The following is a 54,603-nucleotide window of genomic DNA, read 5'->3' as shown; positions in this document are numbered from 1 at the left end:
CGGTCTGGTCATGGGTGACGTAGATCACGGTGAAGCCGAGCTGCTCGTGCAGGCGCTTGATCTCGAACTGCATCTGCTCGCGCAGTTTCTTGTCCAGCGCGCCGAGTGGCTCGTCCATCAGTACGATGTCCGGGGCGAAGATCAGCGCGCGGGCCAGGGCCACGCGCTGGCGCTGGCCGCCGGAGAGCTGGCCGGGATAGCGCCCGCCGAAGGCCTGCAGTTCGACCAGGGCGAGGTACTGCTCGACCTTGGCGCGAATCTCGTCCTTGGGCAGCTTGCGGATCTTCAACGGGTAGGCAAGGTTCTCGCGGATGGTCATGTGCGGGAATAGCGCGTACTGCTGGAAGACCATGCCGATGTTGCGGTCGTACGGCGCGATGCTGGTGACGTTGCGGCCGTTGATCAGAATCTCGCCGCTGGTCACGTCCTCGAAGCCAGCGAGCATCATCAGGCAGGTGGTCTTGCCGGAACCGGAGGGGCCGAGCAGGGTGATGAACTCGCCCTTGGCCACGTTGAGGTTGAAGTCCTTGACCACCAGGGTCTTGTGATCGTAGGTCTTCTTGACGTTGGTGAATCGCAGGAACGCGTCGTTCCCAGCCTGCGCAGTCATATTCCTCCCCGCTGTCCGCAATGTGGAGTCAGCTCGTGGCCAAGGCTCCAACTTCTGAGTCGATTCGCCTCCTTCGTGGGCGGCGATCGTTATGGCGATAGGCAAAAGCAATAAGCAAGCCAGATTACGGCTGACAGCTTAATAGCGCTCTGCTATGCAGGCTCAAGCCTAGTCCATGCTGGGCGAGATGCGAGGCGGGGTGTGGGAGGAGGTAACAGCGGAAGGGGGAAGAGGCACCTGCCGACACGCACTCGGCAGGTGCAGCTTGCTCAGCTGTTGGGCAGCAGGCGTACGGTCAGGCTCTTGATGTAGCGGGTCTCATTGATGGCCGGGTGTACCGGGTGATCCGGGCCTTGGGCTCCGCGCTCGAGCAACTGGATGTTGCGGTCCAGATGGCGGGCGCTGGTCAGCAGAATGTTCTGCAGGTTGTCTTCCTCCAGATGCATGGAGCAACTGGCGCTGACCAGGATGCCGTCCTTGTTCAGCAGGCGCATCGCGGTTTCGTTGAGACGGCGATAGGCAGCTTCGCCGTTCTTGATGTCCTTCTTGCGCTTGATGAAGGCGGGCGGGTCGGCGATCACCACGTCGAAGCGCTCTTCCGCGGATTTCAGTTCGCGCAGCGCGGCGAACACGTCGCCTTCGACACAGGTGACCTTCTCGGCGAAGCCGTTGAGCGTGGCGTTGCGCTCGACACCATCGAGGGCGAAGCCGGAGGCGTCCACGCAGAACACTTCGCTGGCGCCGAACGCCGCCGCCTGTACGCCCCAGCCGCCGATGTAGCTGAACAGGTCGAGCACGCGCTTGCCTTTCACGTAGGGCGCCAGGCGCGCGCGGTTCATGCGGTGGTCATAGAACCAGCCGGTTTTCTGCCCTTCGATCACCGGTGCTTCGAATTTCACGCCGTTCTCTTCCAGCGCGACCCATTCCGGTACTTCCCCATAGGCAGTCGCCACATAGCGCTCCAGGCCCTCGGCATCGCGGGCGCTGGAGTCGTTCTTGAACAGGATGCCGCTGGGCTTGAGCACCTGGATAAGCGCGGCGAGCACGTCGTCCTTGTGCGCTTCCATGGTGGCCGAGGCCAGCTGTACCACGAGGATGTCGAAGAATCGGTCGATCACCAGACCCGGCAGCAGGTCCGAGTCGCCGTAGACCAGGCGGTAGCAGGGCTTGTCGAACAGACGCTCACGCAGGCTCAGGGCCACGTTGAGGCGGTGCACCAGCAGGGATTTGTCCAGCACGTGCTTGACGTCGCGCGACAGCAGGCGGGCGCAGATCAGGTTGTTCGGACTCATGGCGACGATGCCCAGCGGCTTGCCGCCGGCCGCTTCCAGGACGGCCTGGTCGCCGGCAGCGAAACCATTCAGCGGGGTGGCAGCGACATCGATCTCGTTGCTGTATACCCACAGGTGGCCGGCGCGCAGGCGTCGGTCGGCGTTGGCTTTCAGGCGCAGACTGGGCAGGGAAGACATGAGTTCGGGCTCCGCGGGGAAAAGAGCGGGATTATAGCGGTTTGCGCGCCGGGCCGGCGTTTACAAAAGTCGGCTGCGAGCAGGTCGGTGCTTTGGCTAGACTGTGCCCTACTTCTCATCCTGCACGATTCCCTTTCCATGACCTACGAACTCACCGCCGAACAGATCCAGCAAGTCCTGCAGGGGATCAGCGTACCGCCACAACCGCAGATCATGGTCGACCTGCAGATGGAGCAGATCATGCCTAATCCCGATCTGCGCAGCATCGCCAAGCTGATCAGCCAGGACCCGGGGTTGTCCGGCGCGTTGCTGAAGATCGTCAACTCGCCGCACTTCGGCCTGGCCAATCGCATCGCCTCGATCCAGCAGGCAGTCAATCTGCTGGGCTGCAATACGGTGATCAACCTGATCAATGCGCAGTCGATCAAGGGCGAGCTGACCGACGAAGCGATCCTGGTGCTCAACCGCTTCTGGGACAGCGCCCAGGACGTGGCGATGACCTGCCTGACCCTGGCCAAGCGTCTCGGTTATCACTCGCCGGACGAAGCCTACAGCCTGGGGTTGTTCCACGACTGCGGCATTCCACTGATGCTCAAGCGCTTCCCCAACTACATGCAGGTCCTCGAGGAGGCCTATGCCAGCGCCAGCGACGAGTGCCGTGTGGTCGATACCGAGAACCGTCTGCTGACCACCAACCACGCGGTAGTGGGTTACTTCACCGCGCGTTCCTGGCGGTTGCCGGGGCACCTGTGCGAGGTCATCGCCAACCACCACAACGCTCTGTCGATCTTCAGCGATGACTCCGGACGCGAAGCGCAGCTCAAGACGCTGCTGGGCATCCTGAAGATGGCCGAGCATATCTGCGAAAGCCATCGTGTGCTGGGGGGGCAGGCCGTCGACATGGAGTGGCATTACATCGCTCAGCCGATTCTCGAATACGTCGGGCTGTCGGAGTATGACTTCGAGAACCTGCGTGAAAGCATTCGCGACCTGACCGTCCTTTGACCCTGGCAGGGCGTTTCCAGCGCGCGGGATTCGGTGCGTGCTACCGCTTTGCGCACCGCTCCTGCTAAGGTGGCGCACCGCCGTTTTCCTGCCGTATTGCCATGCCCGAATTGCCTGAAGTCGAAACTACCCGCCGAGGTATCGCCCCCTATCTTGAAGGTCAGCGCGTCAGCCGCGTGATCGTGCGCGAACGCCGCCTGCGCTGGCCGATCCCCGAGGACCTCGACATTCGCCTGTCCGGCCAGCGTATCGAGTGCGTCGAACGGCGCGCCAAGTACCTGCTGATCAAGGCCGAAGTCGGCAGTCTGATCGGCCATCTGGGGATGTCCGGCAGCCTGCGTCTGGTGGAGTGCGGACTGGCCGCAGCCAAGCATGAGCATGTGGATATCGAACTGGAGTCCGGTCTGGCGTTGCGATATACCGATCCGCGTCGCTTCGGTGCACTGCTCTGGAGCGAAGATCCGCTGCGCCACGAACTGCTCAGCAAGCTCGGTCCGGAGCCGCTGGGCGGGCTTTTCGATGGCGAGCGGCTGTTCCAGATGTCGCGTGGGCGCAGCATGGCGGTCAAGCCGTTCATCATGGACAACGCCGTGGTGGTGGGCGTGGGTAACATTTACGCCACCGAAGCGCTATTCGCTGCCGGTATCGACCCGCGCCGCGAAGCCGGTTCGATCTCGCGGGCACGCTATCTGCGCCTGGCCGAGGAGATCAAACGCATCCTCACCCATGCCATCGAGCGTGGCGGCACCACGCTGCGCGACTTCGTCGGCGGTGATGGTCAGCCCGGCTACTTCCAGCAGGAGCTGTTCGCCTATGGGCGTGGCGGTGAGTTCTGCAAGGTCTGTGGCAGCACGCTGCGTGAAGTCAAACTGGGGCAGCGGGCGAGTGTTTACTGTCCCAAGTGCCAACGCTGAGAACCTGTTTACGATCTGCTGCGCGTCGGCCCTACTGCGTTAAAAACACGTTCTGGTAAGAAAACAACAAGAAATACCGAGGTTGATCGATGTCCGGTAACTACCTGCCGCGCAATCCAGCTGCCGAATGGCTGGGGCACAGCGTGCTGAAATTGATGGGCTGGCGTATCGAGGGGCAGTTGCCGAAGCTCGACAAGTTTGTCGCTATTGGTGCCCACCACACTTCCAACTGGGACTTCGTGATTTTCATCGCGCTGAAATTCGTGCTGCGCCTGAATGCTCGCTGGTTCGGCAAGCACAGCATCTTCCGCTGGCCCTTCGGTGGCTTGATGCGCAGTTGGGGCGGCATTGCGATTCGCCGGGAGCGCACGTTGAACACCGTCGAACAGGCCATTCAGGCCTTCCGCGAGCACGACCAATTCATCCTGGTGCTATCGCCCGAGGGCACACGCAAGAAGGTCGAGCGCTGGAAGATGGGCTTCTACCATATCGCTATGGGCGCGGGTGTACCCATCGTGTTGGGCGCGCTGGATTACCATAACCGCCGGGTGGTGATTGGCCCGACCTTCCAGCCTACGGGCAATGAAAAAGCCGATCTGGCTAACATTCTTGCGTTCTTTCGCCCTTATGTACCGAAAAAGCCGGAATACGCCTTTCATGGCGATTGACCTCCGTCACGCTGACAATTACCAATGCGCTGTTATAGTTACTGGCACTTTCCCGAATAACCTGAAGGATCGATCCATGAAAGCGTTCCGCACTTCCGCTGCTGTCCTGGCGCTGACCTCTGGCCTGCTGGCGCTATCGGCGCAGGCGGAAGTGGTTCAGCAGAACGCCAGTGGCGACCCGTTATACACCGTTGAGGCTCCTAAGGCTTTTTCCATGATCGGTGACTTGGTCATTGCTCGTCCGCTCTTGATCGGGGCTACCGCGATTGGTACTGCTGCCTTCATTGTCAGCCTGCCGTTCACTGCACTGGGTGGTAATGTTGGTGAAGCCGCTCAGGCCCTGATTGCTGAGCCTGGCAAAGAAGCCTTCGTGCGCTGCCTCGGCTGCACCAGCAGCGGCTACAAGCAAGACTGATTCGCTGCAACCCGCTGTCGCGGCCTCTCGCCTCCTTATCGGGGCGAGGGGCCGTTTACGTTTGAACGCCGAGAAAAGGAAGAAGCGGTGGTAATGAAGTCCCTGCGCTGGGTGATGCTGTTGCTGGTGGTAGCGGGGTTGATTGCCTCGTTCTGGTTCAGCCAGGGCTGGCTGCAGCTCTGCGCTGGCCTGGCGATCTTCCTGTTCGGTATGCAGTGCCTGGAAGAGGGTTTGCGCCAGTTGGCGGGCAGCAAGCTGGAACAGGTACTCGGGCGCAGCACCTCGACGCCGTTCAAGAGCCTGCTATTCGGCGTCGGTGGGACCTTGTTGCTGCAGTCGAGCACGCTGGTGTCCCTGCTGACTATCGCCTTCATCAGCACCGGGCTGATCCAGTTGGCCGGCGGTATCGCCATCCTGTTCGGTGCCAATCTCGGTGCCACCAGCGGTATCTGGCTGCTGGCACTCGCCGGGCAGAATCTCAGCCTGAGCCCGCTGGCCTTGCCACTGCTGGTGTTCGGTGTACTTGCCGGCTTCTTCGGGGCCAAGAGCAAGGCGGCCGGGCGCATCGTGCTGGGCATCGCCTTCATCTTTCTCGGCATCGACCAGATCAAGGAAGGCTTCGCCAGTTTCGGTGATGGCCTGGACATGACCGGTCTGCAAGAGGGTGGTCTGCGCGGGGCGTTGCTGTTCACCGCCATCGGCATGGCTATCACCGTGGTGCTGCAGTCCAGCCACGCCACGTTGATGCTGACTCTTGCCGCGCTGGCCAGCGGCCAACTGGAGCTGGGGCAGAGCCTGGCCATCGCCATTGGTTCCAACGTCGGCAGCAGCGTGACCACCGCCTTCGTCGGCTCACTGGGTGGCAATCGCAGTGGTCAGCGCCTGGCGCTGGCCCATGTGTTGTTCAACATCACCACCGGCATACTCGCTTTCTGCCTGCTCGGTCCGTTGACCTGGCTGGTACATGCGCTGGCCGAGCCCTTGGGGCTGGGTGACAACAGCCTGATCCAACTGGCGATGTTCCATACCTTGTTCAACGCCATGGGCGTGGCGCTGTTCTGGCCGCTGCAGGGGCGCCTGGCGCAGTATCTGATTCGCTGGCTGCCGGAGCGTGTCGAGCCGCCAGTGCTGATCGCCGAACTGGCGCCTGAGCAGATCGCCGAGCCGGAACGCACCCGCGCTCGCTACCTCAACGAACGCGCGCTGGACTCGGTTGATGCTGCATCCGGTGCGGTGGTGCAGGAACTTGGGCACCTTGGGCGCCTGAGTCTGGAGGTGATTTGTCATGCGCTCTATCTGCCGGTGGATCAGTTGGCGCGTGCTCGTGCGGACGAGCAATTGTTGCAAGCCAAGCCCGCCCAAGGCGGCTTCGATGCCGAGCACCTGTATCAGTTTCACATCAAGGGCGTGTATGGCGATCTGCTGAGTTTCATGGGCCGCATGGAGCTGCCCATGGATGAAGCGCACCAGCAGTTCTGGGTCAGCTGCCAGCTGGCAGCGCTGCAACTGGTGGACGCGGTCAAGGATGCCAAGCACTTGCAGAAGAACCTCGGCCATTATCTCGACGCGCCGCCCTCGGCCGTACGTGACGCCTATGTGGAGCTGCGTCGCCACCTGCTCGCCACGCTGCATGAAGTGCGTGAGCTGGCGCGTTCCGACATGCCTGAGGAAATGTGGCAATCGCGCTTGCGCTGGCTCGATGAGCAGGCCGCGAGTTTCGACGGGCAGTTCCGCCAGCGACTGTTTGCCGATGTGCGCAGCGGGCGACTGGATGGTCTGCAGACCAGCTCGCTGATGAATGATCTGGGCTATGTCAGCCGCATCTTCCAGAGCCTGCGCAACGTCCTCATGTTGGGCAGTGAGCAGGCGCTGTTCCGTGAGTTGCGCAAGTTGGGCGAGGAGCAGGAGAGCCTGATCAGGCTCTCCTGACACACATTCGGTCGATGCACCTCAAGGCATCGCCGAGCCTATCCCGCGCGGGTCGCTGGCGGCTTGTACTTCCCCGCTGACCTTGTCCCAGAACAACACCTGCTGATTACCGTACTGCCGGTCCAGGCGCTTGAGTTCATAGCCGCGCCGCTGCAGTTCGGCGACTTGCTCGTCGCTGAAGGTATCCGGCTCATGCTCGATCACATCCGGCATGAACTGGTGGTGATAGCGCGCCACGGCCGGCCAGTGCTCGATGGGCTGGTCGTCCAGATACTCGAGCATCGACAGCAGCACCATGCTCGGAATACGGCTGCCGCCTGGCGTACCGAAAGCGGCGAATTCGTCGCTGCTCTCGATGAAACTCGGGCTCATCGAGGACAGCGGGCGCTTGCCTCCGGCGATGGCATTGGCCTCGCTGCCGGCCAGCCCATAAGCATTGGCGCCCTGTACGTCGGCAGCGAAGTCGTCCATCTCGTCGTTGAGCAGCACGCCGGTACCGGGCACGGTGAAGGCGGCGCCGAACGGCAGGTTGATCGACAGCGTGGCTGCGACCGCGTTGCCCTCGGAATCGAGTACGGCGAAGTGCGTGGTGTGGTCGCCTTCATGCCAGGTACCGGCAGGCGGCAGGCTGGCGCTGGGCGTGGCGCGCTCGGGCTCGATGCTGCCGGCCAGTACCGCCAGATGCCCGGGCGAGAGCAGTTGCTCCACGGGATTCTTGACGAAGTCAGGGTCGCCCAATAAACCGCGGTCCCGGTAGGCGCGGCGCAGCGCCTCGACCACGTAGTGCACGCGCTGCACCGGTTCGGCATCGCGCCAGGGCAATTGCTCGAGCATCGCCAGGCTTTGCGCCAATGCTATGCCGCCGGCCGAGGGTGGTGGCGCGCTGACCAGTTCGCGGCCATCTTCGAGGCGAAAACGCAGTGGTTCGCGGCGCGCGATGCGGTACTCACGCAGGTCATCCAGGGTCCAGATGCCGCCAGCGTGGCGTACGCCTGCGACCAGGCGTTCTGCCGTTGGCCCTGCATAGAAACCTTCACGGCCGTGCTCGGCCAGTGACTGCAGGGTGAGGGCGAGGTCGGGCTGGCGCAGCAAATGGCCTTCATCGGGGATTTCGCCCTGGTCAAGGAACAGCCTGGCGCTCTCGGCATCGTCACGCAGTGCCGCCAGGCGCCAGGTCGCGCGCTCACGGTAGACGCGGTCTACTGCAAAGCCCTCGTTGGCGAGGCGAATCGCTGGGGCCAGGCTGGCTCTCAGAGGGAGGCGCCCGTGGTGCTCGGCCAGTTCGACCAGCGCCGCCGGCAGCCCTGGAATGGCAGCGGCCAGTGCGCCATTGAGCGACAGTTCGCGTTGCACCTTGCCGTCGCGCACATAGAGGTTCGGCTTGGCCTCCAGCGGGGCGCGCTCACGGGCATCGAGGAAGTCATAGCCAGGCGTGTCGCCCGCGCTGCGCAACAGGAAGAAACCGCCACCCCCCAGACCCGAGCCGTAGGGCTCGACCACGGCCAAGGCTGCGCTGGCGGCAATGGCAGCATCGAAGGCATTACCGCCCGCGTCGAGCATCTGCTGGGCGGCGGCAGTGGCGGCAGGGTGGGCAGTGGCAATGGCGGGTTGCTGCGGGGCGGCCTGAGCCAGCAGGCTGGCGCCGAGCAGCAGGGTCGATAGCAGGAGTTTGCGCAACATGCGATCTACCGGAGGCGGCTGAAGGAAGCTTGAAGCTTAACAGCCTCGCTCGGGCGAGGGGGCACAATGGGCGCGGAGAAAGCGGGAAGCCGCTGGCCTCCTCGAGAATTTCAGGCCTTGCCGGTGATGATACGGTACTTCTGCATCAGTTCATCCTTGCTCTCGACGTTGTTCTCGTCGAGCGGAATGCAGTCGACAGGGCAGACCTGCTGGCATTGCGGCTCATCGTAGTGGCCGACGCATTCGGTGCACAGGTTGGGGTCGATCACGTAGATCTCCTCACCTTGGGAAATGGCGCCGTTGGGGCACTCGGGTTCGCAGACGTCGCAGTTGATGCAATCGTCGGTGATGATCAGGGACATGAAAAACAACTCCCGTCGAGGCAGGGCCACGACATTGGCAGGCGACAGTGGGGCAATTGTGCCGGATTGGCGCGCCATGTGCCATGCGGCCCTTCTGCACAGGTTTCTGCTGGAAGGGCCTTCGGCTCGGACATCCTGCTTCGCTTTACTCCTGCATCCATGCAGTCGCAACGGCCCAGGCCGCTAACGCGTCTCTCACGAGACCTGATTAGCTTTTGTGAAAGCGCGCGTTGAGAGCGTCGGCCACAGCCGGATGCACGAACTTGGAAATGTCGCCACCCAGGGCAGCGATCTCGCGCACCAGGGTCGAGGAAATGAAGGAATACTTCTCCGACGGGGTGAGGAACAGGCTCTCGACGTCCGGCGCCAGTTGGCGGTTCATATTGGCCAGCTGAAACTCGTACTCGAAGTCCGAGACCGCGCGCAGGCCGCGTAGGAAGACGTTGGCGTTCTGTTCCTTGACGAAATGCGCCAGCAGCGAGGAGAAACCCACCACTTCGACGTTGGGCAGGTGCTTGGTCACCTCACGGGCCAGCTCGACGCGTTGTTCCAGGGGGAACAGCGGGTTCTTCTTGGGGCTGGCGGCAACGGCGATGATGACGTGATCGAAAAGCCGCGCGGCGCGTTCGACCAGGTCGCCATGGCCTTTGGTGATGGGGTCGAAGGTACCCGGGTACAACACTCGATTCATCGCTTCGTCCTGTTCGAGGCGGCAAGAGTCGCGGATGGTAGCGCAGCGTTTCCCTTGCGGCCAAGCGTGACGAAAACTCAGTGGCTGCGCAGGTGCAGCAGCAGTGCGAGCAGCAGGCAGGCGAGGGCGATCCAGTCAGCGATCACCACACGGCGCAGAGCCTCGTTGTAGACGGGCGCGCTCCATGCCAGCAGAAGAAAGGCGAGCACGCTGATCAGGCCGCCTATCAGGGCTGCGCTGCGTAGCGCCGGAACGAACGCCGCAGCCACCAGCAGGGCGCCAAGCAGGCCGAACAGTACGGCGCGATGGCGCATGAGGATTTGCAGGTTGGGTTCGTCCAGAACAATGCCGTACAGCGCATTGAGGCGTTCGCCACCGAGCACGCCGACCGCTGGCAGCAGATGGATGATGCCTGCGACCAGTAGCAGAAAGGCGATCAGCTTGCTCATCTCAGGCCTTCAATCGTTCGGCCAGCAGGGTCGCCAGCTTCGAGGTCAGCCCGTAGATCGACAACTGCGGGTTGGCACCGATGCTTGTGGGGAACAGCGAGCCATCGTGGATCGACAGATTGGCCAATTGATGATGGCGGCCGAGGCTGTCGACCACCGCCTGCTGCGGGTCTTCGCCCATCGCGCAACCACCCATCACATGGGCGCTGCCCAGGCGGGTGCGGTACAGCGCGAGGTCGAGGTTCTCGATCATCTCCTTGGCCTCGCCCCAGGTTTTGACGAAGCGTGCGTCGGCGTGGGTCGGCATCACCGCCTTGGCTCCGGCAGCGAACTGGACTTCAGCCATGGTCAGGAAGGCACGGCGCACGCCATCCCAGGTGTAGTCAGTCATCTGATAGTCGAGCACCGGGCTGCCGTCGCCGCGTAGCTCCACACGGCCCTCTGCGCTTTCCGGGTGGAAGCCGTCACGTAGCAGGGCGAGCATCACGTTGGTGTGCGGCAGTTGCTCCATGCGCAGGGCATTCTCGCGGCCGAAATCACCGAGCAGGGTGGCGGTCAGCGCCGGCTGTAGTGGCGGCACTTCCAGCTTGAAGGACAGCCGCCCAGTGGTGCCGTCATCCCATTGGAAGTGATCGGAGTAGAGCGATTGCGGCGCGCCGTAGAAGGGGTTGATGACCTGTTCGAACTGCGCTGCGGAGAAGTTCACCAGGTGCAGGTAGGTGCGCCGGCCGACGCGTTTGTGTGGATCAGGCACCTCGGAGCGCAGCAGCAGGCCGGGGGTGTTGATGCCGCCGCCGGCCAGCACGTAATGCCGCGCCTTGACGCGGATGCGTTTGCCGGTGGGCGCCACGCAGCGTTCATCCATGCCCAGGCAGTCGATGCCGACCACCTTGTCGCCTTCGATCAGCAGCTTGTCGGCGCGGGTCAGATAGAGCAGCTCGCCGTCCGCGTCGAGGGTGGCGGGGATGGTGGTGACCAGCATCGACTGCTTGGCGTTGGTCGGGCAGCCCATGCCGCAGTAGCCGAGGTTCCAGCATCCACGTACGTTGCGCGGAATCACCGCCCAGTGATAGCCGAGCTTGTCGCAACCGGTGCGCAGCACCTCGTTGTTGGCATTCGGTGGTACCGCCCAGGGGGCGACACCCAGGCGTTGCTCCATCTTCTCGAACCAGGGTGCCATGGACTCGACGTCATGGCCCTTCACCGTATGGGCCTCGGCCCACTGCGCCAGGGTCTGCGGTGGGGTACGGAAGCTGCTGGTCCAGTTGACCAGCGTGGTGCCGCCCACGGCACGGCCTTGCAGGATGGTGATGGCGCCATCCTTGCTCATGCGGCCGATGCCTTCCTGATAAAGGTTCGGGTAGGCCTCCGCCTCCTGCATCTTGAAGTCGTCGCTGGTCTTCAGCGGGCCTTCCTCGATCAGCAGCACCTTGTAGCCGGCGGCGCTGAGGATTTCTGCCGTGGTGCCGCCGCCGGCGCCGCTGCCGACGATGGCAACGTCGGCCTCCAGCGTCAGATCGTTTTCCAGGCGCGAACCGTCATGGGTTTTCCAACCTCTGGCCAGGCCTTGTTTGAACAAATCAGGTACGGGCATTTGACTTTCTCTTCTTGTAACAGGGCCGTCTGCAGTCACGAGTTTGGTGCTCGCCTGGATCGCGGATAAATCCGCTCCTACACAAGCGGCTCACATCCTGTGGGAGCAGCTGTAGGGTGGGCTTCAGCCCACCAAGGCCAGCCGCTGTTGGTGGGCTGAAGCTAGCCGCTATACGGTAGGTGGGCCGGGATAACCGCAGTGTGCCCAGGCTTCCTGGCGGCTGTACCAGGCCATCATCACCAGCTGCAGCAGCGAGGCGTGGCCCATGCGCAGCAAGCTCAGGCTGCTGTTCTGCCAGCGCGTGAGGAAGTTGCGCACGTCATCGGCGCTGGCGTTGTCCCAACTGCCCCAGACCCCGGTCAGCGGGCCGCGGGTGACGGGCAGGGCGAGCACGTCGAACAGCTGTACGGTGAGTTTCAGCATCTCCGGCGACAGGTGCGCCAGGCTGTTGTCGAGGCTCTTCAGCGTGCCGTCGATGGCCTGTGGCATCTGCTCAGCGCTGACTGCGCCATCGAGCATCACTGGGATCAGCGCGCGCAGAAACGGCAGGTCGCTGCTACGCAGGATCAGGTAGCCGCTGGCCGGCGTGCTGGCCGAGCAGCCGCTGAGCGTTGCGGTCAGCCCGGCAGTGCCGAGCAGCGCCGTGCCCAGCAGGCCGACCTTGAGCAGATTGCGCCGCGACAGCTGCGGCGCGCTGAGGGTGGTGTCGTTCATTGTTGTTATCACCAGGCGTAGACGGGCGCTGCCCGCGTTGATCAGCGTACGAACAATTTGTAGACCAGCTTCTGAATCGACTTGCCGTAAGGCGGGTAGATCATCCGCGCGGCGTTGAAGCGCTGCTTGATGAACACGCCCTTGGCCTTGCTGAAGGTCAGGAAGCCTTCGTGGCCGTGGTAGTGGCCCATGCCCGACGGGCCGACGCCGCCGAACGGCATGTCGTCCTGGGCCACGTGCAGCAGGGTGTCGTTCAGGCACACACCGCCGGAGTGGGTTTCGTGCAGCACGCGCTGCTGCTCGCGCTTGTCATAGCCGAAGTAATACAGCGCCAGTGGGCGAGGGCGCGCATTGACGTAGGCGAAGGCGTCTTCGATCCGGTCGTAGGGCACCACCGGCAGCAACGGGCCGAAGATCTCGTCCTGCATCAGCTTCATATCGTCGGTGACGTCCAGCACCAGGCTCTGCGGCAGGCGCCGGCCCTGGGCTTCGGGGTAGATCGGGACGATGCGCGCGCCCTTGGCCTGGGCGTCCTGCAGGTAACCGTTGAGGCGGGCCAGCTGGCGCTCGTTGATGATCGCGGTGTAATCCGGGTTGTCCTTGAGCTGCGGGTAGAAGCGCTGCACCACCTCACGGTAGGCGCTGACGAAGCCGTCAACGCGATCATGCGGCACCAGCACGTAGTCTGGCGCCACGCAGGTCTGCCCGGCGTTGAGGGTCTTGCCGAAGGCGATACGCTCGGCGGCGTCCGCCAGCGGTACGTCGGCGGAGACGATGGCCGGCGACTTGCCGCCCAGCTCCAGGGTCACCGGAGTGAGATTCTCGGCGGCGGCGCGCATCACGTGTTTGCCGATGCTGGTTGCGCCAGTGAACAGCAGGTGGTCGAAGGGCAGCTTGGAGAAGGCCATGCCGACTTCCGCCTCGCCCAGGGCGACGCTGACCAGATCCTCGGGGAAGATGCGCGCCAGCAGATCCTTGACCAGTTGCGAGGTGACCGGCGTGGACTCGCTCATCTTGATCATCACCCGGTTGCCGGCAGCCAGGGCACCGGTCAGCGGGCCGATGGCGAGAAACAGCGGGTAGTTCCACGGCACGATGATGCCCACCACGCCCAGCGGCTGGTAGACGACCTTGGCCGAGGCGGGCATGAACTGCAGGCCGACGCTGCGCCGCGAGGGTTTCATCCACTTCTTGATGCGTTTGCTCGCGTAATGGATGCCATGCAGGCTGGGCATCAGCTCGGCGAGCAGGGTTTCGTCGGCCGAGCGATTGCTGAAGTCTGTCGAGATTGCCGCCACCAGCGCGTCCTGTTGCTGGGTCAGCAGCTCGCTCAGGGATTTCAGCCACTGGATGCGTTGCTCGGCCGATGGCATCGGGTTGGCGGCGAAGGCAGAGCGCTGCAGGGCGAAGGTGCTATCCAGCTGGTTGATCTGCTGTTGGCTGTGCTGCAGGTAGGCGATGTCGGCGACCATGGTTTTCCTCGACGCTCCAGCGAGCTGCATGAGAATGACTGTGCTGGATTTCTAGAGCAATTGCTCTAATGTGTCAAATAGGATGCCGCGTCACTGCCAGGCTCGCACCCTAACCAAAGGCCAGCAGTTGCCTTTTGGCGTGAGTCTGGGGGTAACACTGCGGCTGTTTCGCCTGTACCTTTGTCACTTTTGAAGCCGAGATCGAGCTGCGTCATGGCGCCACCCAAGACCCGCGACCGCATCGTTGCCGAGAGCCTGGCCCTGTTCAACAGCCAGGGCGAGCGCAACGTCACCACCAATCACATTGCCGCGCATTTGGGCATGTCGCCAGGCAACCTGTACTACCACTTCCGTAACAAGCAGATGATCATCGCCGAGCTGTTCGCCCAATACGAAAGCCAGGTCGACAGCTTTCTGCGCCCGCCCGAAGGCCGTGCGCTGACGGTGGAAGACAAGACCTTCTATCTGGAAGCACTGCTGGCAGCGATGTGGCACTACCGTTTCCTGCATCGCGACCTGGAGCACTTGCTGGATTCCGACGCCGAGCTGGCCGAGCGCTACCGGGCCTTTGCCGGGCGTTGCCTGGTGGGCGCGCAGTCGGTTTATCAGGGCTTCGTCGAGGCCGGCATCCTGCTGATGACCCCGGCGCAGATCGAGGCGTTGACGCTCAACGCCTGGATCATCATGACCTCCTGGGTGCGCTTTCTCTGCACCGCCGGCGCCAGCCCGGACAACCTCAGCCAGGACATGCTGCGCCGTGGCATCTACCAGGTGCTGGCGTTGGAAGGCGGTTATGTTGCGCCGTCAGCTCGCGATGCGGTCGAGGCGCTGTATGACCGCCTGCACGTGCCACTGGAGCAGGTGCTCGGGTGATTGACCTGCAATCGCTCTTTCCTTCCTGCGTAGCACCGCTTCTGTGGGAGGGGCTTTAGCCGCGAGCCTTTTGCCGCTGAAGCCCCGCTGCTTGCCCAGGCATGCGTAGGAGCGGCTTCAGCCGCGATTACCCGAGGCTCGCCAACCACTGCGGAATGCGCCGCTCCAGGTAATACCCCGGCCGGCGCGGGCTGCCCTCGACGAAACCGACATGCCCGCCCTTGGCGTGCAGCTCGAACTCGGTGCCGGGGGCCAGTTCGCTGGCCTCGGGCAGGCTATGGCGGAAGATAAAGGGATCGTCCTCGGCCTGGATGATCAGCGTGCGCGTGCGAATGTCGCCCAAGTAGAAACGGCTGGAGGCACGCCGGTAATAGTCGTGGGCATCGGCGAAACCATGCAGCGGCGCGGTGATGCGCCCGTCGAAGTCCCAGAAGGTGCGCATGCCATCCAGCGGCCCCAAGCGTTCCAGCACCGACAGGCGCTCGCCCTGGCCGCTCTCGGCGAACAGGCGTTGTTTGTTGTTCACATAAGCGACCATCTCGCGCATGAAGTGCGCCTGGTACACCCGCGAGAAGCCCAGGCCGATGCGGTCGGCGCACTGATCCAGGCGAAACGGCACCGACACTGCCGCAGCGCCTTGCAGCTGGCTCTGCTCGCCGCTTTCGCCCAGGTACTTGAGCAGCACGTTGCCGCCCAGCGAATAGCCGACGGCGTACAGCGGCGCCATCGGCCGTTGCGCGCGCAGATGCGCGACCGCCGACGCCAGATCCTCGCTGGCGCCGGAGTGGTAGCCGCGCGGCAGCAGATTGGGCTCGCCGGAGCAGCCACGCCAGTTCAGCGCCACGCTGGCCCAGCCGCGCGCAGCCAGGGCCTGTTGCAGGCCGAGCACATAGAGCGAGCTGGAACTGCCGGTCAGGCCATGCAGTACCAGCACCAGCGGTGCCTGGGCATCGTGTGGGCCGTGCCAGTCGAGATCGAGAAAGTCGCCATCGTCCAGCCACAGCCGTTCGCGCTGCCGCTCCAGTTGCGGCGGTTTGCGGCAGAAGGGGTTCCACAGCGTCTGCAGATGCGGGCCGGGGAGCCACCAGGCGGGGCGAAAGTCAGTGTTCATGGTGCGGTCGATCGTCGGCAGTGGGCGTAGCCCGGATGCAATCCGGGAGTGGTGGCCCTGGATTTCATCCAGGCTACGGAGCTATTCAGCGTCGACGCTTGCGCAGTATGCGCCAAGCACACCAGACCAATACCAGCAGGGCGACGATACGCTGATTGGTAAGTCCGATGACGATACCTGCATTGGGATTGTGCGGTATCGCGCGCTGCAGGTTGAGCGGAATTTCCTGCTGGCTGAACAGTACTGGTAGCGCCAGTACGATCAGCAGCAGGTAGGGCAGGTGGGCGTGGATGAAGTCCTTCATCCACGCTGCCACAGCGCGTAATGCACCTGGCCGGTGTGCTTCTCGCGGTGCAGACGCCAGTTGCCCGGCAGGCCCAAGGTCGAGGGCGCTGTTTCGCTTTCGGTATAGATCCAGGCGTCGTCGGCCAGCCAGCCTTGTGCCTCCAGCAGCGTGCAGGCGCCTTGCAGCAGATCCTTGTGAAACGGCGGGTCGAGCAGAACGATATCGAAGCGCCGTGGCGCCGGGCGCGCCAGCAGTTGCAGAGCGTCGCCCAGTTGGATTTCGCCGTTGCTGCATTGCAGCGTCGCCAGATGCCCGCGCAGCGAGGCCACCGACGCCGGGCTGAGGTCGCAGGCCAGGCCGCTGGCGGCGCCGCGCGACAGTGCTTCGAGCAGCAATGCCCCGCTGCCGGCGAAAGGGTCGAGCACGTGGGCGCCTTCGACATAGGGCGCCAGCCAGTTGAATAGCGTCTCGCGCACCCGATCCGGGGTCGGGCGCAGGCCCGGCCCATCAGGAAAGGCGAAGCGCCGCGAACGCCACTGCCCGCCAATGATGCGCAATTGGCCCTGACCACCGTGGGTCTTGCCCGCGGCGGGTTTCTGAGGGGAGCGACCGCGCATCAGTGCGGCACCGTGCTGGGCAGCGCGACCGGGCGGTCGGTGGGCGGCGGTAGCTCCTTCTGTGCGACTGTCGGACCTGCGGTAACCACCACCAGCGCCTCGGGATCGAGGTGCTTGGCCATCGCCGCTTTCACTTGATCGGTGCTCAGGTTCTGCACGTCACGCATGAAATCGTCCAGGTAGCTCAGCGGCAGGTCGTAGAAACCCATCGATGCCAGCTGGCCGACGATATCGGCATTGCTCGCGGTGGACAGCGGGAAGCTGCCGGCCAGCTCGCGCTTGGCATTATCCAGCTCCTGCTGGGTCGGGCCATCGCGCAGGTAGTCGGCCAGCAGTTGCTTGACCAGCGCCAGGGTGCCTTCGCTGAGTTCGGCGCGGGTTTGCAGGTTGATCATGAACGGGCCGCGTGCCTGCATGGCGCTGAAGCCGGAGTAGACGCCGTAGGTCAGGCCGCGTTTCTCGCGCACTTCGCTCATCAACCGCGTGCCAAAACCGCCGCCGCCAAAGATCTGGTTGCCCAGGTACAGCGCGGCATAGTCCGGGTCGCGGCGGTCGATGCCGAGCTGGGCGAGCATCAGGTGGGTCTGGTTGGACGGGTATTCGATATGACTGGTGCCGGGCTTGGGCGTCTGCGGCTGGGCGATCTTCGCCAGTGCCGGGCCTTGCGGCAGGGCGGCCGACACACGGTTGGCGATGGCCTCGGCTTCGCTTCGCGAGAGGTCGCCGACCAGCGCGATCACCACATTGCCGGCCGCATAGGCGCGGGCATGGAAGGCCTGCAGCTGTTGGCGGGTGATGGCCGGAATCGATTGCGCCGTGCCGTCGCTCGGATGGGCGTAGGGGTGCTTGCCGTAGAGACGCTCGAACAGCTCCAGGCTGGCCAGCTTGCCCGGGTTCTGCTTCTGGAACTCGAAGCCGGCGAGCAACTGATTCTTGATCCGCGCCAGCGAGTCGGCCGGGAAGGTGGGCTTGCCCAGTACATCGGCGAACAGCGCCAGTGCCGGCTCACGTTGCTCCTGCGCGCTGAGACTGCGCAGGCTGGCCACGGCCATGTCGCGATAGGCGCCGTTGCCGAACTCGGCGCCGAGGCCTTCGAAGCCGGCAGCGATGGCTCCGACATCCTTGCCCGGTACGCCTTCGTTGAGCATGGCATTGGTCAGGGCGGCCAGGCCGGGTACGCCGCCGTCCTGGCTGCTGCCGGCGGCGAAGGTCAGGCGCAGGTCGAACATCGGCAGCTCGTGGGCTTCGACGAACAGCACCTTGGCGCCTTGCGCGGTCTGCCAGGTCTGGATATCCAGCGTGCGGCGGGTCGGTGCCTTGTCGTCCAGCGCAGCCAGCGACTGCAGCTTGGCGGCATCGCCAGTCACGGCGCTATCGGACAGGTTGGCGCAGGCGCCCAGCGCCAGAGCAGTGGACAAAACCAGGCCGAGCAGGCCCAGGCGGCGTTGCTCAGTCTTCATGGCGGGACTCCTCATTGCGTGACTCTTCAGGCATAACGTGGGCGACACTCAAACGGTCGCGAACGAAGAAGGTACGGGCGGCCTGCTGGATGTCGGCCGGGGTGACGGCTTCCAGCTCGGCCAGTTCCTGGTCGATCAGTTGCCAGGACAGGCCGACGGTTTCAAGTTGGCCGATGCTGGTGGCCTGGCTGGTGATCGAGTCGCGCTCGAACACCAGGCCGGCGATCACCTGGGCGCGTACGCGCGCCAGCTCGGCGGCTGATGGCGGGGCTTTCTTCAAGTCTTCCAACTCACGCCACAGCCCGGCTTCGACCTGCTCCAGGTTTTTGCCCTTCTGCACGTTGGGCGTGGCCGATAGGACGAACAGGCTGTCGCCACGGGTGAAGGCGTTGTACCAGGCGCTGGCGCCGGAAACGAGTTCCTCGCCGCGCTCCAGGCGTGTGGACAGGCGTGCGCTGTAGCCGCCGTCGAGCAGGGCGGCGGCCAGGCGCAGGGCATAGACCTGGCGCGGTGTTGCGGCGGTGGCCAGGCCGGGCACGTTGAAGCCCATGATCAGATTGGGCAGTTGGGTCTTCAGGTACAGGGTGGTGCGTCGTTCGCCCGCTGCAGCCAGCTCCAGCGGCAGCTTGGCAGTCGGCACCTCGCGGCGTGGGATATCGCCGAAGTAACGCTGCACCAGGGTCTTGACCTCATCCACGTTCACGTCACCGACCACCACCAGGGTGGCGTTGTTCGGCGCGTACCACTTCTGGTACCAGGCGCGCAGCTCGTCGATGTGCATACGGTCAAGGTCGGCCATCCAACCGATGGTGGGGATGCTATAGCCGCTGGCCGGGTAGGCCATGGCCTTGAAGCGCTCGAAGGCCAGGGATGAGGGGCGGTCGTCAGTGCGCAGGCGACGCTCCTCCTTGATCACTTCGATTTCCTTGGCAAACTCGTCTGCCGGCAGTTTCAGGCTGGACAGGCGATCGGCTTCCAGCTCCAGCGCCACGCTCAGGCGGTCGCTGGCCAGCACCTGGTAGTAGGCGGTGTAGTCGTCGCTGGTGAAGGCGTTCTCTTCTGCGCCCAGTTGACGCAGCACTTCCGAGGCTTCGCCTGGGCCGAGCTTGGCGCTGCCCTTGAACATCATGTGTTCCAGTGCGTGGGACAGGCCGGTGGAACCGGGTGTCTCGTAGCTGGAGCCGACCTTGTACCAGAGCTGGGAAACCACCACTGGTGCACGATGATCCTCGCGGACGATGACCTTGAGGCCGTTGTCCAGTTCGAATTCGTGGGTGGGTTGAGCGGGAGAGGCGAAGGCTGCGAGTGGCACGCAAAGGGCGCCGAACAGCAGGCCGAGGGAACGGCGGGCAATGGCATTCATTGAAAGTCAGACCTGTCGGATAGCCTGGGCGGTCGTACCGCCGGCGGGCGAAGAGGTGCTAGGATACCCCATCCTTTTCCGGGGCGGCGCGGCAAGGCTTTGCAGCCTGTTGGCGTCCGCTCCCCTGAGATGCAAGCGACCCATGTTTGGTTCCAATGACGACAAGAAGTCGCCGGCCGAGGCTGGCGCGCAGACCCCGCCTGTGACCGAAGAAAAGAAATCCCTGTTCAGCTGGTGGCGCAAGAAGCCGGCAGAGAGCACCTCGGAGCCGGCTAAGCCTGCGCCCGCCGAGCAGCCTGCTGCCCAGGCGCCTGCCGAGCCGGCAACGCCTGAGCCCCTGTCCGAAGCCTTGCCGGTAGTCGAGCCGCAAGTGGTTGAAGTCACGCCTGCACCGGCGCCGCAACCTGAATCGCCAGTTGCCGAAACCCCGGTTGTCGCACCTGTGGTTGCCGAGCTACCGCCAGTCGTAGCCGAACCCATCGTCGAGGCCGCTCCGGTGACTGCTGCGCCAGCGCCTGTCGCTGCGCCCGCCACGCAGGACAAACCGGGTTTCTTCGCCCGCCTCAAGCAGGGGCTGTCCAAGACCAGCGCCAGTCTCGGCGAAGGCATGGCCAGCCTGTTCCTCGGCAAGAAGGCCATCGACGACGATCTGCTCGATGATCTGGAAACCCGTCTGCTCACGGCAGATGTCGGTGTCGAGGCGACCACCACCATCATCGGCAACCTGACCAAGCGCGTAGCACGCAAGGAACTGGCCGACAGTGGCGCACTGTACAAGGCGCTGCAGGAGGAGCTGGTCACCCTGCTCAAGCCGGTCGAACAGCCGCTGCTGATCGACAGCGCCAAGCAGCCCTACGTGATCCTCGTCGTCGGTGTTAACGGCGTGGGCAAGACCACCACCATCGGCAAGCTGGCCAAGAAGCTGCAACTCGACGGCAAGAAGGTCATGCTCGCCGCTGGCGACACCTTCCGCGCCGCTGCCGTGGAGCAGCTGCAGGTCTGGGGCGAGCGCAACAACATCGCGGTCATCGCCCAGCACACCGGCGCCGACTCGGCATCGGTGATCTTCGATGCCGTGCAGGCCGCCAAGTCGCGCGGCGTCGATGTGCTGATCGCCGATACCGCCGGTCGCCTGCACACCAAAGACAACCTGATGGAAGAGCTGAAGAAGGTCCGTCGGGTGATTGGCAAGCTGGACGAGACGGCGCCGCACGAAGTGCTGCTGGTGCTCGACGCCGGCACCGGGCAGAACGCCATCAGCCAGGCCAAGCAGTTCAACCAGACGGTGAACCTCACCGGCCTGGCGCTGACCAAACTCGACGGCACCGCCAAGGGCGGTGTCATCTTCGCCCTCGCCAAGCAGTTCGGCCTGCCGATTCGCTACATCGGCGTGGGAGAAGGCATCGATGATCTGCGCCCGTTCGAGGCGCAGGCTTTCGTCCAGGCACTCTTCGAGGAGCGTGAGCGCGGATGATCCGATTCGAGCAGGTCGCCAAGCGTTACCCCAATGGCCATGTCGGGCTGCACGAGCTGACTTTCCGCGTTCGCCCCGGCGAATTTCTCTTCGTCACCGGCCACTCCGGTGCCGGCAAGAGCACGCTGCTGCGCCTGTTGCTGGCGATGGAACGCCCCACCAGTGGCAAGTTGCTGCTGGCCGGGCAGGATCTTTCCACCATCACCAACGCGCAGATTCCCTTCCTGCGTCGGCAGATCGGCGTGGTGTTCCAGAATCACCAACTGCTGTTCGATCGCACGGTCTACGACAACGTCGCCCTGCCGCTGCAGATTCTCGGTCTGTCCAAGCCGGAAATCGCCAAGCGCGTCGGCGCTGCGCTGGAGCGCGTCAGCCTCAGCGACAAGGCCGCGCAAGCGCCGGGGGACCTGTCCACCGGTCAGCAGCAGCGCGTCGGCATCGCCCGTGCCATCGTCCACCGCCCGGCCCTGCTGCTGGCGGACGAGCCCACCGGAAACCTCGACCCGCGCCTGGCGGCCGAGATCATGGGTGTGTTCGAAGACATCAACCAGCTCGGCACCACGGTGCTGATCGCCAGCCACGACCTGGCGCTGATCGCGCGCATGCGCCAGCGCATGCTCACCCTGCAACGCGGTCGCCTGATCGGTGACGGGGAGGCTGCCTGATGAGCGCATCTAAGATGCCCACACCGCAACCGGCCGAGCGTGTTGGCGCGGCGCCGCGCAACAAGGTGGTGGACGGCCCGGCCGACGAGCCGGATTTCCGCACGCTGTTCCATGCCTGGCTGGAAAGTCACCGCGCCAGCCTGGTGGACAGCCTGCGCCGCCTGGCGCGCCAGCCGATTGGCAGCTTCTTCACCTGCTGGGTGATGGCGGTGGCGCTGAGCCTGCCCATGGGCCTGTCGCTGCTGCTGGACAACGTCGAGAAGCTCGGCGGCTCCTGGCAGCGCGCTGCGCAGATTTCCCTGTTCCTCGACATGTCAGCCGGCGAGCGTGACGGCCAGGCGCTGCGCGAGCAGATCGCGGCGATGGATGATGTTTCCGACGCCGAGTGGATCAGCCGCGAGCAGGCGCTGGAGGAGTTCCAGCAGCTATCCGGCCTGGGCCAGGCGCTCAAGGAGCTGCCGGAGAACCCGCTGCCTGGCGTGGTCCTGGTCACGCCGAAGGAGGTCGACAAGGCCAAGCTGGAGGCCTTGCGCCAGCGCCTGGCGGAGTTACCCAAGGTGGAGCAGGCGCAGCTCGATCTGGTCTGGGTCGAGCGCCTGACCGCCATCCTCAAATTGGGCGACCGCTTCGTCTTCGGCCTCAGCCTGCTGCTGATCCTGGCGCTGCTGCTGGTGATCGGCAACACCATCCGCCTGCACATCGAGAATCGCCGCGCCGAGATCGAGGTGATCAAGCTGGTAGGTGGAACCGATGGCTACGTACGACGTCCCTTCCTTTATATGGGCGCGTTGTACGGTTTCGGCGCAGGCGTCTTCGCCTGGTTGCTGCTGGCCTTTGGGCTGGATTGGCTGAACGATGCTGTAGTACGTTTGGCCGGACTTTACGGTAGCGATTTCGCGTTGGGTGGCGTACCTTCGTCCGACGGTTTTTCGCTGCTGCTCGGCGCCGTGCTGTTGGGCTATATTGGCGCCTGGCTGGCAGTGGCGCGTCATCTGAACGAATTGGCGCCCCGTTGAGGCGCCTTTCGGCAAGGCTGAACGCCAGCTGACACGTTATTGTTTTGGTTGATATTGACTATCTGGGCAGGAACTTATCCACAGGCTCTGCATCAGATGGGGCAGTGCTAAACTGCACGAGTTTCGTGAATCGGAGGATTCAAATGTCCACTTCCTTGCAACCTGTTCATGCCCTTGTTCCAGGCGCCAACCTGGAAGCTTACGTGCATGCGGTCAACAGCATCCCGCTGCTGACGCCCGAGCAGGAGCGTGAACTGGCCGAAAATCTCTTTTACCAGCAGGATCTCGAGGCCGCCCGCCAAATGGTGTTGGCCCACCTGCGTTTCGTTGTGCACATTGCGCGCAGCTACTCCGGCTACGGTCTGGCCCAGGCCGACCTGATCCAGGAAGGCAACGTCGGCCTGATGAAGGCGGTCAAACGCTTCAACCCGGAAATGGGCGTGCGCCTGGTGTCCTTCGCCGTGCACTGGATTCGTGCGGAAATCCACGAGTTCATCCTGAAGAACTGGCGCATCGTCAAGGTGGCCACCACCAAGGCGCAGCGCAAACTGTTCTTCAACCTGCGCAGCCAGAAGAAGCGTTTGGCCTGGCTGAACAACGATGAAGTGACTGCCGTAGCGGAAAGCCTGGGCGTCGAACCGCACGAAGTGCGCGAGATGGAAAGTCGCCTGACCGGCCAGGACATGGCCTTCGACCCGGCAGCCGATGCCGACGACGACAGCGCCTTCCAGTCGCCTGCGCATTACCTGGAAGACCACCGCTACGACCCGGCTCGCCAGCTCGAGGATGCCGACTGGAGCGACAGCTCCAGCAGCAACCTGCACGAAGCGCTGGAAAGCCTCGACGAGCGCAGTCGCGACATTCTCTACCAGCGCTGGCTGGCCGAAGAGAAGGCGACGCTGCATGACCTGGCTGCCAAGTACAATGTGTCGGCCGAGCGTATTCGCCAGCTTGAAAAGAACGCGATGAACAAGCTCAAGGGCTGCATCGCCGCCTGAGTCTGTCGTTACCCCGAAAAGCCGCACCCTGGTGCGGCTTTTTTCTGCCTGGAGCAATTTCCTTGAACAAAGCCCCGCTGAAAGCGCAGCACTGGCTGATATTCGCACTCGTCGCCGCGCTGTTCTTCGCCTGGGGCGCCTGGTTGATGCGCAGCAGCGAGGTTCAGCCGGTGGCCAACCTGCAGCAGTGGCGCGATCCACTGTTGCAGCCGCTGGCCGAAGATGGGCTGACGCTGCGTGATGTGCAGCAGCTTGCCCCGGGCAAGCTGTGGCTGGAGCCGCGTCTCGACGGCGCACGGCTGTCCTATCGAGCGACGCTCGAAGGCGAAGAGGGCGAGTGGTCGCTCCAGGCTGAACTGGCCTTGAGCAAGAATCAGCGCGACAGTCTGCTGGCTGCGCAAGGCCTAAAAGCAGGCGATGCCGAATTGGCGCTGGATCAGTCGCTGGCCGAGCAGATGGCGGGTTTTGCTATCGCCAATCTCAGCCTGCAAGCACCTGATGCTCTGGCCAGTGAGCGCTTGGCCGCCAGCCTCGGGCAGCCTCGCCTGACCCTGGAGCTGGCCGATGGTCAAGCCTGGGTGTATCCGCAGTGGGGGTTGACCGTGCATCTGCATGGCGATGACGTCGCGCTGTTGCATGCAGTGCCGCGCAAGGCGTTTCGCGCTGCTCGCTAGCTACAGCCAGCGTGGCCACCAATCGGGGCGTTGCGGCTTGAGCTGGTTGAGGTAGTGGCTGCCGCCGAGCTGGTTCATCTGCTGGCGAATCCAGGCCGCGCGGCGGATCACGTAGCCATTTGGCCGGCCTGCGCTCCAGCGCAGCGGGTTGGGGAGCACGGCAGCCAGTTGGCTGGCCTGCTGGCGATTGAGGTACGGCGCGCCGACACCGAAATGATGCTGTGCGGCGGCTTCGGCACCGAAAATGCCATCGCCCCATTCGACGCTGTTGAGATAGACCTCGAGAATGCGCTCCTTCGACCAGAGCAGCTCGATCAGCGCGGTGAACCAGGCTTCCAATCCCTTGCGCAGCCAGCTGCGCCCGGACCAGAGGAACAGGTTCTTGGCCACCTGCTGGCTGAGGGTGCTGGCACCACGCAGTGAGCCGCCGCTCTGGTTGTGCGCCAGTGCCGCCTGGATGGCATTCATGTCGAAGCCCCAGTGCTCGGCGAACTTCTGGTCTTCGGCGGCTATCACCGCCATCTTCAGATGATCCGGCAGCTCGTTCCACGGGCGCCATTGACGCTTGAGTTCCAGCGACTGCCCGCTACCCCAGGATTCGATCTTGCGTTCGATCATCAGCGCCGTGCCGGGCGGTGGCACCCAACGCAGCACGAGCACCAGCAGGGCGCTGGCCAACATCAGCCAGAGCAGCAGTTTCAGCAGGCGGCGGGTCAGGGCTCGAAGCATGGGGTCTCGCAGTGATTGGGCGTGGCGCTATTAAAACAAAAAATCGCCGGGAGCGATTTTTGACGTCGGCTCTGCCGACGGCCCGAAGGGTTGCCGCCAGGGATGGCAGGCAGCAAAAAATCGCCGGGAGCAATTTTTGACGTCGGCTCTGCCGACGGCCCGCGGGGTTACTGCCAGGATCGAAAGACAAAAAATGCCCAAGAGATTCCTGCCAATACCTCAGGATGAGGGCTGGGTGTGACAATAGCGCCACTCTCGCCTGAGCTCTCGGTGGTTAAACTGGGCCAGGTCGATCCTTTCCGGAGGTTTCATGGCTCGTTTCTGGTTGCTGTTATCCGCTTTTGCCGGCTTTACCGGCGTCGCTCTGGGCGCCTTTGCCGCTCACGGCCTGAAGAACCGTCTGACGCCCGAGTATCTGGCGGTGTTCCAGACCGGTACGCACTATCAGCTGGTCCACGCGCTGGCTCTGTTCGGCGTCGGCCTGCTGGCGCTGCATATGCCCGGACGGTTGGTAAACCTGGCTGGCGGCGCCTTCGCCGTAGGTATCCTGCTGTTCTCCGGCAGCCTCTATCTGCTTACGCTCAGTGGCATCGGCAAGCTCGGCATGATCACGCCGTTCGGTGGTGTCGCCTTCCTGATCGGGTGGTTGTGCCTGGGGCTGGCGGCATGGAAGCTGACCTGACCCTGGCGTCAGAAATGAGGACGAATGGCGCCTTTTAACCTTGGTCGCAACAGCCTATCGGGCTAGAATGCCGGCCCTCTTCCTAGTTGTGACCGAGTCGTCATGCGTATCCAGTTGAATGGTGAACCCTTCGAACTGCCGGATAACCAGAGCGTCGCCGACCTGTTGGTTCGCCTCGACCTGACCGGGCGCCGTGTGGCGGTCGAGCTCAATCTGGACATCGTTCCACGCAGCCAGCACGACAGCACCCCGCTCGCCGAGGGCGATCAGGTGGAAGTGGTGCACGCCATCGGCGGCGGTTGACTTCACGAGGAGTATTCCATGAGCCAAGTTCGCAGCGACAAGCCCTTCACCCTGGCCGGTCGTACGTTCCAGTCGCGCCTGCTGGTCGGTACCGGCAAGTACAAGGATATGGACGAGACCCGTGATGCCATCGCGGCTTCCGGTGCCGAGATCGTTACCGTGGCCGTGCGCCGCACCAACATCGGCCAGAACCCCGGCGAGCCGAACCTGCTCGATGTGATCAGCCCGGACAAGTACACCATCCTGCCTAATACCGCCGGCTGCTACGACGCTGCCGAGGCCGTGCGTACCTGTCGCCTGGCCCGTGAGCTGCTCGACGGCCACAACCTGGTCAAGCTGGAAGTGCTGGCCGACCAGAAGACCCTGTTCCCCAACGTCATCGAGACCATCAAGGCCGCCGAAGTGCTGGTCAAGGACGGTTTCGACGTCATGGTGTACACCAGCGACGATCCGATCATCGCCCGCCAGCTGGCCGAAATCGGCTGCATCGCGGTGATGCCGCTGGCCGGTCTGATCGGCTCGGGTCTGGGCATCTGCAATCCGTACAACCTGCGCATCATCCTCGAGGAATCGAAGGTGCCGGTGCTGGTCGATGCCGGCGTAGGCACGGCCTCCGACGCCACCATCGCCATGGAGCTGGGTTGCGAGGCGGTGTTGATGAACAGCGCCATCGCCGAAGCGCAGAACCCGGTGCTGATGGCGCGCGCCATGCAGCATGCCGTCGAGGCCGGGCGCCTGGCCTACCTGGCCGGCCGCATGCCGAAGAAACTCTATGCCAGTGCGTCGTCGCCGCTGACTGGCCTGATCAATTAAGGATGACGATTGGCTGCGTGCCGGTTCGCCGGCGCGCCAAGTCGTAACGCAATCTACAAGAGCTCAGCATGACCGATACCCAACAGCCCGAACTGACCGAAGATGGTCGCCAGCGCCGTACCATCAAGAGCTTCGTGATGCGCGCCGGGCGCATGACCGAAGGTCAGCAGCGTGGCATCGACAAGGGCTGGCCACTGTTTGGCCTTGAACTCGAAGACGGTCTGCGCGATTTCGATCAGGTCTTCGGGCGTAGCGCGCCGCGTACCTTCGAGATCGGTTTCGGCATGGGCCATTCCACCCTGGAGATGGCCGCCGCCGCGCCCGAGCAGGATTTCATCGGCGTCGAGGTGCACAAGCCGGGCGTGGGCGCCCTGCTCAATGGTGCGATGACGCAGAACCTCAGCAACATCCGCGTTTACAGCTGCGATGCACTGGAAGTGCTGCGCGATTGCGTCGCCGATGACAGCCTCGATCGCGTGCTGCTGTTCTTCCCCGACCCTTGGCACAAGTCGCGTCATCACAAGCGCCGCATCGTCCAGCCGGCTTTCGCCGAGCTGGTGCGCAGCAAGCTGAAAATCGGCGGTGTGCTGCACATGGCCACCGACTGGGAAAACTACGCCGAACACATGCTCGAGGTGATGAACGCGGCGCCGGGCTACCGCAACCTGGCCGCCGATGGCACCTATGTGCCGCGCCCCGAGGAGCGCCCGGTGACCAAGTTCGAGCGCCGTGGCGAGCGCCTTGGCCATGGTGTGTGGGACCTCAAATTCCAGCGCCAGGAGTGATGTCCGAGCGATCCCTGCTGGCAGGGATTGTCCAGGCTTAGAACCGGCAGGATGCATGATTAGATCGGGATGACCCGACGGCCAGGACGGCGCCTCACCGCAAGACACAACAACGATAAGCATGCCTGCAAGGCCTGTAGATATTGGCGACGCCGCTGTCACGGCGCCGCGAGGAGAGCATTGTGTTGAGATCGGTTTCCATTCTTCTGCTGACTGCCCTGGCCTTCCAGGCTCAGGCCAAGGTCGATGCCAGCCAGGCCGCGCGCCTGGAACAGGACCTGACCCCGCTGGGCGGTGAGCGTGCGGGCAATGCTGCCGGCACCATTCCGGCCTGGACGGGTGGTCTGGCGACGCCGCCAGCCGGTTACCAGCCCGGCATGCACCACCCCGACCCTTATGCCGACGACAAACTGCTGTATCGCGTCGACAGCCAGAACCTGGCGCAGTACGAGCAGCAGTTGCCGGTCGGCCTCAAGGCCCTGCTGCAGCAAAACCCCAGCTTCTACCTGCGGGTACTGCCGACTCGCCGCAGTGCGGCCGCTCCGCAGCGCATCTACGACGCCACTCGTTTCAACGCGCTCAACGCCGAACTGATCTCCGGCGGCAATGGTGTGCAGGGTGCTGCGGCCGGCGTGCCGTTCCCCATACCGCAGAACGGCCAGGAGGCCATCTGGAACCACATCATGCGTTACCGTGGCGACCAGATCAGCATGGCCACCAACCAGGCCGCTGTGCTCGCCAATGGCAGCTACAACCTGCTCAAGCTCGAGCGCGACATCTATTTCCTCTACGGCCGTGAAGGCGTTACCCCGCAGGATCTGGACAACACCCTGTTCTTCTACAAGTACAAGGTCGTGGCGCCGGCCAAGCTGGCGGGCTCGGCGCTTGTCGTGCAGGAGACGCTCGATCAGGTGCTGGCCATCCGCAAGGCCTGGCGCTTCAACCGCGGCGAACGGCGTGTGCGTCGCCTGCCGATGCTCGCCTATGACACCCTGCAGCCCGATACCAACGGCATGGCCACTGCCGACCAGGTGGACGCCTACAATGGCGCACCGGATCGCTACGAATGGCAGCTGTTGGGCAAGCGCGAGATGCTGGTGCCCTATAACAGCTACGCGGTTCACCAGCAGGGCATTCCCTACGCCGATATCCTCCAGGCCAAGCACATCAACCCCGAACTGCTGCGCTACGAGCTGCATCGCGTCTGGGTGGTCGAGGCGGACCTGCGCACCGGCTTCAGCCACCCGTACGGCAAACGCCGCTTTTATCTGGACGAGGACAGCTGGCAGATCCTCGCCGTCGATCTCTATGACCGCAGCGGCAACCTGATCGGCCTGCAGGAAGCGCACCCGATCAGCTACTACGATGCGCCGATGTTCGGCTCGACCCTGGAGACCATCTACGACCTCAAGGGTGGCCGCTACTTTGCCGACGGTCTGGACAACAACGAGAAGATGTACGACTTCAACGCCCGATTGAGCCCGCGCGACTTTACCCCGCAGGCGCTGCGCCGAGAAGGCAACTGAGCCGGCATCATCCGCGCGACCAGCGCATCGTCAGCTCCGGCTGGCCGGTGTGCGGGTCGCGCGTCTCGTTCAGCGTGACGAAACCGCCTGCGCGGTAGAAGGCCACCGCCCGGGTGTTGGCACGGTAGACACCAAGCTCTAGGCTGTCACGCCTGCGCTTGGCTTCGTCCAGTAGCCGACGACCCAGGCCGCGACCCTGAGCATCCGGGCTGACGAACAATGCGGCCAGGCGTTGTTCGTGCAGCGATGCGAAGCCCAGTACGTGCCCCTTTTCCTCCAGTACCAGGGTTTCGGCCTGCGGCAGATAGAGATCGCGCATGGCAGGCAGTTGCTCGCGCCAGAAGGTCTCCGGCACGAAGTCGTGTGCCTGGATGGAGGCCTTCAGCCAGAGGTCGAGTACGGCGTCGCTGTCTGTGGGATGGTAGGGGCGAATCATGATGAAGTCCTGTTCGAGGAGAAGTGAATCCATGGAGGTTCGGTTACATATATTCGGTGCATCCGGCTCGGGTACCACTACCCTGGCCCGCACGCTGGCCGAGCGCAATGGCTGGCTGCATCTGGATACCGACGATTTCTACTGGCTGCCCAGCGAGCCGCCCTATGTGCACAAGCGGCCGCCCGAGGAGCGCGTCAGGCTGATCTGCGAGCGTACCGCACAGGCGCCTAGCTGGGTGCTTAGCGGTTCGCTATGCAGTTGGGGCGAGGCGTTGATCCCGTCGTTCAGTCATGCCCTGTTCCTGCGTCTGGACGATCAGGAACGCATGCGCAGGCTGCGTCAGCGTGAAGCGCAACGTTATGGTGTGCGCATCCAGCCGGGAGGTGACATGCATGGTCAAAGTCAGGCCTTCCTGGAGTGGGCTGCCGGCTACGAAGAGGGTGATCTCAGTACCCGTAGCCTGGCGATGCACGAAGCCTGGATGGCCCGCCAACTGGGCTGCCCGCTGCTGCGCCTGGACTCGACCCGGCATACGCCCGAGCAATTGGCCGAGCAGGTGATGATCTGGTTGGTGCGCTGAGGGAAAGCGCCAAGTATAGTCCCGGCCGGAGTTGAGAAACCGCTCTAAATCAATGCTTTTGGCGCTTTTGCGCTTCTCTGGTTTCACTTTCTCCGGCGCGCGGTCGCTTATTAGCCGTGTATGCCCGCCTGGCCTGCTCGGGGTCACGGGCACCCTCAAACTGCTTCCAGATCCCGGTGATAACGCTCTGCGCTGAAAAGCCCGCCCAGAGGCTTCTGCTCCCACATCTCCGCGCTCGCTCAAGGATCTGGCTTTCAAAGGCTGCTGGCCGGCCCAGCCAGCCATCGATGGAGTCCGTCGCATGAACATCAAGGATTTGCCGCTGCGCCTGAAGATCACCCTGACAGCGGCGGTGCTGTTATCGCTGGTCAGTATCACGCTGATCTGGCAGAGCGTTTCTTCCCTGGACAGGACAGTCAACGACACCCTGCAGCGGGACATCGACGGTTTCGCCCAGTCGATTTCGGTCAACCTCGGCAACTGGATGCACGACCGCATCAGCGCCGTGAAGACCACTGCCGGCAGCCTGGTCGCGCAGCCGCAGATCGCTCCGCACATCCTGCTGCAGCAGACCTGGGCGACCTTCGCCTTCAATATCACCTACATCGGTACCACCGATGGCCGCATGCTGCAGAATGACCCGAGCGTGATCCTGAAGAACTACGATCCGCGTCAGCGCGGCTGGTACCAGGGCGCCGAGAAGAACAACGACCTGTTCATCAGCGACCCTTACGTCTCGCTCACCGATGGTGCCTATGTGGTGACCATCGCCTACCCCGCGCGCCGCGACGGCTCGTTGATCGGTGTGGTGGGCGCCAACCTGACACTTGACACCCTGACCGACACCATCGGCAAACTGAGCATTCCCGGCGACGGCTACGCGCTGCTGATCGACCAGAGCGGGCAGATGATCGCCCATCCGGACAAGGACTGGCGCACCAAGTCGGCCTCCGACTTCTCGCCGACGCTGGGTGGCGAGCAACTCAAAGCGCTGGTGCAGCAGCGCCGCCTGACCGAGGCGGATGTAGCGGGCAGCGAAAGTCTGTTGTTCGCCGTCGAAATTCCCAATACCCGCTGGACCTTCGTGATGGTCATGGACAAGGCCACGGTCCTCGCCCCGGTGCGCCACCAGCTGTTCGTGCAACTGGCCATCGGTGCCGGCATGCTGATTCTGGCCATTCTGGTGCTGGCGCTGCTCGGCCGAGTGCTGTTCCGCGACCTGGAGCAGATTCGCCATAACCTAAACGCCATCGCCGCCGGTAATGGAGATCTGACCCAACGCCTGCCGGTCAACTCCAACGACGAGATCGGCCAGCTGTCGAGCAGTTTCAACCGCTTCATCGACCAGCTGCACGGCATCATCTCGCGCCTGCGCGATGTCGCCGTGGCGCTGAGCAGTGAGTCCGCGCAGGTGGCGCAGGATGCCGACGCCCAGAACCAGCGCGTGCAACAACATCAGTCCGAGTTGCACCTGGTGGCCACTGCGGTGACGCAAATGGCCTCCGCCACCCAGGAGATCTCACGCAATGCGGAGACGGCCTCCGGCCAGGCGGTGGATTCGGTCAGCCTCAGCGTGGAAGGGCGCCACCAGGTGGGGCGCAGTCAGGAGTCGATCTCACTGCTGGCCGAGGAGGTCGAGGGTGCAGGGCGCATCATCGACGAGCTGCACCGCCACTCCAACGAGATCAGCTCGATTCTCTCCACCATCGCCAGCATTGCCGACCAGACCAATCTGCTCGCGCTCAATGCGGCCATCGAGGCAGCGCGTGCCGGCGAGCACGGCCGGGGCTTCTCGGTGGTGGCCGACGAGGTGCGGGTGCTGTCCAAGCGTACCCACGAATCGACCCGTGAGATCGAGGCGATGATCCAGGTGCTGCAGGACGCCACCCGGCAGGCCGTGGGCGTGATGGACAACGCCGCCACCAAGGCCTCGCAGAGCGTCACCGATGCCCAGGCGGCCAGCGATCTGTTGCAGCGCATCACCGAGGCGGTCGGGCAGATCAACGACATGGCTGCGCAGATCGCCTCGGCGGCCGAAGAGCAGGCCAGCGTGACCGTCGAGGTCAATCGCAATACCGAGAACATCCGCAGCATGGGCGATCAGATGTCGCAGAGCAGCCATGCTGCCTCGGCAGCGGCCTCCAATCTGCAAGCGCTCGGCCGGCAGATCGGCGATGAGGTTTCCAAGTTCGTGCTGTAAGACGGCGTTGCTTGGTCCCTCCGTAGGAGCGGCTTCAACCGCGAAACTGTTGAGAGTCATCGCGGCTGAAGCGCAATGCCGCCCAGCCGTTCCTAGAAGAAGATCGATGCCAAGAAAACGCCGCGTCTCGTTAGGGAGCGCGGCGTTCTTGTTTCAGCCGGGATGACGCAACCCAGCTGCTAATTCCTGTCGGCCATGATGCCGATCACCACGAAGATCAGGATCAGCACTGGTGCCAGGGTGAAGTTGTTGAAATGTGCCAGCCCCTTGGCCAGCCAGGGGGTGAGGAAAACGATCGCCAGACCATAGCCGACCGCGCAGAACACCACGAACAGCAGCGTGCGCAGGACGAAGTTGAGATTGCCAATGGTGCGCTGGACCCAGGCGTTGATGGCCGGGCCGAACAGCACCAGCAAGGTGGCCATGATGGCCAGGGATATATCGCTGAGGTGGCTGCGGCTCCAGCGCGACAGGGTGACGATCAGATCCAGTATCAGATCCATTGGGGCTCCTTCTTTTTAGGCTTGTTCCACGCGGTTGCGGCCTTCGCGTTTGGCTCGGTACAGCGCCGTATCGGCACATTGCAGCAGTTGTTCCAGGCTTTCCTGGTTATGGGCGGTGGCGTGGCCGATGCTGGTGGTGATCGGGTAATCACCCTGCGAGTGGCGGTACGGAGCTTCGGCAACGCAACGGCGCAGTCGTTCGGCGGTGATGCGCGCCGACTCGGCGTCGACATCGCGCAACAAAATGATGAATTCCTCGCCGCCGTAACGGCCCAATGGCTCGTTCGAACGTAGGTTGGCGCTGAGCGTGCGCACGAAGTGCTTGAGCACCTCGTCACCACCCTGGTGACCGAGGTTGTCGTTGGCCTGCTTGAAGTGATCGATATCCAGCAGCAACAGCGACAGGGGCTGGCGCAGATTGCCCAGCTCACGTTGTGCCAGCTCGAAGATCATCGGTCGGGAGTAGGCGTTGGTCAGTGGATCATGGCTGAGCTGGTGTTCGAGCAGCGCATGCAGGCGCTCATTGAGCATCAGGATGAAACCCACCGAAATGCAGATCGCCAGCAGGCCGTGAGTGGCGAAGTACAGGGCATTGAGCAGTGTCGGCGCAAGGAAGTCGGCTCCGCCGGTGGGGGGCAGCACTGCATTGACGATGCGCGCCAGCGACACCAGCGAATCGAAGATCACCGTGAGCGCGGTGAACAGATAGGGAAAATGGGCGCGTCCACTTTCTCGTGGGCGGTGGCGTAGCACGTCGAGGCCGAACAGAAACAGCAGCACGCCCGAGACACTGGAGAAGATCACGACGCGGATGGCGTACAGATCCTGCACGTAGAAGCAGTAGACCAGTCCCAGGTTAGCCAGCAGTAGAGCACCGATGAGTTTTCCGCTGTGCCGCGGCAGGCCGAAGAAGGCGCGTCCGCCGTAGTAGATCAGCGCTGTAGCGGCCATGGCCGCGGCGTTGGCCACCACCATCGAGAAGGCCTCGGGCACGACCCCGCGCAGGCCGTAAAGCACCGAGGCGACCGCCACGCAGAGCATGCTTGTGCTCCAGTAACGCGCGCCCAGCTGGCGATCGCGCACGGCGCTGGGCATGGCCGACAGCACGATGGCCATCAGCAGGCTCAGGGCAGCGAGGATGAAGACGAGGCTACGGGGATCGAGCACGACCGGGTTCCATGTCTACGCGTGCGGGAAGCGCCATAGCCTACCGGATTCCCGGTGGTGATGGTGACTCAGTCGAGAAACAGTTGCAGCAGGTCGTTGAGGAACAACTGCCCCTTGGCAGTGGCTACCAGCCGGGTCGGATCGGCCTGCAGCAGCCCCTGGCGTTCGGCCTCTCGGCGCGCCAGGTCGAGGTGCTGCAGCGGCAGGCCAGTGCGTTGGCTGAATAGTTCGGCCGGTGCGCCTTCGGTCAAACGCAACACGTTCATCAGGTACTCGAACGGCAGCTCGCCGGCCTCGAGTATGCGTTCGCCGGCCTGGAAGGCTTTGCTGCGGTCCAGATAGTCCTTGGGCAGACGGGTTTTCCAGGTGCGCTGAATGCGTCCTGCGGGCGTGCTCAATTTGGCGTGGGCGCCGGCGCCGATGCCGAGAAAGTCGCCGAAGGTCCAATAGTTGAGGTTGTGTCGCGCCTGCTTGCCAGGCCTGGCGTAGGCGGACACTTCGTACTGCGCGTAGCCTTCGGCTGCGAGCAGGGCCTGGCCGGCTTCCTGGATGTCCCACAGCAGATCGTCTTCCGGCAACGTGGGCGGCTGGCTCCAGAACACCGTGTTCGGCTCCATGGTCAGCTGATACCAGGACAGGTGCGTCGGCCCCTGGCTGATGGCCGTGCGCAGGTCGAACAGGGCGTCCTCGATGCTCTGCTCGGGCAGGCCGTGCATCAGGTCGAGGTTGAAGTTATCGAAGCCGGCAGCGCGCGCCATGTCGGCAGCGCGGATCGCCTCGCTACCGTCATGGATGCGGCCCAGCGCCTTGAGCTTGGCCTCTTGGAAACTCTGCACGCCAATGGACAGACGATTGATGCCGAGGCTGCGATAGCCCTTGAACTTGGCCTGCTCGAAGGTGCCGGGGTTGGCTTCCAGGGTGATTTCGATATCCGGCGCAAAGCCGACACGTTGCTCTACGCCTTCCAGTAAACGGCCCAAGGCGCGGTCGGAGAACAGACTGGGCGTACCGCCACCGAAGAAGATCGAGGTCAGTGGTCGGCCATGGACGTGCTGCAGGTCAATATCGAGGTCGGCCAGCAGCGCGTCGACGTACTCTTCTTCAGGCAGCGTCGGCCCGGCGGCGTGGGAGTTGAAATCACAATACGGGCATTTGCGCACGCACCACGGGATGTGGATGTAGAGCGCCAGGGGCGGGAGCAGGAAGTGAGAGGCGTCGGGCACAGTAGAGCAACGAGAGGCAGTAACGGGCGACTATCGTGGCATGACTTCGCCAAAGTACCAACGTTGTGCGATGAAGCGCCCGTCAGGTTGGTCTTCGTCGAGGTAGTCGATTTCGGTGCCCAGTTCGCCACAGCCATCGACCAGTTGTAGCGACCAGGTTTCGGATAGGCTCAGTGGTGCCAGATGGCGGCTATTGCCATGCGCGCTCACCGAGGCTCGGGTATGAGCCTGGAAATAATCCTCATCCAGATACAAGCACACTTCGCTGGTGAAAAAGTCAGGCAGGCAGATTACCGCCGTTACCCGCCAGTTTTCTGCCTCTGGTGGTTTGGCTCGCATCAGATGCTGGCAGGCATTGATCAATGCCTGAGCACAGTGAGCTTGAATCTGGGGATTGGTGTGTCGGCCCTCGACCAGGCTGAATAGCACAGGAATCTTCCAGTTCCAGTAACGCTCGCCCGCAGGAATATCCTGCGGGAAATTACGTTCGAAACTGGCTGCCCAGCGATCCAGTGCCCTCAGGCGGCGGGCCACGCCGCGCGGTTTCTTGCTGATTATCAGGCATCTGGCCAAGGCTGTTACAGCCCCAGGCGCTGCTTGAGCAGGGCCATGGCGCGGGCGCGGTGACTGAGGCGGTTCTTTTGCTCAGGCGGCATTTCGGCGCTGGAGCACTCACCTTCCGGCACCCAGAACAGTGGATCGTAGCCGAAGCCATGTTCGCCACGTGCCTCATGCAGGATGCTGCCGTGCCACAGGCCTTCGCAGAGGATTGGCAGCGGATCGTCGGCATGTCGAACCAGCGCCAGGGCGCAGACGAACTGCGCGCCGCGCTGGGCGTCCGGCACGTCTTTCAGGGCATCGAGCAGCTTGGCATTGTTCGCCGCGTCGCCCTGGCCATCGGCATAGCGCGCGGAGTAGATGCCGGGGGCGCCGCCGAGGGCGTCCACCGCCAGGCCGGAGTCGTCGGCCAGTGCCGGCAAACCGGAGATGCGCGCGGCGTTGCGCGCCTTGAGGATGGCATTCTCGACGAACGACAGGCCGGTTTCCTCCGGCTCGACCTGGCTGAACTCACCGATCGAACGCACGCGCACGGCGTCGCCGAGCATGGCCTGCAGCTCCTTGAGCTTTCCGGCGTTATGGCTGGCCAGGACCAGCTCCTTGAAACCACTCACTGGCTTAGTCATCCGGGAACATTTCCTGGTTGAAGGTGATGCGGTGCGCGTCATCACCCTGGCGCACGTTGAGCGTGAAGCTGAGCATTTCACGGGTCTTGAAGGGGAACTGCGCCAGGTAATAGATGGCCTCGCCTTCGGTGACCTGACGGAAGGTCAGTGCGGTGCTCTTGCCCAACAGGTCCTTCACCTCGCCACCGACCACTGCGGTGCTGGGCTTGCCGGCCTTGAGCACGGCGACGTTGATCACGCCCTGGGTCTTGCTGCGCACCAGGCCGGAGGCGCTGGCGATATCCGGCTGAATGAAGCTGGAATTGAACACGCTGTAGTGCACGTCGAGATCGCCGAAGCTTTGCTTGCGCTCGGCGGCGGCCGGCAGGGCCAGGCACAGGGCGACCAGGAAGGGAATGATGCGGCGCATGATGTTCTCCTCGTTCAGACCGCGACGCGGTGGGCGGACAGGTCCGCGCCGCTGATGCGGTAGATGCCGATCTCTCCCAGCAGGTTGGGCCAGATGCGGCTGGCGATGCCGTGGCGGTGGTCACGGTCCACCGCCAGGCGCTCTTCCACACGGGCACCCTGGGCGTGGCACAGGCGCTCGAAGTCCTCGAAGGTGCAGAAGTGGATGTTCGGTGTGTTGTACCAGGTGTAGGGCAGGAAGTCCGACACCGGCATGCGACCTTTTGTCGTCAGGTACCAGCGGCAGCGCCAGTGGCCGAAGTTGGGGAAGGTGATGATGCAGGTCTTGCCGACGCGCAGCATCTCGGCCAGCACTTTGTCCGGGTAGTGCAGCGCTTGCAGCGACTGGGTCATGACCACCACATCGAAGCTGTTGCTGGCGAAGTTGCCCAGGCCCAGGTCGAGGTTCTGCTCGATGACGTTGACGCCGCGCTCGATGCACAAGGCGATCTTGTCCGGGTCGATTTCCAGGCCGTAGCCGGAAACCTGCTTGTTGTCACGCAGCCAGGCGAGCAGTTCGCCGTCGCCGCAGCCCAGGTCGAGCACACGGCTGCCCGGGGCGATCCATTCCTGGATGATGTCCAGATCCGCTCGCATGCTCATACCTCGATTCGCTTCATGTAGCTGCCGAATGCCTGCAGGTAACGCGGGATCGGCATGAGGAAGGCATCGTGGCCCTGCGGTGCATCGATCTCCAGGTAGCAGACGTTCTTCTTCGCCGCCAATAGGGCGTCAACGATCTCCCGCGAGCGGGCCGGGGAGAAACGCCAGTCGGTGGTGAAGGACATCAGGCAGAAGTCCGCCTTGGCCACGGCCAGGGTCTTGGCCAGGTCGCCGTCGTGGGCGGCGGCCGGGTCGAAGTAGTCCAGCGCCTTGGTCATCAGCAGGTAGGTGTTGGCGTCGAAGCGCCCGGAGAACTCCTCGCCTTGGTAGCGCAGGTAGCTTTCCACCTGAAACTCGACACTGTGGAAGTCGTAGTTGAGCTTCTCGCTCTTCAGACCGCGGCCGAATTTCTCGCCCATGGCGTCATCGGACAGGTAGGTGATATGGCCGACCATGCGCGCCAGCATCAGGCCGCGCTTGGGGATCACACCCTGTTCCTGGAAATGCCCGCCGTGGAACTCCGGGTCGGTGAGAATCGCCTGGCGCGCCACTTCGTTGAAGGCGATGTTCTGCGCCGACAGTTTGGGGGCCGAGGCGATGGCCAGACAGTGACGCACGCGCTCGGGGTAGCTGATGGTCCACTGCATGGCCTGCATGCCGCCCAGGCTGCCGCCGATCACCGCCGCCCATTGCTTGATGCCGAGCACATCGGCCAGGCGCGCCTGGCTATGCACCCAGTCTTCCACGGTCATCACCGGGAAATCGGCGCCGTAGGGTTTGCCAGTGGCCGGGTTGGTGCTACTCGGGCCGGTAGAGCCGTTGCAACCGCCGAGGTTGTTGAGGCTGACGACGAAGAATTTGTTGGTGTCGATCGGCTTGCCGGGGCCGATGCAGCTGTCCCACCAGCCGGGTTTGCGATCATCCGGGCTGTGGTAGCCGGCGGCGTGATGGTGGCCGGACAGGGCATGGCAGATCAGCACGGCATTGCTGCGCGCGGCGTTCAGCTCGCCATAGGTTTCGACGACCAGTTCGTACTCGGCCAGGCTACGCCCGCAGGCGAGCGCCAATGGCTCGCTGAAACGGAACACCTGGGGGCTGACCAGGCCGACGGAATCTTCGGGAAAGGCAGTGGGCATGGAGGCGCTGCTAATGAATCGGAGGAGGGCGCCAGTCTAAAGAGCACCGCCGGTAGCGGCAAGCGAGCATGCCGCCCGCTTGTGCTACTGGCTTTGTTGCCGTGCCGCCACCGGCAGGCTGACCACCTTGCCCTGGCGCTGCACTGGTGCCGGGCGGCGCAGCACGCGGAGCATGTCGCTGGCCTGGGCCAGTTGCTGCTCCAGCTCTTCCTGGTAGCGCGCAAGTTGCAGGCTGCGCTTGCGCGTTTGCTGGGTTTCCTGGGCCAGCGCCTTGAGGCGCAGCATGTGGCTTTCCAGCATCTGCTTGTGTTCCAGGGTGTGCTGCATCAGCGGCATCAGTGCATCGGCGGCCCACTGTTCGGCGTCCAGGCGCAGGCGCTGGTGCAGGCCAATCACTTCTTGAGCCAGAGTGGCGAAGAAGCGCCGGGTCAGGCTGCGTTGTTCGGTGAGCAACGTCTTCACGTGCAGGCGGAACTGATCGCCCTTGTCCTGCAGCTTCTTCAGCTCGCGCAGGTAGCGCTGGATCTTGAACTGCGGCGCATCGACGCCGCCCAGCGGGCTTTCTTCGTTGTGTCGGCGATAGATGGCGGCGACCATCTTGTTGGCCATCTCCGCTTCGTGCTCCAGGTTGTGCAGGTCCTGCTCTACGGCGCGGAAGAAATGCAGGATGGCCTGGTTGATGCCGAGGGTGGTCCAACTGCCGGTGAGGTTGCGACGCACCTCGTTCAGGTGTTGCTCCAGACGCTCGGCGCGTGCCGCATGGCGCAGCAACTGGCCCTGGCGTTGCAGCAGGCGCTGATTGGTCTTCAGGCCGAGCAGGCGCTTGTGGTGCTGGTTGTGGTCTTCCTTGGTCTTGGCGGTCAGCTCGAACAGCAGTTGGCCGTTGTCCTGCTGATGATTGCCGAGCAGGGCCAGTTGTTCGCCGACCTTCTCCAGGCGCAGGTTGAGCACATGCTGGCTGTTGTTCACCAGCGCCAGGACCTGGCGCACCACATGATCTTCGATCAGGCGCTCCTTCTGCGCCACAATGCGCTCGCACAGTAAGGTTTCCAGGTTGGCCATCTGGCTGCGAGCCAGCAGCGCCTCGTCCTTGCGCACCTTGGCCAGCAGCGCCTGCTTGGCCGACAGCGGCAGCACGTCCTGCTTGGCGATGCCCAGCTGTTTGGCAGTGGTGCTCTGAATCTGGCTGATGGCGTTCTGCACGAAGGTCTCGCCGGCCAGGTCGTCCCAGAGCACGTCGATCTTGTTCAGCACGGCGAACAGGCAAGTCTGGGCGTCTTCATCGAGTTGGCGGATGTGCTGCTGCCAGATGCTCATGTCGCTGGCGGTGACGCCGGTATCGGCGGACAGCAGGAAGATGATCGCCTGGGCGTTGGGCAGCATCGACAGGGTCAGCTCGGGCTCGCTACCCAGGGCGTTTAGGCCGGGAGTATCGAGAATACGCAGGCCCTGGCGCAGCAGCGGGTGGTCGAAGTTGACCATGGCGTGGCGCCAGGCCGGCACCAGCACCTGGCCGCGCTTGCCGGTGCCTTCGAGCATGTCTGGGTGGAAGCCGAGCTGGATCGCCTGTTCCACCGGCATGGCTTTGGTCTTGGCCACCTGGCTGAAGGCCAGCGCCATGTTGGCCGGGTCGCTGGTATCCAGCGGAATGTTCACCCAGTGCCGAGGGATGCGTTTGAACTGCGCGACACTGGCCGAGGCCGTGCGGGTCTCGATCGGCAGCAGGCGAATGTAGGGACGCTCCGAGCGTGGGTCGAAGAACAGCTCGGTGGGGCACATGGTGGTGCGCCCGGCATGCGAAGGCAGCATGCGCTGGCCGTATTCGGAGAAGAACAGGCTGTTGATCAGCTCGGTCTTGCCGCGCGAGAACTCGCCGACGAAAGCCAGGGTGATGTGGTCGGTACGCAGGATCTTCAGCGCACGTTCGAGCTTGGCCTGAACCGCCTCGGAGTTGAGCCGGTTGTGCTCCAGCCAGCTGCGATAGCGCGTGATCTCGCGCATCAGTTCGCGTTTCCAGGCGACGTAGGCGTCAACCTGCTGGCTGAGACGTTCCATGCTCATCCTGGCTCTCCTCTCGGCAAGATCACCTCTTGCGGGGGCTGCGTAACGGTTCGGTTCGGGGGGCCGCCAGGAAGCACGGCATTTCGCGAGAACAGTTTGCATTATGCGAGCTGCAAGGCAGCCGTCAATTGGCCTCTTCGACAGTCCCGCCTTATGGTCGGCTGGGCTGGCTGAGTGGTCGTCAGGCGCGCTGCAGACCGGGAATCGGCGGCAGGCTCTGCGGGGCGCGAATACGCAGGCGTTTCTGCCGATTGAGTTCGCCGCTTTCCAGGATCACTTGGCTCTTGGCCACGCCGAATGCCTTGGCCAGGAAGGCCTGCAGATGGGCGTTGGCCTTGCCGTCGACCGGCGGGGCGGTGAGGCGGATCTTCAGCCGCTCACCATGCAGCCCGGCGAACTCGTCCTTGCTCGCCTTGGGCTGCAGGTGGCAGTCGAGGATCAGGTCGTCGCCGTCCCAGCGGTAGAAACTCATGCCGAGAACCTGCTCAAAGTCTGCTGCGCGTCGGCTTTGCTGCGTTAAAAACAGGCTCGGAATGCTCATTTATCATTCGTAAACTCCGCTTCCTCGCCTGTTTTTGCCTTGCATAGTGCTAGCTCGCGAGCCTTTGAACAGGCTCTCAGAGGAAAGGACTGAGCATCGGTGGCAGGCCGGTGGAGGCCGCCAGAGCGCCGATCACGTAACGGTCGATCAGGTTGATGGTGATGAAGGCGAAGATCGGTGAGATATCCAGGCCACCGAGGTTCGGCAGCAGCTTGCGGAACGGCGCCAGCAGCGGCTCGCAGATCTGGTTCACCAGCTGAGCGCCGGGGTTGTAGCTGCCCGGAGCGACCCAGGAAAGGATCACGCTGATGATCAGGGCGAAGAAGAACACCTTGAGGAACAGCGAGGTCACGCCGATCATCGACCACACCAGCAATTGCAGAATGAAACCGCCGACGTTGTAGCCCATCAGCGTCAGGGTCACGACCATCAGCAGCAACTGCACCAGAATCGCCAGAATCAGCGAGGCCAGATCCAGCCCGGCGAAGCCTGGGATGATACGGCGAAGTGGCGTCAGCAGCGGCTGAGTGGCCTTGACGATGAACTGGCTCAGCGGGTTGTAGAAGTCGGCGCGCACCAGTTGCAGGATGAAACGCAGCAGCACGATCAGCAGATACAGGCTGCCGAGGGTCTGGATGATGTAGATCAGGGCTTCGATGAGTCCGGACATGTGTGCTTCCCTTATTGACCCAGTTGTTCAGCCAGTTCGGCCGAGCGATTGGCGGCGGCATTCAGCGCCTGTTGTACCAGCGCTTCGAAGCCGCCGGCCTGGAAGGTTTTGATCGCCGCTTCGGTGGTTCCGTTCGGCGAGGTCACACGGCGACGCAATTCTGCCGCGTCGACATCACTTTCGCTGGCCATGCGTGCGGCGCCCAGTGCGGTGTGGATGCTCAGGCGTGCGGCAGTCTCGCGTGGCAGGCCGAGCTGCTCGCCGGCCGCCGTCATCGCTTCGATCAGCAGGAAGAAATAGGCCGGGCCGCTGCCGGACACTGCGGTAACTGCGTCGAGCTGGGCTTCTTCATCCAGCCACAGGGCCAGGCCGACGGCACTCAGCACCTGCCCTGCCTGGGCTTTCTGCGCAGTGTTGACGCGTGGGTTGGCGAACAGGCCGGAAACACCCTGACGCAGTAGCGCCGGCGTATTGGGCATGCAGCGCACTACCGGGCGCTGGCCCAGCCAGTTTTCCAGGCTGGCGCAACTGATGCCGGCGGCGATGGAGATGATCACCTGGTTGGGGGCCAGGTGTGGCGCCAGATCCAGGCATACCGTTTTCATGATCTGTGGTTTGACCGCCAGCACGATCAGATCGGCACCCTTGATGGCCTCGCCATTGTCGGCGAAGGTGGCGATGCCATGCTCCTGCTGTAGGCGGGCGCGTTGTTCGCTGCCGGGCTCGCTGGCGCGGATGGCGCTGGCCGCCACGCCCTGGGCGCGCAGGCCGCCAATCAGGCTGGCGGCCATGTTGCCGGCGCCGACGAAGGCGATGATCGGGTTGCTCATTGCGGGAATTCCTTCATTCAGTGAGTGGGCTGACCGTAATCGCGGGCGCCGAACAGAGCGGTGCCGATGCGCACCCAGGTCGCGCCTTCGGCGATGGCTGCTTCCAGGTCATGGCTCATGCCCATGGACAGGGTATCGAGATCGAGCGCCAGGTCATCGCGTAACTGACGCAGACGGGCGAAGGCGGCATGTTGTGCGGTGACGTCCTCGGTTGGTTCGGGAATTGCCATCAATCCGCGCAGCTGGAGGTTGGGCAGGGCGGCGATGGCCTTGGCCAGCTCCGGCAACTCCTCCGGGCTACAGCCGGACTTGCTGTCCTCACCACTGACGTTGACCTGCAGGCAGATGTTCAGTGGCGGCAGGTGCGCGGGGCGCTGATCGGAAAGGCGTTGGGCGATTTTCAGGCGATCCACCGAATGTACCCAGTCGAAATGTTCGGCGATGGGCCGGGTCTTGTTCGATTGAATGGGGCCGATGAAGTGCCAGATCAAGGGCAGGTCGGTCAGCTGGGTCTGTTTTTCCAGCGCCTCCTGCAGGTAGTTCTCGCCAAAATCGCGCAGACCGGCGGCGTGCGCTTCGCGGATGGCTTCGGCTGGTTTGGTCTTGCTTACCGCCAGCAGGCCGATGTCAGCCAAATTGCGCTGCGAGGCTTGCGCCGCCTCACGGATACGCGCTCCGACCTTTGCAATATTCTCTGCTATCGTGGACATTACCTGCGCTCTATAAAGCCCGACCCCTAGAGGGTTTGCGGCATTCTACCTGCTTGCTTGTAATTGGGGAGTCCCATGGATATCACTGAGCTGCTCGCCTTCAGCGCCAAGCAAGGCGCGTCGGATTTGCACCTCTCGGCGGGGCTGCCGCCGATGATCCGCGTTGACGGCGATGTGCGCCGCATCAACCTGCCGCCGCTGGATCACAAGCAGGTTCACGCGCTGATCTACGACATCATGAATGACAAGCAGCGCAAGGATTACGAAGAGTTTCTCGAGACCGACTTCTCCTTCGAAGTGCCGGGCGTGGCGCGCTTCCGGGTCAACGCCTTCAATCAGAACCGTGGTGCCGGTGCGGTGTTCCGTACCATTCCGTCCAAGGTACTGACCATGGACGACCTGGGCATGGGCGAGGTATTCCGCAAGATCACCGACGTGCCGCGCGGCCTGGTGCTGGTCACCGGCCCTACCGGTTCGGGTAAGTCGACTACCCTGGCGGCGATGCTCGATTACCTCAACAGCAACAAGTACCACCATATCCTCACCATCGAAGACCCCATCGAATTCGTTCACGAGTCGAAGAAGTGCCTGGTCAACCAGCGTGAGGTGCACCGCGACACCCACGGCTTCTCCGAAGCGCTGCGTTCGGCGCTGCGTGAAGACCCGGACATCATCCTGGTGGGTGAGATGCGTGACCTGGAAACCATCCGCCTGGCGCTGACCGCAGCGGAAACCGGCCACCTCGTGTTCGGCACCCTGCACACCACCTCCGCTGCCAAGACCATCGACCGCGTGGTCGACGTGTTCCCGGCCGAAGAGAAGTCGATGGTGCGTTCGATGCTCTCCGAGTCGCTGCAGGCGGTGATCTCGCAGACCCTGCTGAAGAAGATCGGTGGCGGTCGCGTGGCCGCGCACGAAATCATGATCGGTACGCCTGCCATTCGTAACCTGATCCGCGAGGACAAGGTCGCGCAGATGTATTCGGCGATCCAGACCGGCGGCGCGCTGGGCATGCAGACCCTCGATGCGTGTCTCAAGACCCTGGTATCCAAGGGCCTGGTCAGCCGCGACAGTGCGCGCGAGAAGGCCAAGAGCCCCGAGAACTTCTAACAGCCGTAGCGACTGCGCCGCACGCCGCCAGTCGCCAGGTCCTGCGGGGCCTTCATCGGGCGTGCAGCTGATTGGCGAGACCCAAGATGGAATTCGAAAAACTACTGCGCCTGATGGTCGAAAAAGGCGGTTCCGACCTGTTCATCACCGCTGGCGTGCCGCCGTCGATGAAGGTCAACGGCAAGATCATGCCCGTGACCAAGAACGCCATGTCGCCGGAGATGACCCGCGAAACCGTGCTGGGTGTGATGAACGAGGCGCAGCGCCGCGACTTCGCCGAGAACCACGAGTGCAACTTCGCCATCAGCGCCCGTGGCATCGGTCGCTTCCGTGTCAGCGCCTTCTACCAGCGCAACCTGGTGGGCATGGTGCTGCGTCGTATCGAGACCACCATCCCGACCATCGATGAGCTGAAGCTGCCGGATATCCTCAAGAAACTGTCGCTGACCAAGCGCGGACTGGTGCTGTTCGTCGGTGCCACCGGTACCGGTAAATCCACCTCGCTGGCGGCGATGATCGGCTACCGTAACCGCAATAGCAGCGGCCACATCATCTCCATCGAAGACCCTATCGAATACATCCACCAGCACCAGAGCTGCATCGTCACGCAGCGCGAAGTGGGTATCGACACCGAGTCGTTCGAGGTCGCCCTGAAGAACACCCTGCGCCAGGCGCCGGACGTGATCATGATTGGCGAGGTACGGACCCGCGAGACCATGGATCACGCCGTGGCCTTCGCCGAAACCGGGCACCTGTGCCTGGCCACCCTGCACGCCAACAACGCCAACCAGGCGTTGGACCGCATCATCAACTTCTTCCCAGCCGACCGGCAGAACCAGGTGTGGATGGATCTGTCGCTCAACCTCAAGGCCATCGTCGCCCAGCAACTGGTGCCGACCCCGGATGGCAAGGGACGTCGCGCGGTGATCGAGGTGCTGATCAATACCCCGCTGGCTGCCGATCTGATCCGCAAGGGCGAGGTGCACGAGCTCAAGGGCCTGATGAAGCGCTCCAACGAGCAGGGCATGCAGACCTTCGACCAGGCCTTGTACAACCTCTATACCCAGGGTGAGATCACCTACGAAGATGCGCTGCTCTACGCCGATTCGGCCAACGATCTGCGTCTGATGATCAAGCTCGGCTCTGAAACCGATGGCGATCACCTGACCAGCATGGCCCAGGGCCTGGCGCTGGAGGTCAGCGAGGAAGATCCGGGGCGTCGCTTCCGCTGACGCTGCCGGTAGGCGTTACGCTGAAGAGGGGCCCGCTTACCACCATCGTGCCATGACATTTGCGGACAAGTCCGCTCCCACAGGGAGGCACCCTGCTTTGTGGGAGCGGACTTGTCCGCGATGTTTTTCCTTGAGTCATCACATCAACCTTTCCCCGCTGATGAACCTGGTGTCCCGGGGCAGGGCCGCTGCGGAGCAGCACACCACTTCGCTCTTGTGAGGGGGCTTGATTCGCTATGCCTGATCTTCTGTCCCAGCTCGCTCTGCGGTCGCCTCTGCGCCCATGGTGATGCGTTTGCCTTTCCTGCCAGCCAGCGCCAGTGCCTGGCCATCGCGCTGAGCGCCGGCGCGCGCTTCGCTCATCAATTGCGGTATCAGCGGGCCTTCCGGCAGGTGCTTCCAGAATCTCAGCGGCAGATGCTGCTGCATCACCGAGCGGTTGAGCCGCGCCGGGTTGAAGGTGCTGCCGTAGTAAGCGCGCCACAGGGCCTGGCCGGCATCCTCGGACTGCTGCGCCCAGGCTTGCCACTGCGCTGGGCATCGGCGCTCGTGCAGCAGGCGCTGGCCATCCCAGTACACGCCATCGCGCGGCGTCGCGATCAGCCAACTGTGCTTGCCCAGGCGCTCGACGAAGTGGTCGCTGGCAGAGGCCAGGATGTCGTGCGCCGGCTCGAACCAGGCAACGAAATCCGGCGCGCCTGCAGCCTGGCACGGCTGGAAACGCACGAAGGCATGCAGGTGATGGGCCTCGCGGCGTACCGCCTTGAGTCGGCGATGCAGTTCGCTGCCATCGGGATCGCCGGCCAGCACAGCGCTGCGCTCGCCCTGCACGAAGCGCCAGAGCACACGATAGAGCAGGCTCCAGCGTTCCTCACCGCGGTACTGCGCGGCACTTTCCAACAGCTCCAGCAACTCGGGCGATACGCGCAGGCGGCCGCTGGGCTCTGGTTCGTGCTCGGCCGCTTCATCGAACAGGCCGGGCGCGGCCTCTTCGTCCAGCCACTGCAATTGATGGGGTGCCAGGCCCTGGAGCAAAGCGCGGCGTGCGGCCTGGCGCCAGGTGGTGAAGGTGCCGTCGAAGCGCAGGCTGTGCATCACCACAACGCCATCTGTGCCGGGGTGTCGCGTAGCTGCTGGCGCAGCACCACAGATTCGTGTTCGGTCCGTGGCGGCCGGTAATCCTGAGTGACGATGAAGGGTTTGGCCTTCTCCAGCACGCAGCGCAGGCGGGTCAGATCTTCATAACGGATGCGCCGTTCACGCCGCAGCGCGCCCAGGCGCCGTGCGCTGAGCACGCCGATGCCCGGTACGCGGGCGATCAGTGACTCGTCGGCACGGTTGAGGTCGACGGGAAATTGCTCGCGGTTGGCCAGCGCCCAGGCCAGCTTGGGGTCTATATCCAGCGCCAGGTTGCCGGGGCCGACCAGTAGTTCGCTAGCACTGAAGCCATAGCCGCGCATGAGGAAGTCGGCCTGGTACAGACGGTGCTCACGCAGCAGCGGAGGTGCCTCGAACGGCACGCTTTTCGGGCTTTGCGGGATGGGGCTGAAAGCCGAGTAGTAGACGCGGCGCAGGCGATAGTCCTGATACAGGCTTTGTGCGTTGTGCAGGATGGTGCTGTCATCGGTGGCGTCGGCGCCGACGATCATCTGCGTGCTTTGCCCGGCTGGGGCGAAGCGTGGTGCGTGGCGTTCTTCCTGAGCCTCGCGTTCGCCGAGGTGGATGCTGTGCATGGCCTGGTGGATGCTGCCGACGTTCTTTTCCGGTGCCAGGCGTACCAGGCTGGTCTCGGTGGGCAGCTCGATGTTGACGCTGAGGCGGTCGGCGTACAGCCCGGCTTCGGCGATAAGCTCCGGGGCGGCATCGGGAATGGTCTTGAGATGGATGTAGCCGCGAAACTGATGTTCCTCACGCAGCAACCTGGCGACGCGGATCAACTGTTCCATGGTGTAGTCGGCTGAACGGATGATGCCGGAGCTGAGGAACAGGCCGCTGATGCAGTTGCGCTTGTAGAAGTCGAGGGTCAGGGTGACCACTTCCTCGGGGGTGAAACGTGCACGTGGTACGTCGCTGGAGCGGCGGTTGATGCAGTACTGGCAGTTGTACAGGCAGAAGTTGGTCAGCAGGATCTTCAGCAGGGCTACGCAGCGTCCGTCCGGCGTGTAGCTGTGGCAGATGCCCATGCCGTTGGTCGAGCCGATGCCATCCTTGCCCTTGGAGCTTCGCTTCGGTGCACCGCTGCTGGCGCAGGAGGCGTCGTACTTGGCGGCGTCGGCGAGGATGGTGAGTTTTTCGATCAGTTGCATGGCATGTGATAGTGATACTGTTTTTTTATACAGTATATTGGCCTCGTACAGCTATCAAGTCATTCGTTGTGTCGCTCTGCCTCGCGGCGCATGAAACCTTCCCTTGGCCCACTGCGTCTTACGTTCACCACGCTCAAGGAGTTCGCCATGCAACGACCCGATACGCACAGCAAGCTGATCGGCTACCTGCTGTGGATTTTTGGCTTTCTCGGTTCGCATCGTTTTTATTACGGCAAGCCGGTAACGGGGACGATTTGGTTCTTCACTCTCGGTCTGTTCTTTATCGGCTGGATCATCGACCTGTTCCTGATCCCCGCGATGGATCGCGAAGCCGACCTGCGCTTTACCGCCGGGGATACCGACTACAACGTCGCCTGGATCCTGCTGACCTTCCTTGGCGTGTTCGGTGTGCACCGCATGTATCAGGGCAAGTGGATCACCGGGATCATCTACCTGTTGACCGGTGGCTTGTTCCTGGTCGGCGTGCTCTACGACTTCTGGACCCTCAATACGCAAATCTCCATCCGGAACGCCCAGCGCGGCTGATCGGCAGGGAACTGGCTGATGACGCTTCGCTCCAATGACGCAGAGCGAGGCGCCTGCTTCGCGAGGAATTCCCTACAGGGACGTGCCACTTGCCGTAAACGAGGCACCCATGAATTCCGAAGAGCGAACCCTGATCGATGGCCTGTTCTCGCGTTTACACGATGCCGAGCGACAGAGTGCTGCCCGTGATGCCGAGGCCGATGCGCACATCGCCGAGCATGTCGCCCGTCAGCCCGCCGCAGCTTATTACATGGCGCAGACCATCCTGATTCAGGAGGCCGCGCTCAAGCGCCAGGATCAGCGGGTCAAGGAGCTTGAAGCGCAACTGGCCGAAGTGCAGCAGCAACGCCCCAGCAATGGCGGTTTCCTTTCCGGTCTGTTTGGCGGTGGCGCGCGTGAGGCGCAAGCGCAGCCGAGCACGCGCCCGGATGGTTGGGGGCAAACACGGTTTTCCCAGGGGGCGGCCAGTGATGCACGCCCGCCGCAGCCGGCAGCCATACCGGGGCAGGGCGGTGGTTTCATGCGCGGCGCTCTGCAGACGGCGGCCGGTGTGGCCGGTGGGGTGATGATGGCCGAGATGCTCAGCGGCCTGTTCCATCACGGCAGCCCGACGGAGATTGTCGAGGTGGTCGAGGCGCCCATGCAACAAGACCCCGGTAGTTTCGATGCGGGCTCATCGGGCGACAGCTTCGCCGATGACGGCTATTCCGATGGCAGCGATTTCTTCGACGGCGATGACAGCATGTTCAGCTAAGCGGTGTGGATGACGGCAGCGAGAGGGCTGCCGTCATCCGCCTGGAGGCTTCAGTCGTCGCTGTCGTCGTCATCCCCGCCGTCGACCTTCATGCCCAGTTCCTTGATCTTGCGCGTCAGGGTGTTGCGGCCCCAGCCCAGCAGCAGGGCGGCGTCGCGGCGGCGGCCGGCGGTGTGCTTGAGGGCGGTCTCGATCATGATGCGCTCGAAGGCCGGCACGGCGCTGTCGAGCAGGTTTGACTGGCCGCGCGCCAGCGCTTGGTCGGCCCACAGGCGCAGCGCCTGTTCCCAGTTGGTCACTGGTGCGGCGTCCTGCGGCTGGGTCAGCAACTCTGGCGGCAGGTCATCGACATGCACTTCGCGACCCGAGGCCATGACGGTGATCCAGCGGCAGGTGTTCTCCAACTGGCGCACGTTGCCCGGCCAGGGCAGGTGCTTGAGGTAGTCCTCGGTTTCACTCTTGAGCAGCTTCGGCTCCACCGCCAGCTCCTGTGCCGCTCGGGCGAGGAAGTGATGGGCCAGGGTCGGTATGTCCTCGCGGCGGTCGGCCAGGCGCGGAATGTGGATGCGAATGACGTTGAGGCGGTGGAACAGGTCTTCACGAAACTTGCCGGCCTGCACCAGGGTTTCCAGGTTCTGGTGGGTGGCTGCGATGATGCGCACGTCCACCTTCACTGGGGTGTGGCCACCGACGCGATAGAACTCGCCATCGGCCAGCACGCGCAGTAGACGGGTCTGGGTGTCGGCCGGCATATCGCCGATCTCGTCGAGGAACAGGGTGCCGCCATCAGCTTGCTCGAAGCGGCCACGGCGTTGGTTGGCTGCGCCGGTGAAGGCGCCTTTCTCGTGGCCGAACAGCTCGGACTCCATCAGGTCCTTGGGAATTGCCGCCATGTTCAGGGCGATGAACGGGGCTGCCGCGCGCGGGCTGTGGCGATGCAAGGCGTGCGCCACCAGTTCCTTGCCGGTACCGGATTCACCATTGATCAGCACGGTGATATTGGAGTGGCTCAAGCGGCCAATGGCGCGGAACACCTCCTGCATCGCCGGCGCTTCGCCGATGATCTCCGGCGTGCGCGCCTGTGCGGCGGGTGCGGCCAGGCTCTGTTGTTCCTGGGCGTGCTGGAAGGCGCGCTTGACCAGTGACACCGCCTCGTCGACGTCGAACGGCTTGGGCAGGTATTCGAAGGCGCCGCCCTGGTAGCTGGCTACCGCGCTGTCCAGGTCGGAATGCGCAGTCATGATGATCACCGGCAGACGTGGGTACAGCTCGCGGATGCGTGCGAGCAGATCGAGGCCGCTGGCACCGGGCATGCGGATATCGGAGATGATCACGTCCGGCTGCTGGCGGGTCAGGCGGGCGAGTACACCGTCGGCACTGTCGAAACTCTGAGTGGTCATGCCTTCCTGCTGCAGGGCCTTTTCCAGGACCCAGCGGATGGAACGATCGTCGTCGACAATCCAGACGGTTTCACTGCGGCTCATGGCGTGGGCGCTCCTTGTTCCAGCGGCAGGAAGATCGAGAATACGGTGTGGCCGGGATAGCTCTCGCACTCGATCAGACCTTGGTGCTGGCTGATGATGTTCTGGGTGATGGCCAGGCCCAGGCCGGTGCCGTCGGCACGCCCGCTGACCATGGGGTAGAAGATGGTTTCCTGCAGCTCCGGTGGAATGCCGGGGCCGTTGTCGATGATCTCGACCTTGACCACTAGGCGGTGGCGCGTATGGCCGATGGTGAACTGGCGCAGGGTGCGGGTGCGCAGGCTGATGCGCCCCAGGCCCATGTCATGTTTCTGCCCGGAGATGGCCTGCATGGCATTGCGCACGATATTGAGCACGGCCTGGATCATCTGCTCGCGGTCGATCAGCAGGTCGGGAATGCTCGGGTCGTAATCGCGCACCAGGGTGATGCCGCCCTGGCTTTCCGCTTCGATCAGGTTGGCGACGCGTTCCAGGACCTCGTGCACGTTGGTCATCGCCAGCGATGGCAGCTTGTTCGAGCCGAGCATGCGGTCGACCAGATTTCGCAGGCGGTCGGCCTCTTCGATGATGACGTTGGTGTAGTCCTTGAGGTCTTCGTTGGGCAACTCGCGCGAAAGCAGTTGCGCCGCGCCACGGATGCCACCGAGCGGATTCTTGATTTCGTGGGCCAGGCCGCGGACGAGCAACTTGGTGGTTTCCTGCTTGGACAGCTGCGCCTCTTCCTTGGTGATGCGCAGCAGGCGGTCACGGGGGTGCACCTCCAGCAGCAGCAGGGTTTCGCCCTTGCTGAACAGTGGCGTCACCGCGTAGTCCACGGTCAGCGTCTGGCCGGTGACCGAGGTCAGCACGGCTTCGCGCTTGTTGAACGGATGCGCCTGCTCCACCGCCTGGCGCAGTGACGACAGCGCCTCGGGCGATTCGGTGAACAGGTCACTGATGAACTGGCCATGGCTGCGCTGGCCGCTAACGGCCAGGAGCATTTCCGCCGCCGGGTTCATGTACTCAAGGCACAGCTGGCTGTTGAGCAGCAGGGTGGCGGTGGTCAGGTTGTCGAGTAGCAGTCGGTGCAGCGCGTCGTTGATGGTCATAAGCAGTGCGTTCCGGCGATGAGCAGGAAAATGCAAGAAGCAAACCAAGGCCCTGAAAAGACGCATTATTTGTGCGGTCTGCCAGGTTTTGGTGGTGCTGGGGCGAAGCCGGGCGGGGAAAAGCGACCCAAAACAGGGAGAGCTTAGGAGGTGGTGCGCCAGATTGCACCATTAAGGTGCAATCTGCTTTCAGAGGAAAGGAAGGATGCTTGCCTCTTCCTTGGGCTTGTCTTTCAGCGGGCACTCGGGGCGAACGCCGTACTCATCTTTCTTGCACGGGTTGACCTTGCGCTTCTGCGCCAGGCTCATGCGGTGCATGTGGAAGGGCTGTGCCGGCGTGCGCTCGACGATCAGGCCGGCGGAGTCGATGATTTCTGCCACCAGCTGGTGCGTGCCGCGGTCGACGTGCTGCAGGGAGAACACCGGGCTACGGCTGATCTCGCCCTGGGGTTCGCCGTTCAGCAGCAGGCGGTAGCTGTGGCCGGGCAGTAGGCCCGGCTCGCTGTTGAGGGTGACGATCATGTCCCCTGAGCCGTTATGGATCGAGGCATCCGGCTCCGGCACGAGGATGCGCAGCACCTGGTAATGCACGGTCGGTTTGGTGACGGCAGGCGGTGTCACGCGAACCGTGGACGGGGGCTGGCTCAGCTCCACGCTGTTGGATGGCGCGAGCATCACCCGCTCGGCATTGCTGCTGCGCGGTTTGTCGGTGAATACGCGGTTACCTTCGGCGTCGATGTAGGTGTAGACCTGGCCGAAAGCGAGCGGTGCAGCGAGTAGAAGCAGGATGAGTGGGGAACGCATATTCACTTGGCAGGCTTTGGTGCTGGGCGAGGAGGAGGTGGTGCCTGGCGTGCCGGGCTGTGCAGGCTGATACGTTGCACGGTAAAGGTCTCGGTGGCGCTCTGCTGGACGATACGGTCGCCTGCCATCACCGCCACGGCCAGCGCGTGCTCGCCACGGTCGATATTGGTCAGTTGCAGGCTCGGTACGTTGCTGGCCTGGCCATAGGGTTCGCCATCGAGAATCAGGCGCAGGCGGTGACCGGGTTGCAGGCGCGGCTGAATGTTCACGCCAACGATAAAGGTGCCGTTGTTGGCGCGCATGGCCTCGTCGTCCGGGATACCGGTCAGGCTCAACACGGAGTAGGGCGCTTCGCTCTGCGCCGAAGTATCGTCTTCGACCGCTGGCAGGCTGGGCGTCTGCATCTCCACCGTGTTGGTCGGCGGCAACTCGACGCTCTCGGCGGCTGTGCCATCCGGCGGCTGATTGGTGAAGACCGTATTGCCGTTCGCATCGGTGTATTTGTATATCTGCGCGCTGGCCGGCAGGGCCAGGGCAAGCAACAGGCAGGCGAGTAATGGGCGCATGGGCCGATCCCTCCTCGGGTGATGCGCTAAGCCTTGCACTGCTATCGGTTCCTGGCAAGCGCAGGGCGCCTTGGCTGTGATGTTTGGCTACAAATCGGCTCGGGTAGCAGGCGCGAACTGCATAAGGTGACGGGGGCGCCGAGGTTATGTGAGCCATCTACTGCAGCACCTCGGCTCTCGGTGCGGAGGGTGCAGCCTACGGCTGAAATGAAAAAGCCCCGCCAGGCAGAGCCGGGCGGGGCTTTCGAAAGCGCCGCACGAGGCGGCGCAGACTGGCTTAGACGCTGTAGTACAGGTCGTATTCCAGCGGGTGTACGAAGGTACGTACCTTGATTTCTTCTTCCGATTTCAGCTCGATGTAGGCATCGATGAAGTCGTCGGAGAACACGCCGCCCTTGGTCAGGAACGCGCGGCCCTTGTCCAGCTCTTCCAGGGCTTCTTTCAGGCTGCCGCACACCTGCGGGATCAGCTTGCCTTCTTCCGGCGGCAGGTCGTACAGGTTCTTGTCGGCGGCATCGCCCGGGTGGATCTTGTTCTGGATACCGTCCAGACCGGCCATCAGCAGTGCAGCGAAGCACAGGTACGGGTTGGCAGCCGGGTCCGGGAAGCGCGCTTCGATACGGCGGGCTTTCGGGCTGGAAACGTACGGAATACGGATCGAAGCGCTGCGGTTGCGAGCCGAGTAGGCCAGCATGACCGGAGCTTCGAAGCCCGGGACCAGACGCTTGTAGGAGTTGGTCGACGGGTTGGTGAAGCCGTTCAGGGCCTTACCGTGCTTGATGATGCCGCCGATGAAGTACAGGGCGGTCTCGGACAGACCGGCATAGCCTTCGCCTGCGAAGGTGTTCTTGCCGTCCTTGGAGATCGACATGTGCACGTGCATGCCCGAACCGTTGTCGCCGTACAGCGGCTTCGGCATGAAGGTAGCGGTCTTGCCGTAGGCATCGGCTACGTTGTGCACGCAGTACTTCAGGGTCTGAACTTCGTCAGCCTTGGCGACCAGGGTGTTGAACTTCACGCCGATTTCGTTCTGACCGGCAGTGGCCACTTCGTGGTGGTGCACTTCGACGACCAGGCC

The 54,603-nt window shown here is 63.4% G+C and carries 58 protein-coding genes (2 of these 58 running past the window's edge); 22 read left to right on the top strand and 36 right to left on the bottom strand.

Features of this window, described 5'->3' with window-relative positions:
* Together EL191_RS22115 and EL191_RS22110 are read right to left on the bottom strand one after the other, a co-directional pair.
* Window positions 1–610 carry the 5' portion of an ABC transporter ATP-binding protein gene (locus tag EL191_RS22115; RefSeq protein WP_017363138.1) on the bottom strand. Its footprint begins 509 nt before the window's first position, so only the first 610 of its 1,119 coding nucleotides appear in the window; the start codon lies at window positions 608–610; its stop codon lies beyond the left edge, outside the window.
* A 269-nt stretch (window positions 611–879) separates the two neighbouring features.
* Window positions 880–2,079: a class I SAM-dependent rRNA methyltransferase gene (locus EL191_RS22110; RefSeq protein WP_041980263.1), complete on the bottom strand. Its 1,200-nt coding sequence runs from the start codon at window positions 2,077–2,079 to the stop codon at window positions 880–882.
* Window positions 2,080–2,217: 138 nt separating this feature from the next.
* Between EL191_RS22110 and EL191_RS22105 the strand changes: the two genes are divergently transcribed.
* The 5 genes from EL191_RS22105 (at window position 2,218) to EL191_RS22085 (ending at window position 7,010) form a co-directional block, all read left to right on the top strand.
* Window positions 2,218–3,084 carry an HDOD domain-containing protein gene (locus EL191_RS22105; RefSeq protein ID WP_041980262.1) on the top strand — a complete coding sequence of 289 codons (867 nt, stop codon included), beginning with the start codon at window positions 2,218–2,220 and terminating at the stop codon, window positions 3,082–3,084.
* A 101-nt stretch (window positions 3,085–3,185) separates the two neighbouring features.
* Window positions 3,186–3,998, top strand: a complete 813-nt coding sequence (gene mutM, locus EL191_RS22100) for a bifunctional DNA-formamidopyrimidine glycosylase/DNA-(apurinic or apyrimidinic site) lyase (protein WP_013717561.1) — start codon at window positions 3,186–3,188, stop codon at window positions 3,996–3,998.
* A gap of 89 nt (window positions 3,999–4,087) precedes the next feature.
* Window positions 4,088–4,666, top strand: a complete 579-nt coding sequence (locus EL191_RS22095) for a lysophospholipid acyltransferase family protein (RefSeq protein ID WP_017363135.1) — start codon at window positions 4,088–4,090, stop codon at window positions 4,664–4,666.
* Between the two features lie 76 nt (window positions 4,667–4,742).
* Window positions 4,743–5,081 (top strand): hypothetical protein, encoded by a 339-nt coding sequence (locus EL191_RS22090; RefSeq protein WP_017363134.1) that lies wholly within the window; start codon window positions 4,743–4,745, stop codon window positions 5,079–5,081.
* Between the two features lie 93 nt (window positions 5,082–5,174).
* Window positions 5,175–7,010: a Na/Pi cotransporter family protein gene (locus EL191_RS22085; protein WP_041980260.1), complete on the top strand. Its 1,836-nt coding sequence runs from the start codon at window positions 5,175–5,177 to the stop codon at window positions 7,008–7,010.
* A 21-nt stretch (window positions 7,011–7,031) separates the two neighbouring features.
* Here EL191_RS22085 and ggt read toward each other — a convergent pair whose 3' ends face one another.
* The 7 genes from ggt to EL191_RS22050 form a co-directional block, all read right to left on the bottom strand.
* Window positions 7,032–8,690, bottom strand: coding sequence for a gamma-glutamyltransferase (gene ggt / locus EL191_RS22080; protein WP_041980258.1), 1,659 nt, complete (start codon window positions 8,688–8,690; stop codon window positions 7,032–7,034).
* A gap of 110 nt (window positions 8,691–8,800) precedes the next feature.
* Window positions 8,801–9,052, bottom strand: a complete 252-nt coding sequence (locus EL191_RS22075) for a YfhL family 4Fe-4S dicluster ferredoxin (RefSeq protein ID WP_004373873.1) — start codon at window positions 9,050–9,052, stop codon at window positions 8,801–8,803.
* Between the two features lie 208 nt (window positions 9,053–9,260).
* On the bottom strand, window positions 9,261–9,743 hold the full coding sequence (gene coaD, locus EL191_RS22070; protein WP_013717557.1) for a pantetheine-phosphate adenylyltransferase: 483 nt from the start codon (window positions 9,741–9,743) through the stop codon (window positions 9,261–9,263).
* Between the two features lie 77 nt (window positions 9,744–9,820).
* Window positions 9,821–10,192: a hypothetical protein gene (locus EL191_RS22065; protein ID WP_041980256.1), complete on the bottom strand. Its 372-nt coding sequence runs from the start codon at window positions 10,190–10,192 to the stop codon at window positions 9,821–9,823.
* A gap of 1 nt (window position 10,193) precedes the next feature.
* Window positions 10,194–11,786, bottom strand: a complete 1,593-nt coding sequence (locus EL191_RS22060) for a GMC family oxidoreductase (RefSeq protein ID WP_041980254.1) — start codon at window positions 11,784–11,786, stop codon at window positions 10,194–10,196.
* 168 nt (window positions 11,787–11,954) lie between these two features.
* Entirely contained in the window at window positions 11,955–12,500 is a 546-nt protein-coding gene (locus tag EL191_RS22055) for a hypothetical protein (protein WP_041980253.1), read from the bottom strand.
* Window positions 12,501–12,541: 41 nt separating this feature from the next.
* The gene (locus tag EL191_RS22050) at window positions 12,542–13,972 is read right to left on the bottom strand and encodes a coniferyl aldehyde dehydrogenase (protein WP_041980252.1); all 1,431 of its coding nucleotides are present in this window, start codon (window positions 13,970–13,972) and stop codon (window positions 12,542–12,544) included.
* A gap of 213 nt (window positions 13,973–14,185) precedes the next feature.
* Between EL191_RS22050 and EL191_RS22045 the strand changes: the two genes are divergently transcribed.
* Window positions 14,186–14,845 (top strand): TetR/AcrR family transcriptional regulator, encoded by a 660-nt coding sequence (locus EL191_RS22045; protein WP_041980251.1) that lies wholly within the window; start codon window positions 14,186–14,188, stop codon window positions 14,843–14,845.
* 127 nt (window positions 14,846–14,972) lie between these two features.
* On the opposite strand, the gene EL191_RS22040 is transcribed toward EL191_RS22045, so the two are convergent.
* The 5 genes from EL191_RS22040 to EL191_RS22020 form a co-directional block, all read right to left on the bottom strand.
* Window positions 14,973–15,956 (bottom strand): hydrolase, encoded by a 984-nt coding sequence (locus tag EL191_RS22040; RefSeq protein ID WP_041980250.1) that lies wholly within the window; start codon window positions 15,954–15,956, stop codon window positions 14,973–14,975.
* 85 nt (window positions 15,957–16,041) lie between these two features.
* Window positions 16,042–16,260: a hypothetical protein gene (locus EL191_RS22035; protein WP_041980249.1), complete on the bottom strand. Its 219-nt coding sequence runs from the start codon at window positions 16,258–16,260 to the stop codon at window positions 16,042–16,044.
* Window positions 16,257–16,859: a 16S rRNA (guanine(966)-N(2))-methyltransferase RsmD gene (gene rsmD / locus EL191_RS22030; protein ID WP_041980248.1), complete on the bottom strand. Its 603-nt coding sequence runs from the start codon at window positions 16,857–16,859 to the stop codon at window positions 16,257–16,259. The genes EL191_RS22035 and rsmD overlap by 4 nt, the downstream gene beginning before the upstream one ends.
* Window positions 16,859–18,319: a M16 family metallopeptidase gene (locus EL191_RS22025; protein WP_041980247.1), complete on the bottom strand. Its 1,461-nt coding sequence runs from the start codon at window positions 18,317–18,319 to the stop codon at window positions 16,859–16,861. The genes rsmD and EL191_RS22025 overlap by 1 nt, the downstream gene beginning before the upstream one ends.
* Complete coding sequence (locus EL191_RS22020; RefSeq protein WP_017363121.1) at window positions 18,309–19,682, bottom strand: M16 family metallopeptidase; 1,374 nt, start codon at window positions 19,680–19,682, stop codon at window positions 18,309–18,311. Before EL191_RS22020 ends, EL191_RS22025 begins: the two co-directional genes overlap by 11 nt.
* A 142-nt stretch (window positions 19,683–19,824) precedes the next feature.
* Here EL191_RS22020 and ftsY point away from each other — a divergent pair, with 142 nt between their 5' ends.
* The 5 genes from ftsY (at window position 19,825) to EL191_RS21995 (ending at window position 24,509) form a co-directional block, all read left to right on the top strand.
* Complete coding sequence (gene ftsY, locus EL191_RS22015) at window positions 19,825–21,156, top strand: signal recognition particle-docking protein FtsY (protein ID WP_041980246.1); 1,332 nt, start codon at window positions 19,825–19,827, stop codon at window positions 21,154–21,156.
* Window positions 21,153–21,821: a cell division ATP-binding protein FtsE gene (gene ftsE, locus EL191_RS22010; RefSeq protein ID WP_013717545.1), complete on the top strand. Its 669-nt coding sequence runs from the start codon at window positions 21,153–21,155 to the stop codon at window positions 21,819–21,821. Before ftsY ends, ftsE begins: the two co-directional genes overlap by 4 nt.
* Window positions 21,821–22,837: a permease-like cell division protein FtsX gene (ftsX, locus tag EL191_RS22005; protein ID WP_026042155.1), complete on the top strand. Its 1,017-nt coding sequence runs from the start codon at window positions 21,821–21,823 to the stop codon at window positions 22,835–22,837. The genes ftsE and ftsX overlap by 1 nt, the downstream gene beginning before the upstream one ends.
* A 143-nt stretch (window positions 22,838–22,980) precedes the next feature.
* Window positions 22,981–23,835 (top strand): RNA polymerase sigma factor RpoH, encoded by an 855-nt coding sequence (gene rpoH / locus EL191_RS22000; RefSeq protein WP_013717543.1) that lies wholly within the window; start codon window positions 22,981–22,983, stop codon window positions 23,833–23,835.
* Window positions 23,836–23,897: 62 nt separating this feature from the next.
* On the top strand, window positions 23,898–24,509 hold the full coding sequence (locus tag EL191_RS21995) for a hypothetical protein (protein WP_041980244.1): 612 nt from the start codon (window positions 23,898–23,900) through the stop codon (window positions 24,507–24,509).
* Here EL191_RS21995 and mtgA read toward each other — a convergent pair whose 3' ends face one another.
* Entirely contained in the window at window positions 24,510–25,238 is a 729-nt protein-coding gene (gene mtgA / locus EL191_RS21990; protein ID WP_013717541.1) for a monofunctional biosynthetic peptidoglycan transglycosylase, read from the bottom strand.
* Window positions 25,239–25,548: 310 nt separating this feature from the next.
* Here mtgA and EL191_RS21985 point away from each other — a divergent pair, with 310 nt between their 5' ends.
* The 5 genes from EL191_RS21985 to EL191_RS21965 all read left to right on the top strand — a co-directional run bounded on the left by EL191_RS21985 (window position 25,549) and on the right by EL191_RS21965 (window position 29,347).
* Complete coding sequence (locus EL191_RS21985) at window positions 25,549–25,920, top strand: DUF423 domain-containing protein (RefSeq protein ID WP_013717540.1); 372 nt, start codon at window positions 25,549–25,551, stop codon at window positions 25,918–25,920.
* Window positions 25,921–26,022: 102 nt separating this feature from the next.
* A complete protein-coding gene (gene thiS, locus EL191_RS21980) occupies window positions 26,023–26,223 on the top strand; it encodes a sulfur carrier protein ThiS (protein WP_013717539.1) in 201 nt (66 codons plus the stop codon).
* Between the two features lie 18 nt (window positions 26,224–26,241).
* Window positions 26,242–27,036, top strand: coding sequence for a thiazole synthase (locus tag EL191_RS21975; RefSeq protein WP_041980243.1), 795 nt, complete (start codon window positions 26,242–26,244; stop codon window positions 27,034–27,036).
* Between the two features lie 68 nt (window positions 27,037–27,104).
* On the top strand, window positions 27,105–27,821 hold the full coding sequence (gene trmB, locus EL191_RS21970) for a tRNA (guanosine(46)-N7)-methyltransferase TrmB (protein ID WP_041980242.1): 717 nt from the start codon (window positions 27,105–27,107) through the stop codon (window positions 27,819–27,821).
* Between the two features lie 182 nt (window positions 27,822–28,003).
* Window positions 28,004–29,347 (top strand): DUF1329 domain-containing protein, encoded by a 1,344-nt coding sequence (locus EL191_RS21965; RefSeq protein ID WP_041980241.1) that lies wholly within the window; start codon window positions 28,004–28,006, stop codon window positions 29,345–29,347.
* Window positions 29,348–29,354: 7 nt separating this feature from the next.
* On the opposite strand, the gene EL191_RS21960 is transcribed toward EL191_RS21965, so the two are convergent.
* On the bottom strand, window positions 29,355–29,816 hold the full coding sequence (locus EL191_RS21960; RefSeq protein WP_017363112.1) for an N-acetyltransferase: 462 nt from the start codon (window positions 29,814–29,816) through the stop codon (window positions 29,355–29,357).
* Between EL191_RS21960 and EL191_RS21955 the strand changes: the two genes are divergently transcribed.
* Both EL191_RS21955 and EL191_RS21950 read left to right on the top strand, forming a co-directional pair.
* Window positions 29,815–30,363, top strand: a complete 549-nt coding sequence (locus EL191_RS21955; protein ID WP_017363111.1) for an AAA family ATPase — start codon at window positions 29,815–29,817, stop codon at window positions 30,361–30,363. The genes EL191_RS21960 and EL191_RS21955 overlap by 2 nt on opposite strands.
* 301 nt (window positions 30,364–30,664) lie before the next feature.
* Complete coding sequence (locus EL191_RS21950; RefSeq protein WP_041980240.1) at window positions 30,665–32,563, top strand: methyl-accepting chemotaxis protein; 1,899 nt, start codon at window positions 30,665–30,667, stop codon at window positions 32,561–32,563.
* Between the two features lie 179 nt (window positions 32,564–32,742).
* Here the strand turns inward: EL191_RS21950 and EL191_RS21945 are convergent, their stop codons facing one another.
* From EL191_RS21945 to EL191_RS21885, 13 genes are all read right to left on the bottom strand, one after another.
* Window positions 32,743–33,066, bottom strand: coding sequence for a DUF3392 domain-containing protein (locus EL191_RS21945; RefSeq protein WP_013717532.1), 324 nt, complete (start codon window positions 33,064–33,066; stop codon window positions 32,743–32,745).
* A 15-nt stretch (window positions 33,067–33,081) separates the two neighbouring features.
* Window positions 33,082–34,233: a GGDEF domain-containing protein gene (locus tag EL191_RS21940; RefSeq protein ID WP_041980239.1), complete on the bottom strand. Its 1,152-nt coding sequence runs from the start codon at window positions 34,231–34,233 to the stop codon at window positions 33,082–33,084.
* Between the two features lie 68 nt (window positions 34,234–34,301).
* Window positions 34,302–35,456 (bottom strand): radical SAM family heme chaperone HemW, encoded by a 1,155-nt coding sequence (gene hemW, locus EL191_RS21935; protein ID WP_041980238.1) that lies wholly within the window; start codon window positions 35,454–35,456, stop codon window positions 34,302–34,304.
* Between the two features lie 30 nt (window positions 35,457–35,486).
* Window positions 35,487–35,990: a DUF3916 domain-containing protein gene (locus EL191_RS21930; protein WP_041980237.1), complete on the bottom strand. Its 504-nt coding sequence runs from the start codon at window positions 35,988–35,990 to the stop codon at window positions 35,487–35,489.
* A 44-nt stretch (window positions 35,991–36,034) separates the two neighbouring features.
* Window positions 36,035–36,640 (bottom strand): RdgB/HAM1 family non-canonical purine NTP pyrophosphatase, encoded by a 606-nt coding sequence (gene rdgB, locus EL191_RS21925; protein WP_041980236.1) that lies wholly within the window; start codon window positions 36,638–36,640, stop codon window positions 36,035–36,037.
* Complete coding sequence (locus EL191_RS21920; protein ID WP_041980235.1) at window positions 36,633–37,049, bottom strand: DUF4426 domain-containing protein; 417 nt, start codon at window positions 37,047–37,049, stop codon at window positions 36,633–36,635. Before EL191_RS21920 ends, rdgB begins: the two co-directional genes overlap by 8 nt.
* A gap of 14 nt (window positions 37,050–37,063) precedes the next feature.
* Window positions 37,064–37,684, bottom strand: coding sequence for a methionine biosynthesis protein MetW (metW, locus tag EL191_RS21915; RefSeq protein ID WP_024309842.1), 621 nt, complete (start codon window positions 37,682–37,684; stop codon window positions 37,064–37,066).
* Between the two features lie 2 nt (window positions 37,685–37,686).
* Entirely contained in the window at window positions 37,687–38,826 is a 1,140-nt protein-coding gene (metX, locus tag EL191_RS21910; protein WP_017363103.1) for a homoserine O-succinyltransferase MetX, read from the bottom strand.
* 84 nt (window positions 38,827–38,910) lie between these two features.
* Window positions 38,911–40,887, bottom strand: coding sequence for a dynamin-like GTPase family protein (locus EL191_RS21905; protein WP_041980233.1), 1,977 nt, complete (start codon window positions 40,885–40,887; stop codon window positions 38,911–38,913).
* Between the two features lie 181 nt (window positions 40,888–41,068).
* Window positions 41,069–41,359 carry a DUF167 domain-containing protein gene (locus EL191_RS21900; RefSeq protein WP_026042151.1) on the bottom strand — a complete coding sequence of 97 codons (291 nt, stop codon included), beginning with the start codon at window positions 41,357–41,359 and terminating at the stop codon, window positions 41,069–41,071.
* Between the two features lie 145 nt (window positions 41,360–41,504).
* On the bottom strand, window positions 41,505–42,098 hold the full coding sequence (locus EL191_RS21895) for a YggT family protein (protein ID WP_013717522.1): 594 nt from the start codon (window positions 42,096–42,098) through the stop codon (window positions 41,505–41,507).
* A gap of 11 nt (window positions 42,099–42,109) precedes the next feature.
* Window positions 42,110–42,928 carry a pyrroline-5-carboxylate reductase gene (gene proC, locus EL191_RS21890; protein ID WP_013717521.1) on the bottom strand — a complete coding sequence of 273 codons (819 nt, stop codon included), beginning with the start codon at window positions 42,926–42,928 and terminating at the stop codon, window positions 42,110–42,112.
* Window positions 42,929–42,945: 17 nt separating this feature from the next.
* Window positions 42,946–43,638 carry a YggS family pyridoxal phosphate-dependent enzyme gene (locus EL191_RS21885; RefSeq protein WP_041980232.1) on the bottom strand — a complete coding sequence of 231 codons (693 nt, stop codon included), beginning with the start codon at window positions 43,636–43,638 and terminating at the stop codon, window positions 42,946–42,948.
* Between the two features lie 75 nt (window positions 43,639–43,713).
* Between EL191_RS21885 and EL191_RS21880 the strand changes: the two genes are divergently transcribed.
* Entirely contained in the window at window positions 43,714–44,748 is a 1,035-nt protein-coding gene (locus tag EL191_RS21880) for a type IV pilus twitching motility protein PilT (protein WP_013717519.1), read from the top strand.
* An 86-nt stretch (window positions 44,749–44,834) separates the two neighbouring features.
* Window positions 44,835–45,980 carry a PilT/PilU family type 4a pilus ATPase gene (locus EL191_RS21875; RefSeq protein ID WP_013717518.1) on the top strand — a complete coding sequence of 382 codons (1,146 nt, stop codon included), beginning with the start codon at window positions 44,835–44,837 and terminating at the stop codon, window positions 45,978–45,980.
* Between the two features lie 234 nt (window positions 45,981–46,214).
* Here EL191_RS21875 and EL191_RS21870 read toward each other — a convergent pair whose 3' ends face one another.
* A complete protein-coding gene (locus EL191_RS21870; RefSeq protein ID WP_041980231.1) occupies window positions 46,215–47,075 on the bottom strand; it encodes a TIGR03915 family putative DNA repair protein in 861 nt (286 codons plus the stop codon).
* Window positions 47,075–48,286 carry a putative DNA modification/repair radical SAM protein gene (locus EL191_RS21865; RefSeq protein ID WP_041980230.1) on the bottom strand — a complete coding sequence of 404 codons (1,212 nt, stop codon included), beginning with the start codon at window positions 48,284–48,286 and terminating at the stop codon, window positions 47,075–47,077. The genes EL191_RS21870 and EL191_RS21865 overlap by 1 nt, the downstream gene beginning before the upstream one ends.
* A 147-nt stretch (window positions 48,287–48,433) precedes the next feature.
* Here EL191_RS21865 and EL191_RS21860 point away from each other — a divergent pair, with 147 nt between their 5' ends.
* Together EL191_RS21860 and EL191_RS21855 are read left to right on the top strand one after the other, a co-directional pair.
* The gene (locus EL191_RS21860; protein WP_013717515.1) at window positions 48,434–48,832 is read left to right on the top strand and encodes an NINE protein; all 399 of its coding nucleotides are present in this window, start codon (window positions 48,434–48,436) and stop codon (window positions 48,830–48,832) included.
* A 109-nt stretch (window positions 48,833–48,941) separates the two neighbouring features.
* The gene (locus tag EL191_RS21855) at window positions 48,942–49,586 is read left to right on the top strand and encodes a DUF2076 domain-containing protein (protein ID WP_041980228.1); all 645 of its coding nucleotides are present in this window, start codon (window positions 48,942–48,944) and stop codon (window positions 49,584–49,586) included.
* Between the two features lie 50 nt (window positions 49,587–49,636).
* On the opposite strand, the gene ntrC is transcribed toward EL191_RS21855, so the two are convergent.
* From ntrC to glnA, 5 genes are all read right to left on the bottom strand, one after another.
* Window positions 49,637–51,070 (bottom strand): nitrogen regulation protein NR(I), encoded by a 1,434-nt coding sequence (ntrC, locus tag EL191_RS21850; protein WP_003463926.1) that lies wholly within the window; start codon window positions 51,068–51,070, stop codon window positions 49,637–49,639.
* Window positions 51,067–52,155 (bottom strand): nitrogen regulation protein NR(II), encoded by a 1,089-nt coding sequence (glnL, locus tag EL191_RS21845; protein WP_013717513.1) that lies wholly within the window; start codon window positions 52,153–52,155, stop codon window positions 51,067–51,069. The genes ntrC and glnL overlap by 4 nt, the downstream gene beginning before the upstream one ends.
* 189 nt (window positions 52,156–52,344) lie before the next feature.
* The gene (locus EL191_RS21840; protein ID WP_041980227.1) at window positions 52,345–52,959 is read right to left on the bottom strand and encodes a DUF4124 domain-containing protein; all 615 of its coding nucleotides are present in this window, start codon (window positions 52,957–52,959) and stop codon (window positions 52,345–52,347) included.
* A 2-nt stretch (window positions 52,960–52,961) separates the two neighbouring features.
* Window positions 52,962–53,525, bottom strand: a complete 564-nt coding sequence (locus EL191_RS21835; protein ID WP_041980226.1) for a DUF4124 domain-containing protein — start codon at window positions 53,523–53,525, stop codon at window positions 52,962–52,964.
* Between the two features lie 277 nt (window positions 53,526–53,802).
* A protein-coding gene (gene glnA / locus EL191_RS21830; protein ID WP_013717510.1) for a glutamate--ammonia ligase crosses the window boundary here: on the bottom strand, window positions 53,803–54,603 show its 3' portion. Its footprint extends 606 nt past the window's final position; only the last 801 of its 1,407 coding nucleotides appear in the window; the start codon falls outside the window, past its right edge; its stop codon occupies window positions 53,803–53,805.

This window comes from Pseudomonas mendocina, from assembly GCF_900636545.1.
Classification (GTDB): domain Bacteria; phylum Pseudomonadota; class Gammaproteobacteria; order Pseudomonadales; family Pseudomonadaceae; genus Aquipseudomonas; species Aquipseudomonas mendocina.
This window is presented reverse-complemented; position numbering and strand designations above follow the sequence as displayed.

Excerpts from the sequence above, each read along its gene's own strand:
- EL191_RS21885 (WP_041980232.1), bottom strand. The coding sequence starts at position 43,638 with ATGTCCACGATAGCAGAGAATATTGCAAAGGTCGGAGCGCGTATCCGT.
- EL191_RS21865 (WP_041980230.1), bottom strand. The coding sequence starts at position 48,286 with ATGCAACTGATCGAAAAACTCACCATCCTCGCCGACGCCGCCAAGTAC.
- EL191_RS22090 (WP_017363134.1), top strand. The coding sequence starts at position 4,743 with ATGAAAGCGTTCCGCACTTCCGCTGCTGTCCTGGCGCTGACCTCTGGC.
- EL191_RS22105 (WP_041980262.1), top strand. The coding sequence starts at position 2,218 with ATGACCTACGAACTCACCGCCGAACAGATCCAGCAAGTCCTGCAGGGG.
- EL191_RS22055 (WP_041980253.1), bottom strand. The coding sequence starts at position 12,500 with ATGAACGACACCACCCTCAGCGCGCCGCAGCTGTCGCGGCGCAATCTG.
- EL191_RS21860 (WP_013717515.1), top strand. The coding sequence starts at position 48,434 with ATGCAACGACCCGATACGCACAGCAAGCTGATCGGCTACCTGCTGTGG.
- EL191_RS21985 (WP_013717540.1), top strand. The coding sequence starts at position 25,549 with ATGGCTCGTTTCTGGTTGCTGTTATCCGCTTTTGCCGGCTTTACCGGC.
- EL191_RS21895 (WP_013717522.1), bottom strand. The coding sequence starts at position 42,098 with ATGTCCGGACTCATCGAAGCCCTGATCTACATCATCCAGACCCTCGGC.
- EL191_RS21840 (WP_041980227.1), bottom strand. The coding sequence starts at position 52,959 with ATGCGTTCCCCACTCATCCTGCTTCTACTCGCTGCACCGCTCGCTTTC.
- ftsE (WP_013717545.1), top strand. The coding sequence starts at position 21,153 with ATGATCCGATTCGAGCAGGTCGCCAAGCGTTACCCCAATGGCCATGTC.
- EL191_RS21960 (WP_017363112.1), bottom strand. The coding sequence starts at position 29,816 with ATGGATTCACTTCTCCTCGAACAGGACTTCATCATGATTCGCCCCTAC.
- EL191_RS22065 (WP_041980256.1), bottom strand. The coding sequence starts at position 10,192 with ATGAGCAAGCTGATCGCCTTTCTGCTACTGGTCGCAGGCATCATCCAT.
- glnL (WP_013717513.1), bottom strand. The coding sequence starts at position 52,155 with ATGACCATCAACGACGCGCTGCACCGACTGCTACTCGACAACCTGACC.
- mutM (WP_013717561.1), top strand. The coding sequence starts at position 3,186 with ATGCCCGAATTGCCTGAAGTCGAAACTACCCGCCGAGGTATCGCCCCC.
- metW (WP_024309842.1), bottom strand. The coding sequence starts at position 37,684 with ATGCGAGCGGATCTGGACATCATCCAGGAATGGATCGCCCCGGGCAGC.
- rpoH (WP_013717543.1), top strand. The coding sequence starts at position 22,981 with ATGTCCACTTCCTTGCAACCTGTTCATGCCCTTGTTCCAGGCGCCAAC.
- EL191_RS22085 (WP_041980260.1), top strand. The coding sequence starts at position 5,175 with ATGAAGTCCCTGCGCTGGGTGATGCTGTTGCTGGTGGTAGCGGGGTTG.
- ntrC (WP_003463926.1), bottom strand. The coding sequence starts at position 51,070 with ATGAGCCGCAGTGAAACCGTCTGGATTGTCGACGACGATCGTTCCATC.
- EL191_RS22075 (WP_004373873.1), bottom strand. The coding sequence starts at position 9,052 with ATGTCCCTGATCATCACCGACGATTGCATCAACTGCGACGTCTGCGAA.
- EL191_RS21835 (WP_041980226.1), bottom strand. The coding sequence starts at position 53,525 with ATGCGCCCATTACTCGCCTGCCTGTTGCTTGCCCTGGCCCTGCCGGCC.
- mtgA (WP_013717541.1), bottom strand. The coding sequence starts at position 25,238 with ATGCTTCGAGCCCTGACCCGCCGCCTGCTGAAACTGCTGCTCTGGCTG.
- EL191_RS21880 (WP_013717519.1), top strand. The coding sequence starts at position 43,714 with ATGGATATCACTGAGCTGCTCGCCTTCAGCGCCAAGCAAGGCGCGTCG.
- EL191_RS22035 (WP_041980249.1), bottom strand. The coding sequence starts at position 16,260 with ATGAAGGACTTCATCCACGCCCACCTGCCCTACCTGCTGCTGATCGTA.
- ftsY (WP_041980246.1), top strand. The coding sequence starts at position 19,825 with ATGTTTGGTTCCAATGACGACAAGAAGTCGCCGGCCGAGGCTGGCGCG.
- EL191_RS21870 (WP_041980231.1), bottom strand. The coding sequence starts at position 47,075 with ATGCACAGCCTGCGCTTCGACGGCACCTTCACCACCTGGCGCCAGGCC.
- EL191_RS22020 (WP_017363121.1), bottom strand. The coding sequence starts at position 19,682 with ATGAATGCCATTGCCCGCCGTTCCCTCGGCCTGCTGTTCGGCGCCCTT.
- thiS (WP_013717539.1), top strand. The coding sequence starts at position 26,023 with ATGCGTATCCAGTTGAATGGTGAACCCTTCGAACTGCCGGATAACCAG.
- EL191_RS22095 (WP_017363135.1), top strand. The coding sequence starts at position 4,088 with ATGTCCGGTAACTACCTGCCGCGCAATCCAGCTGCCGAATGGCTGGGG.
- EL191_RS21920 (WP_041980235.1), bottom strand. The coding sequence starts at position 37,049 with ATGCGCCGCATCATTCCCTTCCTGGTCGCCCTGTGCCTGGCCCTGCCG.
- EL191_RS22060 (WP_041980254.1), bottom strand. The coding sequence starts at position 11,786 with ATGCCCGTACCTGATTTGTTCAAACAAGGCCTGGCCAGAGGTTGGAAA.
- EL191_RS22110 (WP_041980263.1), bottom strand. The coding sequence starts at position 2,079 with ATGTCTTCCCTGCCCAGTCTGCGCCTGAAAGCCAACGCCGACCGACGC.
- EL191_RS21855 (WP_041980228.1), top strand. The coding sequence starts at position 48,942 with ATGAATTCCGAAGAGCGAACCCTGATCGATGGCCTGTTCTCGCGTTTA.
- EL191_RS22045 (WP_041980251.1), top strand. The coding sequence starts at position 14,186 with ATGGCGCCACCCAAGACCCGCGACCGCATCGTTGCCGAGAGCCTGGCC.
- EL191_RS21905 (WP_041980233.1), bottom strand. The coding sequence starts at position 40,887 with ATGAGCATGGAACGTCTCAGCCAGCAGGTTGACGCCTACGTCGCCTGG.
- EL191_RS21975 (WP_041980243.1), top strand. The coding sequence starts at position 26,242 with ATGAGCCAAGTTCGCAGCGACAAGCCCTTCACCCTGGCCGGTCGTACG.
- ftsX (WP_026042155.1), top strand. The coding sequence starts at position 21,821 with ATGAGCGCATCTAAGATGCCCACACCGCAACCGGCCGAGCGTGTTGGC.
- EL191_RS21900 (WP_026042151.1), bottom strand. The coding sequence starts at position 41,359 with ATGAGTTTCTACCGCTGGGACGGCGACGACCTGATCCTCGACTGCCAC.
- EL191_RS21945 (WP_013717532.1), bottom strand. The coding sequence starts at position 33,066 with ATGGATCTGATACTGGATCTGATCGTCACCCTGTCGCGCTGGAGCCGC.
- rdgB (WP_041980236.1), bottom strand. The coding sequence starts at position 36,640 with ATGACTAAGCCAGTGAGTGGTTTCAAGGAGCTGGTCCTGGCCAGCCAT.
- EL191_RS21950 (WP_041980240.1), top strand. The coding sequence starts at position 30,665 with ATGAACATCAAGGATTTGCCGCTGCGCCTGAAGATCACCCTGACAGCG.
- EL191_RS21955 (WP_017363111.1), top strand. The coding sequence starts at position 29,815 with ATGGAGGTTCGGTTACATATATTCGGTGCATCCGGCTCGGGTACCACT.
- proC (WP_013717521.1), bottom strand. The coding sequence starts at position 42,928 with ATGAGCAACCCGATCATCGCCTTCGTCGGCGCCGGCAACATGGCCGCC.
- trmB (WP_041980242.1), top strand. The coding sequence starts at position 27,105 with ATGACCGATACCCAACAGCCCGAACTGACCGAAGATGGTCGCCAGCGC.
- EL191_RS21875 (WP_013717518.1), top strand. The coding sequence starts at position 44,835 with ATGGAATTCGAAAAACTACTGCGCCTGATGGTCGAAAAAGGCGGTTCC.
- metX (WP_017363103.1), bottom strand. The coding sequence starts at position 38,826 with ATGCCCACTGCCTTTCCCGAAGATTCCGTCGGCCTGGTCAGCCCCCAG.
- EL191_RS22040 (WP_041980250.1), bottom strand. The coding sequence starts at position 15,956 with ATGAACACTGACTTTCGCCCCGCCTGGTGGCTCCCCGGCCCGCATCTG.
- rsmD (WP_041980248.1), bottom strand. The coding sequence starts at position 16,859 with ATGCGCGGTCGCTCCCCTCAGAAACCCGCCGCGGGCAAGACCCACGGT.
- EL191_RS22050 (WP_041980252.1), bottom strand. The coding sequence starts at position 13,972 with ATGGTCGCCGACATCGCCTACCTGCAGCACAGCCAACAGCAGATCAAC.
- ggt (WP_041980258.1), bottom strand. The coding sequence starts at position 8,690 with ATGTTGCGCAAACTCCTGCTATCGACCCTGCTGCTCGGCGCCAGCCTG.
- coaD (WP_013717557.1), bottom strand. The coding sequence starts at position 9,743 with ATGAATCGAGTGTTGTACCCGGGTACCTTCGACCCCATCACCAAAGGC.
- EL191_RS22025 (WP_041980247.1), bottom strand. The coding sequence starts at position 18,319 with ATGAAGACTGAGCAACGCCGCCTGGGCCTGCTCGGCCTGGTTTTGTCC.